Here is a 52,683-nt window from a genome sequence, read left to right as displayed (position 1 = left end):
TCGTCCTCGGCGCCGGCCTCGGCATGGTCATGCAGAACCTGACTCTCATCGTGCAGAACGACACGGCTCCGCAGCAGCTGGGCGCGGCATCGTCGAACGTCAACTTCTTCCGCACGATCGCCGGCACCATCGGCGTGACCGTCATGGGATCGCTGCTGTCGACGAGCGTGGCCGACTTCATGAAGGACGGCCTGAAGGGCTTCGTCCCGACCACGCCCGACGAGATCAGTGCCCTGGAGCGCCTGGGCTCCGGAGACGTGCCGAAGGTGGGCGAGCTGCCCGACACGATCCGCACGATCGTCGAGAGCGCCTACGGGCACGGCATCGCGGACGCGTTCATCCTCGCCATCCCGCTGGCCGTGATCGCGATCATCGCGATCGCGTTCATCAAGAACAAGCCGCTGTCCACCAAGAACGCCGCGGAGCAGCTGCGCGAGCAGGCCGAGGAGTCCGTCATCGAGGTCTCCGAGGCCGAGGTCGGCGCCAACCTCTCGACGGGGACGATCCGCACCGGGCAGGCCGGACCGGCGACCACCACCGGGTCGGTGAGCGTGCTCGAGCGCGACGATCGGAAGCAGGAGCGCTGACATGATCGCGTCCGAGGCGGTCGGCACCCCCGACGTCGACACCGCCCTCAGCGACCTCCAGGCGCATCTCAACCTCATCTTCGCGCGGACCCGGTCGCTGTGGAAGGAATCGGCGTCCCGGGTCCACCCGGAGCTGCAGGTGGCGGGGTACAAGCTGCTCACGTTCATCGACCGGGCGGGCTCGGCCAGCGCGCACGAGCTCGCCGAGCGGTTCGAGATGGACAAGTCCGTCGTCAGTCGCCAGGTGCGGATGCTGGAGGACCTGGGTCTGATCGCCTCCGTGCCGGACGAGCGCGACGGCCGGCTCCGGGTGCTCACCGCGACGCCCGCCGCGTGCACCGCTCTCACCGAGGTCCGGCGAGAGTACGGCACCCGGCTCCGCGCCGTGATCGACGAGCTCACGCCCGCCGAGATCGACGCCGCGTCCAAGGTGTTCCGGCTCCTCGCCGAGGTCTGAGCGAAGCCCCGCGACCGCCTGCGGTCGCGGGGCTTCGCCGTACACTGGCGATATGAGCGCCTCGTCCGACGATCCTGCCGACGACGCTCTCCTCGACGATCTCGACCAGGCGGTCGCCCGCGTCGAGCATGAGCTCGGCCGTCTGTTCGCCCGCATCCGCGTCGGGTGGCGCGAGGCTGCCGCCACCGTGCATCCGGACCTCCAGCCGCTCGGGTACCAGGTCCTGACCTCGATCCTCGCCGGACGGGCGACCTCGGCGGGAGCCCTCATCGAGCGCCTGCAGACGGACAAGTCCGCCGTGAGCCGGCAGGTGCGCCAGCTCGAGCAGCTCGGGCTCGTCGAGAGCATCCCGGATCCGGAAGACCGCCGCGCCCGAGTCCTGGTGGCGACCCCGCTGGCCGAGGAGCGCGTCGCTCTCGCCCGCTCCCGGTACGAGGGGCGCATCGGCGAGCGCCTGCGCGGCTGGACGGCCGCCGACCTCGACCACTTCGCGAACCTCGTCGCCGATCTGGGCGGTTGATACACCGGAACACCTGGTCGATTCACGGGAATACAGCGGCCGGCCGCGTCCTTGGTCCCTCTGTGACTCTCTACGACTCCGCCGACTTCGGCTCGCTGCACCTGTCCAACCGCGTCGTCATGGCGCCGCTCACCCGCACGCGTGCGGACGCCGACGGCGTGCCGACCGCGATCATCGAGGAGTACTACCGTCAGCGCGCGGGACAGGGGCTCATCATCTCCGAGGGCGTCTGGCCCGTCCTCGAGGGCAAGTCGTACCCCGGGCAGCCGGGAATCGTGACCCCCGCGCAGATCGACGGATGGCGTCGTGTGGCCGACGCCGTGCACGCCGAGGGCGGCACCATCGTCATGCAGCTCATGCACGGCGGTCGTGTCGGGCACCCGGACATCTCGGGCGAGCCCCGCGTCGTCGCGCCGAGCGCCCTGGCGGCACCAGGGCAGACGCGCACCCTCAAGGGCAAGGCCGACCTGCCCGTCGCGCACGCCCTCACCCTCGACGAGATCCCGGTGGTCGTCGAGCAGTTCGTCCAGGCTGCGCGCAACGCGATCGCGGCCGGCTTCGACGGCGTCGAGGTGCACGGCGCCAACGGTTACCTCGTCCACGAGTTCCTGTCTCCCGTGTCCAACGTCCGCGACGACCAGTACGGCGGCTCGCCGGAGAACCGTGCGCGCTTCGCGGTCGAGGTGACCGCGGCGGTCGCGGCAGCCGTGGGTGCCGACCGCACCGGGATCCGCCTCTCGCCGGCCCACGGCATCCAGGGTGTCATCGAGGACGATGCGGCCGACGTCCTCGCGACCTACACCGCGCTCGCCGAAGGGCTCGCGCCTCTGGGGCTGGCCTTCGTCGATGTGCTGCACCCCGAGCCCGCCGGAGAGCTCGTCCAGGCCATCCGCCGGGCGGCGGGCGCTCCGCTCATCGTCAACACCGGCTTCGGCGTCGAGACCACCCGTGCGACGGCCGAGGAGCTGGTGGCCGAGGACTGGGCGGACGCGGTCGCGGCCGGGCGTCCCGTCATCGCCAACCCCGACCTCGTGGAGCGCTGGCGGACCGGGGCCGAGCTGAACGAACCGCGCCCGGAGCTGTTCTACGGTTCGACCGCCGAGGGCTACATCGACTACCCCTCGCTGGAGGTCGCGCGCGCCGGCGAGTGATGCGGAGCGCCCGCTGTCACACGACGATGTCGTCGGCCGTGTGCAGCGGGCGCCATCCGGTCTCGCGGATCCCGCGTCGGGGGAGGACGTCGGCGTCGGGCAGCGGGCCGAGGTCGACTCCGGTGAGGGCGGTGATCTCGGAGACCGGCACCTGGAACGTGCGGAAGGCTCCGAGCGACGCGACGGCGAGGGCACCCTCCCGGGTGTCGACGAGTTCGGTCTGATCGAGGAGGAACGCGGCGGCGGCGAGTCGGCCCTCGGCATTCCAGGCCGCGATCTTCCAGTACCGGAGGGGGACGCGGATGCCGCGGTACGGGGGGTCGGTGTCGTCGAGCACGGGGGCGGTGAACACCGTGAGGCGCTGCGCGGTGGTCTCCGCATACGCGAGCACGTGATCCTCCAGTCCGAGCCAGAGGTCTTTCGACTGGTTGAACACGGCGGCCTGCGGGGCGGCGTTGGGGTACGTGAAGGTCGCCTCCATGGCCGCGCGGGCGTCGGCGAGCTCGCCCCAGCCCGGATCGCGGCGGCGCACGAGATGCCCGCGGTCGAGGTCGTTCCGGCCGTACACGGCGGGCCCCGCCTGCTCCTCCGCCGGTATCCGGTGATCGAGGCGCCACTCACCTGTCCGGGGGAGGTCCCGCAGGCGGGCGCCGTCGATGGTGACGGCCGTCACCGCGGCGAGCCGCCGCTCCGGGTCCAGCAGCACCGTGAACCGCGGAGCCGGCAGGGTGCGCACCGCCATCGGAGGCACGGGGAGCGGGAGCGGGATGCCGAGGAAACCGGGGTCGTAGCCGTCCGTCATGCCTCCATCGTGCCCCGGCCCGCCGACATCAGGTGGCCGTATCTCAGGCGGACCCGTTGTCCTCGGCGCGCCGTGCCGCGGCCTCCCGCACGCGGCGGCGGATGCGCAGCGCAATGAACACCAGGAGCAGCAGGATGAGCAGGCCGACGACCACGTCGGAGATCACACCGCTCCACTGCTCGAGGATCGGCCGGATGGCGGGGCCGAAGGCGAAGCCGAGGCCGATCCAGATGCCGTTCCAGACCGCCGAGCCGACCAGGGTGTACATCGTGAACTTCCACAGGGCCATGCGCTCGATCCCTGCCGGGATCGAGATGAAGGAGCGCACGAGGGGCACGCAGCGGCCGAACAGCACCGCGCCGCCGCCCCAGCGCGCGAAGAACGCCTCCGCCTTGTCGAAGTCGTCGTGGTCGAGGAGGGGGATGCGTCCGACGATGCGTCGGGTGCGGTCCCGGCCGACCGCGGCGCCGAGCGCGTACCAGAGCCACGCACCGACGAGCCCGCCGATGGTGGCTGCGGCCCAGGCGCCCCAGGCGTTCATCCGGCCGTCGTAGGCGAGGAAGCCCGCCGCGGGCAGGATCGCCTCGGACGGGATCGGGGGGACGAACGTCTCGATGAGCACCGCGAGACCGACACCGACCTCGCCGAGGGTCTCGATGAGGCTGAGCACCCAGCCGATGAAGCCGTCGTAACCGGGGGCGGAAGCGGCGAGGGGCAGGGTGCCGGGGGTCATCGTGTCCTCTGTCGGGGGATCGCGGTGATCGTGCGGAGAGCGGGTCCATCGGAGCGGACGTCGCCTCTGCACGGTATCGCCCTTCCCTGGACTCCGCCTGCGTGCGCAGGGAGCGGGAGGAGCCGGCATTGTCAAGGTTCTCGCCGCCGCGGGACGGTGCGGAGATCATGGAACCCCATCGACCGAGGAGGCAGCATGACCGATCCGCGACAGGACGAGACGACCGGATTCCACGGGGAGCCCCCGACCGCGAACAACGGCGACGGCGACGCGCCGGAGGTCGACGTGACCGATCTGGAGCCGGAGGAGATCGAGGACGGCGTGGAGGTCGACGACCGTCCCTGAGCGGTAGGGGAGATTTTGACATAGGTCAAAATCTCCCCTACCGTCGAGTCATGGGCACGGCGGAGAGCAGAGACGGCGAGACCGATGCGATCAGCGGAGTCACCGCCGCCGAGATCTCCGAGAGCGTGCGCGACCTCGTCGAGCGGGGGACGCTCGTCGCGGGGGACCGTCTGCCGCCGGTCCGCACTCTCGCCGAGCGGCTGGGCGTGAATCGCAACACCGTGCTCGCCGCCTATCGCTCCCTCGTGACGGCGCGCATCGCCACCACCGGCGGGCGCACCGGCACGACCGTGCTCGGCCCTGCAGCCACGCCGGATGAGGGCTTCACGCCCGGAACGGCACTCCGCGACATCGCCAACGGCAACCCGCAGGCCGCCTTGCTCCCCGACCTCGTCGCGGCTCTCGCGACCGTGCGTCCCCATCCCGTCCTCTACGGCGAATCCGTCATCGATGCCGAGCTCGCCGAGTGGGCGACACGATGGATCGCGGAGGATCAGCCTCGTCCCTTCCGGCTCTCGGTCACCGCGGGCGCGGTCGACGCGGTGGAGCGCCTGCTCGCCCAGACGCTCGTGCACGGCGACCGGGTGGGCCTGGAGGATCCGTGCTTCCTGTCCAGCATCCAGACCGCGCGGTTGGCCGGCTACGCCCCGGTCGCGATACCGGTCGACGAGGAGGGGATGACGGTGGAGGGCGTCCGTGAGGCCCTGGAGAGCGGCGTGCGCGCGATCGTCTGCACGCCTCGCGCCCACAACCCCACCGGGGCCAGCATCACTCCCTCCCGCGCCGAGGAGCTCCGCGAGGTGCTCGCTCCGCACCCCCACGTGCTGGTGATCGAGGACGACCACTTCTCGCTGCTCTCCCCGACCCCGTACGCCACCATCATCGGGCCGGCCCAGGAACGCTGGGCGCTGGTGCGGTCGGTCTCCAAGTTCCTCGGCCCTGACATGCGGTTGGCCCTCACGGCGTCCGATCCGGTCACCGCTGAGCGCCTTGCCCTCAGGCTCAGTCCCGGCACCATGTGGGTGAGCCATGTCATGCAGCAGCTCGCGGCGACGATGCTGCGCGACGAGGGAGTGCACCGGCTGGTCGCGGAGGCAGGCGCCCGGTACGCCGCGCGCAACAGGTCCTTCGCCGCGCTCGCGTCCGCTCGAGGGCTGGACGTCGCTGCGGAGAGCGGGTTGAACGTGTGGGTCGACGTCCGCGAGGATGCGGGGGTCGTCGCCGCGCGGCTCGCGCACCGCGGATGGCTCGTGCGACCAGGGTCGGAGTTCGCGCTGGAGGACGAATCCGCCAGTGGACACCATCTGCGGCTGACCGTGCACGACCTCGATGACGCCGACCTGCGACGCCTGGCCGACGACGTGGCCGCCGCCTCCGGCCCGGCACCGGCCGAGGGGGACGGATGACGACCGGAGATGCCGGGACCGCGTTCCGGGTCGGGCGATCCTCGCGTCTCGACGGCGTGCTCTACGACCTGCGGGGCCCGGTCGCCGCGCGTGCCGCCGAGCTGGAGTCCCGCGGAGAACGGATCCTGCGCCTGAACATCGGCAACCCGGCGCCGTTCGGGTTCGAGGCGCCGCCGGTGATCGTGGAAGCTCTCCGCGAGGCGCTCCCGCATGCCCACGGATACTCGGAATCCCCGGGGCTGCCGGAGACGAGGGAGGCGATCCGCGCGCACTACGCGCGGCGGGCAGGGTTCCCGTCCCTCGGAATCGAGGCGGTGACCGTCGGCAACGGCGTGTCCGAGCTGGTGGGCCTCACGCTGCAGGCACTGCTGGAGCCGGGCGACGAAGTCCTGATCCCGAGTCCCGACTATCCGCTGTGGACCGCATCGACCGTCCTCGCCGGGGGTGAGCCCGTGCATTACCCCTGTGTGGAGGAGGCAGGGTGGCTTCCGGACCTCGACGCCATGGCGGCTGCGATCGGCCCCCGGACCGTCGCTGTCGTCGTCATCAATCCGAACAACCCGACCGGCGCCGTGTACCCCAGGGAGACGCTGGAGGGCATCGCGGAGCTGGCCCGTCGCCACGGTCTGCTGCTGCTCTCGGACGAGATCTACGACCGGGTCGTGTACCCCGGATTCACGCACGTCTCCACTGCCCAGGTCGCCCCCGATGTGCCCTGCGTCACCTTCGCCGGACTGTCCAAGACCCATCGCGTCGCCGGGTACCGGGCCGCCTGGGCGCTGACGACCGGGTTCGCTGCGGACGATCCGTTCCTCTCCGGTCTGCGGCTGCTCGCGTCGATGCGGATGTGCGCGTCCGTGCCCGCGCAGCATGCGATCACGGCGGCTCTGGAGCACGACACGTCGCTCGATGCGCTCGTCTCGGCGGACGGGCGGCTGACGGCGCAACGCGACGCCGCCACGGCGGCGCTCCGCGCGATCCCCGGCGTCGACGTTCACGAGGCGGGCGGGGGGCTCTACCTCTTCCCCCGCCTCGACCCTGAGGTGTACGGCATCCGTGACGACGAGCGCCTGGTCCTCGACTTCCTCGATGCGGAACGCATCCTCCTCGTGCACGGTCGCGCCTTCAACGGCGCCGACACCGACCACGTGCGCATCGCCTTCCTGCCCGAGACGGAGACCCTGGTCGATGCGGTGCAGCGCTTCGGCCGCTTCCTGCAGGGGTACTCGCCGCCCGGCGCGTGAGGACACCTGACCCGGTGGAGTGACCGAGTGGCCAGGTCGCGGTCCGCAAGACCGTGTACGCAGGTTCGATTCCTGCCTCCACCTCCGATCCGGCTCTCGACGAGCCGTTCCCGACGAAGGGCATCTCCATGCAGAAGGACTTCATCCCGGCCGCCGCGCCGCTCATCGGCGACGACGAGGTGGCAGCCGTCGAACGGGTGCTCCGCAGCGGGATGCTCGCGCAGGGCCCCGAGGTGGCGGCGTTCGAGCGCGAGTTCGCGACCCGGTTCGTGGAGGGTCGCACCACCGTCGCGGTCAACTCCGGGACGAGCGGGCAGCTCCTGGGGCTGCTCGCCGCCGGTGTGGGGCCGGGCGACGAGGTGATCGTGCCGTCCTTCACCTTCGCGGCGGTCGCGAACTCCGTGGTGCTGGCCGGAGCGACGCCGGTGTTCGTCGACATCGAACCGACGCACTTCACGCTGGATCCGACCCGGGTCCGTGCCGCGGTCACCGCCCGCACGAAGGGCGTCATGCCCGTGCATCTGTACGGGCACCCGTTCCTCGTGGACGGTATCGAGGAGGTCGCCAACGACCACGGTCTCGCCATCTACGAAGATGCTGCGCAGGCCCACGGCGCTGCGTGGCGAGGGAGGCCGGCGGGGACCATCGGCACGTTCGGCATGTTCAGCCTCTATCCGACGAAGAACATGACGGCGATCGAGGGCGGCATGGTGTCCTGTGCGGACGAGCAGGTGGCGCGCCGTATCCGTCTGCTCCGCAACCAGGGCATGGAGACGCAGTACGCGAACGAGGTCGTCGGCTACAACAACCGGATGAGCGAGGTGCATGCCGCGGTCGGTCGGGTGCAGCTCGGGCGGGTCGCCGCCTGGACCCGGCGGCGACAGGGGAACGCCGCGTTCCTCGACGCCGCGCTCGCCGGCATCGACGGGCTCACGGTGCCCGCGGTCGCGGAGGGCGCCGAGCACGTCTACCACCAGTACACGGTGCGGATCGCCGCGGGGGAGCGCGACCGGGTACGCGACGCTCTCCGCGATGAGCACGGGGTGGGTTCCGGCGTCTACTACCCGATCCCGAACCATCGGCTGCCCTCGCTGGCGCGCTTCGCTCCGACCGATGAGCTGCCGGAGACGGAACGCGCGGCGCAGGAGGTGCTCTCCCTCCCCGTGCACCCTTCGCTCACGGCCGGCGATCTCGACCGGATCGTGACGGGGGTCGCGGCGGTGATGTCGGCCGGCGGCTGACTTCAGGCGGCGAGGCCGAGCCAGGCGCGCGGCGAGCGGCCGAGACGCTGGGTGAACGCCCGGGAGAAGGCAGAGGCGCTCGCATAGCCGAGGTCGGCGGCGACAGCGCTCACCGACATCCCCGCGCGGAGCTGCTCCTGAGCGATCGTGAGGCGCCACTCGGTGAGGTAGTCCCCTGGGGCGCGGCCCACGACGTCCTTGAAGCGCGCCGCGAAGGCGCTGCGCGACATCGTTGCGGTCCGCGCGAGGGAGTCGAGCGTCCACGGTTCGCCGGGCGCCTCGTGCATCGCCACGAGGGCCGGGGCGAGGCGCTCGTCGGCCAGGCCGGGCAGCAGCCCCGGCGGCAGGGCCAGATCACCGGAGTGATCGAGCATCCAGCGCAGAAGCTGGATGAGGACGACCTCGAACATGCGGTCGGCCAGGAGGGGGCGCCCGCAGCGCACGTTGTCGACCTCGGCGAACAGGAGGTCGAGTGCTGGGCCGAGGGTGGACACCTCGTCGAGCGGAAGGACGATCACGGACGGGAGGGTGCGGACGAGCGGATGCGTCGCTCCGCCGTCGAAGTCGATCGTCGCGCAGGCGAAGTCGGACTCCTCGGTCGGGGCGTTGAGGAAGGTGTGATCGATGGGGCGGGGGAAGAACAGCAGGCTGGGGCGGGTGATCGTCTCGCGCTCGATGCCGCCGCCCGGGCGCTGGTGCGTCACCTCCATCTCGCCGCGACGCAGCACGTGAAGGAAACCGTGGCCCGCACTCGCGGCGAAGACCGTGGTCCCGCACAGGGGTCCGGTGTGGAACAGGCGGCTGCGCACCCGGAAGCGGTCGAGCAGCGGGGTGAGGCGGTCAAGCGGCGGCATGCTTCCATTCTTCTGGACGATATGTCATGAACGCAAGATCAAATGATGCGTATCGTACTGACTCCCGAGGAAGACTGAAGGGGAAGCCGAATCCGGCCCGTCCCGAAACACAAAGGAGCAACCCATGCCCAACGTCCCTCTCGTCGACCGTGAGACCGCCACCGGCCCCGTCAAGGAGCAGCTGGAGCAGATCGGCTCCGCCTTCGGCGCCGTCCCCGCCATGTTCCGCGCGGTCGCGAACTCGCCCGCCGCGCTCACCAGCATGTGGAGCGCTTTCGGCGCTTACGGTGGGGGCACGCTCGGTGCGGCCCTGGGCGAGCAGATCGCCGTCGCCGTCGCGAACCGCAACTCGTGCGGCTACTGCCTGGCCGCGCACACGGCGCTCGGCAAGAAGGCCGGCCTCACGACCGAGGTGCTCGCCGCCGCCCAGGACGGCGCCTCCGACGACCCCCGCACGGCGGCACTGCTGGCCTTCGCGCTCAAGCTCGTCGAGGAGCGGGGTCAGGTGACCTCGGCCGACGTCGACGCCCTCCGCGCGCACGGCTGGAACGACGAGCAGATCGTCGAGACCATCGGCCAGGTCGCGCTGAACCTCTTCACGAACTACGTGAACATCGCGCTCGACGTGCCGATCGACTTCCCGACGGTGCCACTGCGTCGCGCCGCCTGAGGTCGAGGGGAGCAGAGGCCGGATTCGCTGGGGGTCCGGCCTCTTCCGCTGCCCGGGCGTTCGCGCTAGACCTCGACCGCATCCAGCCAGTCGGTGAGGACGCGGGTGGCGAGAGTCTCGAGCCGCGGGCCGAGCGTGCGTGCCTGTTCGCGGATCGATCGCGGGTCGATGCCGTGGTGATGCAGTTCGTGGGCGTGGCCGATGAGCCAGCGCTCGATGGCGCGGTGGTCGGCTTCCAGGTGGAACTGGAGGCCGAGAGTGCGGCCCACCGCGAAGGCCTGATGCGGGAAGCCGGGCGTGTGCGCCAGGGACTGCGCGCCGGCAGGGATCGTGAACTCGTCCCCATGCCAGTGGAGCACGGGCTCACCGTCGAGAGGGGCCAGGACGGACTCCCGGCCCTCGGGGGTCAATGCGAGCGGGCCGAAGCCGATCTCGACCGCCCCGGTCGGCCGGACCTCTGCGCCCAGGGACTCGGCCAGGAGCTGCGCGCCGAGGCAGACACCGAGCGTGGCGCCGCCGCTGTCGAGTCGCGCCGCGACGGCGGTCTTCGAGGAGCGCAGGAACGGGTAGCGATCGTCGTCGTACACCCCGATCGGTCCGCCGAGGACGATGAGCAGGTCGGCCCCGTCGACGGCGTCCGCGTCGAGCTCGTCGATGCCGGCATCGAGAAGGGTGGTCTCGTAGCCGCGCTCCGTCAGCAGGGGAGCGAGGATGCCGAGGTCTTCGAAGGGGACGTGGCGGACGGCGAGGGCCGTTCGGGGGGTGCGGGACGCGGACATGCACTCTCCTCGGTTAGATTTGACCTATGCCAAAAATAGCACACGAGGTTCAGAGTGCCGAGGTGGTCGTGCGCGCGGCTGGGATCCTGTTCGACTGCGACGGCGTGCTGGTGGATTCCGTCCCCTCGGCGGCGATCGCGTGGGGCGCCTGGGCCCGTCGGTATGCCCCGGGATTCGACTTCCTCCGAGACGCCCCGCACGGCAGGCGACCGAGTGAGGTGGTCGCGACGCTCGTCGAGCCGGAGCGGGCGGACGAGGCGACGGCCGACCTCCTCGCGCGTGAGCTCGCCGTCGCGTCGGCGACGGCGGGGATCCCCGGGGCGGCCGCTCTGCTCGTCGCGCTGCCGGGTGACCTGTGGGCGGTCGCGACGAGCAGCAACAGGGCCGTCGCGACCGCGCGGATGCGCGGAGCGGGCATCCCGGCGCCCGCCCTTCTCGTCGCCGCCGAAGACGTGGACCGCGGCAAACCCGCGCCCGACCCCTACCTCCGCGCCGCGCTCCTGCTCGGGCGGGACCCGGGGGACTGTGTGGTCTTCGAGGACTCGGCGCCGGGGATCCATGCGGCGAGGGCAGCCGGAGCAGGGCTCGTGGTCGGGGTGGGCGCAGCCTCTGCGTCGGCGCACCCCGACCTGATCGTGCGCGACCTCTCCCGGGTGCGTTGGAGCGGCGGAGCGCTGCGTCTCCCGGTGCTCAACGGAGCGCGCTGAGGGCCTCGTCGATCACGTCCACCGCGACGTCGAGCTGCTCGTCCGTCGTCGTGAGGGTCGGCAGGAAGCGGATCACGTTGCCGTCGCTGCCGGCTGTGAGCAGCAGGATCCCGCGCTGGGCGGCGAACTCCGCGACCATGGACGCGGCCCCGGCCAGCGGTCGTGTCGTGCCAGGGGTGCTCAGCTCGAAGGCCTGCATGGCGCCGATCCCGCGGACGTCGCCGATCACAGCGTGGCGGGCGCGCAGCCCCTCGAGTCGCGCGGACAGGTGGGCGCCGATCCGACGGGCGTCCGCGAAGAAGGTCCCGTGCTCGAGCTCGTCGAACACCGCGAGGGCGGCGGCGATCGAGACCGGGTTCCGCCGAACGTGCCGCCGAGGCCGCCCGGGTCGGGCGCGTCCATGATCTCGGCGCGGCCGGTCACTCCCGCCAGGGGCAGCCCGCCGGCGATGCCTTTCGCCGTGAGCACGAGGTCCGGAACGAGGCCGAAGTGCGTGCTCGCGAACCACGTCCCGGTGCGCCCGAGGCCCGTCTGGATCTCGTCGGCGATGAACACGACCCCGTTGCGGGTGCACCACTCCTGCAGGGTTGACAGGTAACCCGCGGCAGGGACGACGAAGCCGCCCTCGCCCTGGATGGGCTCGGCGATGACGGCGGCGAGGTCGTGGACGCCGATGCGCTGTTCGAGATGGGCGATCGTGCGCGCCGCGGCCTCGGTACCGTCGAGTCCGTCCCGGTAGGGGTAGGAGTTGGGGACGCGATGGATGTCGGGGGCGAACGGACCGAACCCGGTCCCGTACGGCGCCGCCTTGTGGTTCATCGCGAGCGCGAGGTTGGTGCGCCCGTGGAACGCGTGGTCCAGGGCAGCGACGACGCGACGCCCGGTGTGCCGTCGGGCGATCTTCACCGCGTTCTCGACGGCTTCCGCGCCGGAGTTCGCGAAGGCCGTGCGGGTCTCGTGGGTGCCGGGGACCTTCTCCGCGAGCAGCTCGGCGAGGCGCACGTACCCCTCGTAGGGGGTGACGGTGAAGAGCGTGTGCGTGACCCGGTCGAGCTGCTCCGCCGCGGCGGTGACGGCGGCGAGGTTGGTGTGGCCGATCGTCGTCACGCCGATGCCGCTGCCGAGGTCGAGGAAGCGGTTGCCGTCGACATCGGTGACCCAGGGTCCGTCGGCGTGCTCGATGTAGACGGGGAGCACGCTGCCGACCCCGCGGGGGACAACGCGTTGCCGGCGCTCGTGCAGCGCGCGACTCCGCGGCCCTGGCACCTCGGTGCGCAGGCGCGGAGTCGACAGCGAGGTGTCGGAGAACAGGCCGGGTGCGGACATGGGCGGCTCCTTCGTGAGGGGGCGTCGGCGGGCGCGAGACGTGGTCCCGAAGCTATGTTAGATTTTGACCTATGTCAAAGTTCGAACCCGCGGAGGACGGTGCTGACCGCTACCCGACGGCGTTCACCGTCGCCGACTTCCAGGCCAACGTCGCGGCGGTACGTGCGCGCATCGACGCCGCCGCCGAGCGGGCGGGACGCGACCCCGGTGCGGTGCATCTGCTCCCGGTGAGCAAGACCGTCCCGACCGATCGCGTGCGGGTGGCGACCGGCGCCGGCCTGCGTCGGCTCGGCGAGAACAAGGTGCAGGAGGCGGTGCGCAAGAATCGGGAGACGGCTGACCTGGACGTCGACTGGGTGGTCATCGGCCACCTGCAGACGAACAAGGCGAGAGACGTCGTCTCCTTCGCCGCCGAGTTCCAGGCGCTCGACCGGCTCCGGGTCGCGGAGGCCCTCGACCGGCGTCTGCAGGCCGCGGGGCGCAGTCTCGACGTGTACGTGCAGGTGAACACCTCGGCGGAGGACTCGAAGTTCGGGATGCCGCCCGAGGAGCTCCCGGGCTTCCTGAAGGCCCTGCCGACGTACGGCGCCCTTCGCGTCCGCGGTCTGATGACCCTGGCGCTGCTCACACCGGACGACGCCCGGGTGCGCGAGTGCTTCGCGCTGCTGCGCACCCTCCGCGACAGGGCCCGCGAAGAGACTCCCGAACTCATCGGCGACGGCGCGCTGTCGATGGGAATGTCCGGCGACTACGAGATCGCCGTCGAGGAGGGGGCGACGTGCGTGCGGGTCGGGCAGGCGATCTTCGGCGCGCGATCCGTCCCCGACAGCCACTACTGGCCGGAGGGCTGACCGCCGCTCAGTCCTCGGTGCGGAACCCTGCCGCCTTGTGCGTGCCGTCGCAGAACGGCTTGAGCGCGGAGAGACCGCAGCGACAAAGGGCCACCGTGCGTCGGCGCGGGTCGATCACCGTGCCGTCGCTCGCGTGCAACTCGATCTCGCCCCGCACGAGCAGGGGGCCGTCCGGGTACGCCGTGACGGTCACCGGCTCCTCGCGACCGCTCATGCCGTCGTCCTCTCCCGCAGTGCCGAGCGGCCCTCGGTCCAGGCGTCCAGGGTGTGGGCTCCGGCCCAGCCGTCGACCGTGAGGCACGCGGCCGCGCCGAACAGGATGTCCGCCAGCAGTTCCGGACGGTCCTCGGCGAGGCTGCCCGCGAGGTCACGGGCGGCGATCTGCTCGTGCACCGCGTCGGCCTCCACATGCTCCTCGAAGTACGCGGCGACCTCGTCGGCGAACCCCAGCCGGTGCAGGCCGTCGGCGTAGAACCGGCAGGGGATCGACGAGGTCATCTCGTACGCGGCGAGGTGGCCGACGATCGCGCCGACGAGCCGGCGGTTGAGCCCGAACAGGCTCATCATGTTGTGCGAGGCGAGCGTGATCGCCGGGGCGTCGTCGACATAGGCGCCGTACGTGTCGTCGAGTCCCGCGGCGCGCAGGGCCCGCGCATAGAGCTCTGCATGCACCCGCTGGGGGCGCCCACCGCCGTACTCGTCGGACTGGATCTCCACGAGCGCGGCCTTGGGACGGCCGGTCAGCCGCGGAATCGCCCAGGAGTGCGGATCGGCCTCCCGCAGGGTGTACACGGATCGCAGGATCAGCGACTCCTCCGCCTGCTCGCGGGTGGCCTTCCTCGCGATGTGCCGCGACAGGCTGGGGCCGGTGTCCGCGGCAGCGAGGGCGAACAGGGCACGACCCACGGCGTCGACCGTGGGTTCGGGAAGCTCGGGCACCGGCACGGTGTCACGCAGTGCGGCCTCGAAGGCGTCCTCGAGGACGCGGCGCGCCGTGACCACCCCGGCATCCCACTCGAGACTCGCATCGAGCTGCGGAAGCGAGCCGTAGGAGGACGCGTAGAGGACGAACAGGGCGAGCTGGATGTCGTCGTCCCGGACCACATCGCTGCTCTCAGCGACGGCTGTGGTGGCGAGGTCGGGCAGGGCGGCGGCGTCCTCGCCGCGACCGGTGAGGACGTCGAGGACGGCGCCCGACAGGGGGCCGCGCGGCGAGAAGGCGACGGCGGTGTCGGCGTCGAGAGTGGAAACGGTCATGAGGAGGGGCTCCCATCGGATCGATCACCCGCATCCTCACCCGCGCGAGCGGCGACCGCCAGGGACTTGACGCCGAGGCGCTCGCCAGGCAAGCGCCTCCGTCGTCAGGGGCACCCGGCGAACACGTACCCTTCATCGTCCGGAGTGACGAGGTCGCGATCGCGGAGCACTGTCGACGCCGGGGTGTCCGGGTCGGCGCACAGCTCCGCGAACGGCCGCGGGAGCTGATCCGTGTACTCGATGTCGATCACGTGAGGCCCGTAGACCCCGGTGTACGTGCCGCACTCCGCGTACGCGGCGCATTCCTCCGTCACGGCGAAGTCGAAGCCCGCGCGCTCTTTCAGGGCGTCCGCATGCTCGGCCGCGTTCTTCTGCCCCGCAGCGAGCCCGACGCGGTGCGCCGCGTCGACGAGCAGGTCCGCGAGCGCGAGGTTGTCGTCCAGGCGCAGAGCGCCGCCCGAGCGCGAGAACGAATCGAGGTTGTCGAACTCGACCGCCTGGAAGTCGGCATCCGCACAGCCCTCGATCCACGGGACCACGATCTCGGCGATGCGGGACCGCTGCTCCGCGCTGCCGGTGTCCAGGAGGGCTTCGTCGGGCCAGTCGGGGTCGAAGACCACCTCGTCGCCGTCGTGCAGGAGCAGGTCGTCGGGCCAGGTGTCCAGCTCGCCCGGCTGCGTCTGGAAGCCGTTGACATAGCAGACGGAGTAGAGGCCGGCGGCGGGCTCCGCGCTGCGGTCGCGGCCGACGATGCCCACACCCTCGGGCGGATCGTAGGCTCCGCCGAGCTGGTAGTCCGGAAGGGCGCCGGCCGGGGGAAGCGCGACAGTGGCCGACGACCCGGTTCCCTCAGCGGGGAGAGCGGGTGGCGCGCTGCAGGCGGAGAGGGCGAGGACCCCGACGGCGATGAGGGCCGCCGGCGCCGGGGAGTGGCGTGTCGTCCTTCGACCGCGCTGGGGACGAGGGACGCTCATCGCGGCTGAGGCGTCGGCTGCGCGGGGGCGTCGACGGGCGGGGCCGCCGCCTCCGAGGGGTTCCGGCGGATCCCGATCCACGACACGACGCCGCCGAGCACGAGGAGCGCCGCCGTGACCCAGGCCGCGTTGTGGAACCCGTCGAGGTCGAGCGTGCCCCCGACGATGGTCGACAGCATCGCGACCACGAGCAGACCCGCGACGCGGGAGACGGCGTTGTTCACGGCGGAGGCGATGCCGGAGTGGTTCTCGTCGATGGCCCCGAGGATCGCGGCCGTCAGCGGGGCGACGGTGAGCGACAGGCCGAGGCCCATCACGATCATGGCCGGGAGCACCTGCGCCCAGTAGTCGAAGGTGGCGTTCACGGTCAGCAGCATCAGCGCTCCGACGGCCATGATCAGCGGTCCGATCGTCATGAAGATGCGCGGGCCCCAGCGCCCTGCCCACCCGCCGGCACGCGAGCTCAGCAGGATCATCAGGATCGTCATCGGCAGGCTCGCGAGCCCGGCCGCCGTCGCGCTCAGTCCCGCCCCCTGCTGCAGGTAGACGCCGACGACGAAGCCGTTGAGGGAGAGCGCGGCGTACACGAAGAGCGTGGCGAGGTTGCCCCACCCGAAGTCGCGCACCCGGAACAGCCACAGCGGCATGAGCGGCGTGGCCGAGCGGCCCTGGCGCCACAGGAAGACGGCGAAGAGTGCGGCCCCGGCCACGGCGGGGATCCAGATCGCGGGGGAGGCCCACCCGAGGTTCGGCTGCTCGATGAGGGCGAAGACGACGGCGCCCAGTCCCAGCGCGCACAGTGCACCGCTCCACCAGTCCACGCGGACGCCCCTCGGGTGCTCCGGCAGATGCAGGCGGGCGAGCAGCACCAGCGTCACTCCGATGGGGAGGACGTTGATGAGGAACACGAAGCGCCAGGACAGGAAGTCGACGAAGAGCCCGCCGAGCAGGGGGCCGACCAGTTGAGCCGCCGTGGTGAAGGCCGTCCAGACGCCGATGGCCCGCGCCTGCAGGTCGCCGCGCATGGTCGCGGTGATGAGCGCGAGGGAGCTCGGGACGAGCAGGGCCCCGGCCGCCCCCTGCGCCCCGCGAGCCACGATGAGCATGAGCGGGTCGATCGCGGCGGCGACCGCGACGGACGCGATGCCGAAGGCGATGAGGCCGATCCGCATCACCAGCACCCGTCCGTAGGCGTCGGACAGGGAGCCGGCGAGCAGGATCAGCGCGCTGAGGGTGATGAGGTAGGCGTCGACGACCCACTGCTGCGTGGTGATCCCGCCGCCCAGCTCTTCACTGATGGCGGGAAGGGCGACGTTCACCACTGTTCCGTCGAGGAACGTGACGAACGAGGCCAGCACGGCGATCGCGATGACGAGCCGCTGGAGCGGGGCGAAGGATGACACAGGCCGACCCTACTCCGGGCGACGGACGCGAGGGCCCGTCAGGCGGCCGGTGTTCCGGTACCTTCCTGCAGGAGCCGTCGGAGCCCGGGGAGGCCGTCCCGTGCGTGCGCCGCACGCTGTCGCGCCGCACCGGTCCCGTCGGCCCGCAGCCGGTCGAGGCCCGCCCGCACCGCGTCCGCATCGCCGAGGTCGTCCAGCACCGGCCCGATGTCGTCGACCAGGTGCTCCGCCACGGTCCAGGCCGGGCAGACCTCTCCGGTGAGCGGATCCACGATGCGGGCCGTCATCCCGGCTCTCGACGCCATCCAGATCGACGCGTCGATCGTCTCCGTCTCGTCGGCGACGATCCGCTGCCCGGACGCCAGGGCGATCCCGCGGGTCAGCAGCGCGGAGAGGACGGCGTCCTCCGCGGTGAGCTGCGTGTCCGCGACGCGCGCCTCGACCGTCGGGTAGCGCTCGGAGAGACGCACCGCCCAGGAGAGGGATGTCGCCTCGCCGATGGTCCCGAGGGCCAGGAGCTGGTCCACGCGCGCCCGGTAGTCGTCGACGTCGGCGAACCGGGGCGGACACCACGACGAGGGGAGCCGGCGGATGAGCATGCTCCGCCAGCTCGCGAATCCCGTGTCGAGACCGTTGCCGAACGGGCTGTTCGTGCTGAGGGCGAGCAGCAGCGGCAGCCAGGCGCGGAGACGGTTCAGGGCGCGGACCCGCTCCTCCTCGTCCGGCACCTCGACGTGCACGTGCAGACCGTTCACCTCGTGCTCGCGGGTGAGGTGCGCCAGCCGCCGGGCGACGTCGTCGTAGTGCGCCGACGGCGAGAGACGCGGCGAGCGGAGAGTGGTGAACGGCGAGCCGGTCGGTGCCGCGATCGCGCGCCGGGCGCGTGCCTGCGTGCCGATGGCCGTGCGCAACGCCGACAGCTGCTGGACGGCCTCGGCGCCGGTCCGCACCGGATCGGTGAGGGCCTCGACCTGCGAGGCCAGGTACTCGGTGGTCACGCGCCCGGCGGTGACGTCATCGCCGATGCGCTCCAGGATGTCACCGCTGAGTGCGACGGGGACGAGCGAATCCTCATCGAGCAGAAGGAACTCCTCCTCGATCCCGAAGCGCGTCATCCGGGTCAGTGGTTTCGCAGTTCGGAGATGAGCTCGGCCTTGCGCTTGCCGCTGTAGCCGGTGAGGCCCAGCTCCTTGGCGCGCTTCCGCAGCTCGGGAACGGTCCAGTCCTCGTAGTCCCCGTGCTTCCCGCCGCGGCGGCCGACGGAGCTGCGGCCGTCTCGTGCGGCAGCGTTCGAGATGCGGGCGGCCTTCTCCTTCGAAGCGCCGTCGTCGCGCAGCTCTTCGTACAGTTCCGGATCCTTCAGGGAGTTGTTGCGTCGTCCTGGCATTGCTCTGCTCCTTCGCGCATCGGGAGGGTCGAAGTCAACCCCCTCCAGAGAGGGTGTGGTTCGGGTCTAGCGTGGGGTCACCGCAGTCGGGCGCCCGCGCCCCCAGAGAAGGGAAAGACCGATGAACATCCTCCTGATCATCGTCATCGTCATCGCCGTGATCCTCGCGATCACCGGAGGACTGGTGCAGTCGCTCCAGTTCCTGCTGTGGGTCGGTCTGGTGCTCCTGGCCATCGCCGTGATCGCCTGGCTGATCCGAGCGATCACCGGCAGCCGCAAGGTCTGACCCGAGTGCGGAGGGGGAGGCTCGCCATCGGCGAGCCTCCCCCTCTTCATGGGTTCAGCGGGTGGGGGATCAGCGGTTGAACGCGTCCTTGACGCTGTCGCCGGCCTTGCCCGCGGCGTCCTTCACGTTCTCGCCGGCCTGCTTCGCGTCGGCCTTCACCTGATCCGCCTGGCCTTCGGCCTCGAGCTTCTCGTTGTCGGTGAGCTTGCCGAAGCCTTCCTTGACCTTGCCACCCAGCTTCTCAGCGGAATTCTTCATGTCATCTGCGCCACTCATAAGAGGCTCCTCTCCTGGACGGATCGATTGCTCTTCGAGCGTCGCACCGCCGTCGCGGTCCGTCCACGGGATTGACATTCACCGACGGGCGTGTCAGCGTTCCGCCCCCATCGACTCCCGCCCGCACAGGGGTTAGCCTGGCGCCAGGCGGGTGTCCTGCCCGTCGTCCTGGACGAAGGGAGCGGTGTGCGATGGACGCGATGATGATGGGTGCCATGTCCAAGAACATGGAGTCGACGCCGGACATGGCGATGATGGACATGTCGGTGCTCCAGGCCTGTATGGACGCGTGTGCCGCCTGCGAGCAGGCCTGCACGGTGTGCGCGACCCAGGAGATGGACTGCGCCCCCGCGTGCATGAACTGCGCGGACATGTGCCACACGATGATGCGATCGATGCTCCGCATGCAGGGGATGACCCCGGCCACGATGATGGCGATGCTGGACGCGTGCATCGCGATGTGCCAGATGTGCATGGACGAGTGCATGCAGCACGCCGATCACAGTGACGTCTGCCGCCTGTGCGCACAGGCGTGCCAGGCCTGCATGAACGCGTGCATGGCGGTCCGCGACATGATGATGGCGAGCGCCTGACCCGGAGGGATCAGGCCCTCGTCACACGACGGCGACGTTGAAGCGGGTGCGCCCGACGGCGAGGACGGCGTAGTCGAGGTGGAGGGCGACCGGGCTGCCGATGGCGGCCTCCAGTGCGGCGCCGGAGCCGTTCCACAGCGTGTGCGTGGTGCCGTCGAGCGTGCGGACGGCGAGGTCTCCGGCGACCGGATCCGCCGCGGTCACGAACGCGTCCGCCCATCGCGCCGGGGTCGCCGCGGCGAGGCGCTCCTGGATCAGGTGCAGGGCGTGGCCGGGGGCCGAGGAGGAGCAGCGGCCGCCGTTCCGGCACATGCACGTCGCACGCTCACGCACCTCGAGGGGCGGACGGCGGTGCAGCGGCGTGGACACGGGGACTCCTTCGGATCGGTGTCCGGCCAGAGTACGTCGATGAGGTCGGGATCCCGCGGCCCTCCCGACACGCGACGAAACAAACGGGTGTAGGCTCGCCGGGTGCTGTCGTCGATGAGCGCCCTCGGGGCGCGGAGCGGAGCTGCAGGCGCGTTCAGCGCCGCAGGCAGAGGCTGAGGACCGGCCGGAGGCGGAACCCCGTCCCCGGCGCTGCGTCGTACCCCGGCATCGTCCGGGTGATCCTCCGATCCGTCTCGCCGACCCGGCGATCACACCGAAAGCTCTTCTCTCATGCGTCCCATCGACGAGCGCGCCCTGCGGGCCTCCTTCTGCAACGCCTCCCGCAAGGAGGTCTCCGACATCACCCTGCCGCCCGACTTCGCCGAGACCGACTTCGAAAGGCTCGACTACCTCGGGTGGATCGACCCGAAGCTGCCCCGGCGCGCCTATGTCGTCGTGTGGATCGACGACGAGCCCGTGGGCGTCGTGCTGCAGCGCGCCGAGCAGCGCGTGCTCGCCCGTGCGCAGTGCTCGTGGTGCGAGGACGTGACGCTCCGCAACGACGTGCAGCTCTACGTGGCCCGCCGTGCCGGAGCCGCCGGTCGCAAGGGCGACACGGTCGGCGTGCTCGCGTGCGCGGAGTTCGGCTGCAACGCGGCGGTGCGCAAGCTCCCGCCGCTGGCCTATCCGGGGTACGACCGCGAGCTCGCCCGCGAGATGCGGATCCTGCGGCTGCAGGAGCACGTGACCGGATTCGTGCGCGAGGTCGCCCGGACCGACTAGGCCGTCACGGCTCGCACGTGAGCCAGGGCGGGTGCCTCCCACGCCGCCGACAGCCGGGCGAACGCCTCGAAGCTGCGTCCGCCCGGCCAGTCGGCCGGCAGCATCGCCGGGGGCAGCCCCGGATCGGTGTAGGGCAGCACCCGCCACCGGTCGATGAGGTGCACGTAGGCCGGGAAGGGCTCCTCGGGCAGGGCCGTGAGCGAGGCCTGGAAGGCTTCGTGCTCGCCGCGCAGCGCGTCGAGGTCCCACCACGTGGCGGCGGCCTCGGCCAGCGTGCCGGCCGGGGCGGGGGCCGACGCGTCGAACAGCGTCGCCCAGCGGCGGGCACCGAGTTCGTCGAGGATCTGCTCCGCCTCCGCCCTGAGGTGCCCGGGACAGATCCACAGGGCGGGGGAGACGACGCCGGCGCCGATCCAGTGCAGTCGGCGGCGCAGTTGATGGCGCACGCTGCGCGCGCTCTCCGGGATCGAGAACGACACCAGGCACCACGGATCGTCGTCGGCCATCTCCTGCATCCGGAAGATCCGGCGGTCGCCGCGCTCCAGCATCGGCACGGCCGCCGGGCTCAGCCGGTAGCCGACGGCGTCGCGGCGCTCCGGCAGGAGCAGGCCCTTCTGCTTGAGACGGGCGATGCCCGTCCGGGCGGGAGCGGCGGGGATGCCGAGGTCGGCGGCCAGCGCCACGAGGTCGGCGGCCGAGATCCAGCCTCCGAGTGGGCGCAGATACAGGCCGATCAGGGTGCGCAGGAGCGAGGCGGTGCTGCCGGGGCGGGCGTCGATGTCATCGAGCACGACCGGCGCCGCGGGGTCAGGAGACACCGGACTCCAACGCATCCCTGACCGCGAGCACCCCGGCGACGGTCTCGGCGTGCGAGGTGCTCAGCGGCGACAGCCCGAGCCGGATCCCGTCCGGGAAGCGGAAGTCGGGGATGACGCCGTCGGCCCAGAGCCTCCGGGTGACCTCCCGGAAGTCGGGGTGGCCGATCGTGATGTGTCCGCCGCGTCGCGCCGGGTCGCGAGGGCTCAGCAGGCGCACGTCCAGGGGCGCGAGCAGCTCGTCGTACGCTCGGACCGCGAGCGCGGTGAGCGACTCCGACTTCGCGCGCACGCCGTCGATGCCCGACTGCTCGATGAGGTCGATCATGCCCTGCATCGCGAGCATCGAGGTCACCGGCGGCGTGCCGCTGAGGAGCTGACGGATGCCGTCGGCGGGGACGTACTCCGGGCCCATGGCGAAGATGTCGGCCGCGCTCCACCACCCCTGGATCGGCTGCCGCAGCAGGCCCTGCAGGTCGTGGCGGAGGTAGGCGAAGGCGGGCGATCCCGGGCCGCCGTTGAGGTACTTGTAGGTGCAGCCGACGGCCATGTCGACGCCCCAGTCGTCGAGCTGCATCGGCACGACGCCCGCCGAGTGGCAGAGGTCCCACATCATCAGGGCCCCGGCCTCGTGCACGACGGCGGTGATGCCGGGCATGTCGGCGAGGGCGCCGGAGCGGTAGTCGACGTGGCTGAGCGAGACGAGCGCCGTCCGCTCGGAGACCACGGCCGCGACGTCGTCGATCGTGACGCCGTGTACCGGATCGGGCGTGATCCAGCGCAGCGTGGCCCCCATCTCCGCCGCCACGCCCTCGGCGAGGAACCGGTCGGTGGGGAAGTTGCCCTCCTCGATCACGAGCTCCGTCCGCCCCGCGGGTCCCTGAGTCGCGCCCGTGGGTCCCTGAGTCGCGCCCCTGGGTCCCTGAGTCGCGCCCCTGGGTCCCTGAGCCGCGCCCCTGGGTCCCTGAGCCTGTCGAAGGGCCCCCCGCATGAGCTTGTACAGCAGGACGCTCGTGGAGTCCGACACGACCGTCTGCCCCGCGCCCGCACCGAGGGCGACGGCGCCGATGCGGTCTCCGAGCTCCATCGGCAGGGCCATCCACTGCTCGTCCCAGGAGCGGATGAGGCGGGTGCCCCAATCCTCGCGCACGAACGCGGCGAGCTTCTCCGGCACGTCGCGCAGCGGCCGCCCGAGCGAGTTGCCGTCGAGGTAGGCGGTGACGCCCGGGGCCTCGACGAACGCGTCGAGATGCGCGGCGAGCGGGTCGGCGGCGTCCAGGGCGCGGGCGGCGTCGAGGAGGGCGGTGTCGGCGGAGCGGTCGGTCATGTCACACCTTAAGGTCGGCGGGGGTGAGGGGGCGGGCGGCCAGGGGATCGGCGGATCCCGGTGGCAGCAGGAGGAGGAGAGAGCGGGGATCGAGCGGGTCGACGGGCGCGAGGGCGCGGAGGAGGGCGTCGTCGTCGAGCCCGGCGGTGCGGAGGGCGGCGACCTCGGCGGGGTTCAGGTCGACGGGGGTCGGGCCGTTGCCCATATCGGTGCCGTAGCGGACGGTGCCGCCGGCGGCATGGAAGCGGGCGACGTTGTCGATCGCGATGGCCCTCGTGGCGGGGTCGTGGATGGCGAGGGTGCTGATCCAGGACACCCGGACGGCCTGGTCCGCGATCTCGTCGTCATCCAGACGCTCGGTGAACGGGGCGTGCGCGAGCTGCGTCGCTCCGAGGCGGACGACGCGCTGCGCTTCGCCGGTGCCCTCCGCATGGGCGACGACGGGGAGGCCGTGCGCCACGGCGAGCTCGACGATCGCGCGGAAGAGGGCGTCGGAGAAGGTCGGGCCGGCGGTGCTGTTGCTCGCGACCTTGATGCCGGAGACACCGGCCGCCACCAGCTCCTCGATCACGGTCGCGGCCGCCGTCGAGTCGGCGATCTCCCGGACGGAACCTGTCGGCGCCCACGCGCGGTCCGAGGGGTAACCGCCGGGGGGAGTGAGGAACGCGCCGGCGAAGTCGACGGTTCGCAACTCAGGAGAATCCGGCCCAGCCGCACCCGGAACCGCCTCGGAAGCGCCTCCGCCGATCGAAACTCCTGAGTTGTGAACGGCGATCCGCGCCACCGTAGACGGATCGCCGCCGAGGTCGACCACTCGTCCGAGGCGCGATGAGGCCAGGAGCGTGTGGTCGACGAGCTGCAGGTGCACGTGGTGGTCCGTGAAGCCCCCGACGATGCGGCCGGAGAGGACCGGGCCCCCCGGCGCGGATGTCTCCTCACGAAGCCGGGGGAGCCCGTCCTCGCCGAGTTCGACGACGCCGTCCCGCCAGCGCTCGCCGTCGAAGAACGTCGCCGTGAGCATCAGGAACCGATCTCGGTGCGGACGGTGTAGAGCTCGGGGAAGAAGGTCAGGTCGAGGGCGCGCTGCAGGAAGCCGACGCCGCTCGATCCACCGGTGCCGACCTTCATCCCGATGGTCCGGGACACGGTCTTGAGGTGACGGAAGCGCCAGAACTGGAAGTTGTCCTCGAGGTCGACGAGGTCCTCGCAGGCCTCGTAGAGATCCCAGTGGGTGCGCGGGTCCTGGTAGATCGCACGGATGGCAGGCACGAGGGCCGGGGTCTCGCGGTACGGTTCGCGCACGTCCCGGTCGAGGATCTCGCGGGGGATCGGGAGGCCGCGGCGAGAGGCGTAGCGGAGGAACTCGTCGTACAGCGTGGGCTTCTCCCACTCGGCCGTGAGGAGCGCGAGGTTCGCCGGGTGGTCGCGGAAGACGCTCAGCATCTTCTCGTTCTTGTTGCCCAGCGCGAACTCGACGGCCCGGTACTGCACCGACTGGAAGCCGGACGAGTTGCCGAGGGCGCCGCGGAACTGGGCGTACTCCGTCGGGGTCAGCGTCGCCAGGACCGACCACTGCTGCGTCATCACATCCTGGATGCGCTTGACCCTGGCGATGCGCTTGAGGGCGTCGCGCAGGTCGTCGGCTGCGAGCAGCTCCCGCGCCGAGCTGAGCTCATGCAGCAGCTGCTTCAGCCAGAGTTCCGTCGTCTGGTGCTGGATGATGAACAGCATCTCGTCGTGATGCTGCGGGTCGCTCACCGGATGCTGTGCCGTGAGGAGCTGGTCGAGCGCGAGGTACGAGCCGTAGGTCATGCGGCCGGAGAGGTCGGTGACGATGCCGGACTCGAGTGCGCGTTCGTTCTCGGTGTGCATCCCGTGAACATATCACTTCCGTGCCGGTCGTCACAGACATGTTATGTCCGGGCCGGAGCGCCGGGCTCGGACGAAAGGGGCCGGTTCAGCGAGTGTGTGCGTCGAGGAAGGCGATGGTGTCCGCGAGCGCCTTCCGGGCCTCGGGGAGATCGAGGTGGAACTGGTACTCGTGCGGGAGCTCCGGCTCGTGCGGCGCGGGCCAGAACACCGGAGTGACCTCGACGCCGAGTTCCTGCAGCCGCTTCGCCATCGGGATCGACTGGAGCCAGGTGAGCCCGTCGCCGTTGCCGCCGGAGATGTACGTCGCGGGGAAGTCGGCCGTGACCCAGTCGACGGTCGACATCGTGGCACCCGTCGAGTCCTCCGCCCAGGTCTTCGTGCCGGCGTAGGCCCACATCGCCGATTTGAAGCCCCACCCCGGGACCCCGTCGAGCTCGGCCAGCGCGGCGAGGTCGTAGACGCCGCAGTTCAGCACGGTCGCGACGAGCTGGTCGGCGCGGAGCGACGGGCGGATGCCGAGGATCTCGGCGTAGTCCGGATTCGTGATGAGCGTCGCCATCTGGCTGGCGAGCTGCGCCCCGGCGGAGTCTCCTGCCAGCACGATGCGTCGCGGATCGACGCCCAGCTCCGCCGCGTGCGCGTCGATGTAGGCGAGGGCCTCGTCGAGCTGGTGGACGGCGAGCGGGTACACGCCCTCGGGTCCGCGGGTGTAGTTCACGCCGATGGTCGTGTATCCCTCCGCGGCGAGGATGCGGAGGTACGGATCGACGTCCTCCTTCGAGCCCGAGATCCAGGCGCCTCCGTGGATCCACACCACGGTCGGCAGTGCGCCGTCGGCGGAGGCCGGGCGGAAGACGTCCATCGTCGTGTCCGTTCCGGCATCTCCGTAGGCGATGTCCTTCCGTTCGTCGAGCGCGGCGTCAGGGACGTGCTTCGTCATCTCCGCCGCGGTCTCGTCACCGCCCTTCGTGAACACGGAGCGGATGATCATCGCGGACGGCCATGGGGTGAGCGTGCCGACGATCGCGACGACGGCGGCGACCGCGGCGAGGGTGCCCACGGCGATCTTCGTGCGACGCCAGGCCTCCGGGCGGTCTTCGCGGCCACGGTTGCGGCGGTGCTGCGGGAGTCTTCCACGGCCTCAGTGTGGCAGCATCCGCCGTCGCGGACCGGGAATGACGGGCGTCCTCACCCGGCGAGGCTCGCGAGGAGACGCCGGAGGCCGTACTCGAAGGCGCGGTCGACGTCACCGCCGAGTCGGAACGCCCCGGACAGCTCCATCTGCAGGAACCCGGTGGCCCAGGCGGTGAAGAGACGCGCGGCGTCGAGAGCGTCCGCCTCGCCCACCGCGGTGGCGCAGGCGCGGATGACGGGGGCGGCGGAGCGTTCCAGCGCCTCGTGCGGGACCGCGGCGTTGAACATGAGGCGGAAGCCCTCCGGGTACGCGTGAGCGAAGGTGCGATAGGTCCGGGCGAGGGTGGAGAGGTCGTCGCCGGCCGCCTCGAGCTCGGTCGCGAGGGCATCGACGGATGCCATGGCGACCGCGACTCGCAAGGCCTCCCGATCGCGCACGCGCTTGTAGAGGGAGGGGGCGCGCACGCCCACGCGCTCCGCGACCGCCTGCATCGTGAGTCCCGCAGGGCCGTCGACCTCGATGATCTCCTGGCCGGCCGCGACGATGGCATCGATCGACGTGCGTTCGGGAGTAGGCATGGATCCTCCTCGATGGCTATTGACAGTAGCCATGATAGCTACGTAACGTAGCCATCGCAATCGTCCGAGAGGATCATCATGAAGCTCGCCCCCCACCTCCACCGCCTCGGCAACGACATCGTCGCCTCGTACCTCATCGACCTGCCCGAGGGCATCACCCTCGTCGACGCCGGGTTGCCCGGGCACTGGCATGACCTTCAGCGGGAGCTCGCCGTGATCGGCCGCCCGCTGTCCGACATCCGCGGACTCGTGCTGACTCACGGCGACAGCGACCACATCGGATTCGCGGAACGACTGCGTCGCGAGTCCGGTGTTCCGGTGTTCATCCACGGCGCCGATGCCCACCGCGTGCGTACCGGGGAGAAGCCGAAGACCCCGATGGGCCCTGCCCGGCTCGGTCCGATGCTCGGCTTCCTCGCCTACGGCCTCCGCAAGAGTGCGCTCCGCACACGCCACGTCGCCGAGGTGTCCGAGGTAGCGGACGGTGACGTGCTCGACCTCCCAGGGGCCCCGGTCGTCGTGGGTCTTCCGGGGCACTCGCCGGGGAGCATCGCGGTGCACGTCCCGGCGGTCGGCGCGGTGTTCGTCGGCGACGCCCTGACCACGCGGCATGTGCTCACGGGGGAGGAGGGCGCGCAACCCGCCCCGTTCACCGACGAGCCCACGGAAGCCCTGGCCTCGCTCGACCGCCTCGCGGCGCTCGACGCCGAGTGGGTCCTTCCCGGCCATGGTGCTCCGTGGCGCGGAACTCCCGCCGACATCGCCGCCGCGGTCCGCGCGCACGCCTGACGCTCGCCCCTGTCGGGTCCAGTAACGCTCCTCGCCGCGTATGCCGAGGTGCACTTTCCGTCCCGCCCGAACGCCACAGCACGGTGCCGGATCGATAACGCACCCCAGTCGCGCGGTAGAGGTGCGTTTCGCGTCCCGCGACGGGGACTCCGTGCGGGATCGAAACCGTGCCCGGCGGACCCTCGCGAGGGGCGGAATGCGTCCCGCTGGGAGGGCCTGCCGGCGTGCGGGATCGAAAACGGGCGGGAGACGGCGTGCGGAGGTGCGATTTCCGTCCCGCACGGGCGCGGGCGCGGGCGCGGGGCGGGGGGAGGGGTCAGGGGGAGAGGAGGGTGGCGGTGTCGGTCACGGTGATCTGCGGGGGATACAGGGACATGACCTGCACGGCGGCGGCGTGGTTCTCGGCCGTGGAGCCGGCGCAGGCATCCGCCACGAGCGTCACGCGTGCCCCGGCGTCCGCGGCGGCGAGCGCGGTGGACACGACGCAGCAGTCGGTCGACACCCCTGCGAGCACGATCCGACCACCGTGCCCCACGATCGCCTCCAGTTCCTGGCCCCACTTGCCGAACGTCGGGAGGTCCACGGTGGGATGAGGAGACAGGCCTTCCGCCTCGGGGACGAGCGCGTACAACGGGTCGTCGGCGGGGCGGTCGGCGAACGGCCACGCGGCGAAGTACTCGCCCCAGGAGGTCGAGCGGTCAGCCGTCGGCAGCCACCGGGTCACGAGCACGCGCTCGCCGAAGGCCTCCGCGAGGCGCCGGATGTTCGTCATCGCGGCGGCGAAGAACGGCGAGCCCCAGGCGGAGTCGGGGGACGCGAAGATCACCTGCGGATCGACCACCACGAGCCAGCTCTCGTCCGCGGAGCCTGCCGCCCCCTCGGCCCCTGAGCCTGCCGCCTCCTGGGTCCCTGAGCCTGCCGCCTCCTGGGTCCCTGAGCCTGTCGAACGGCTCACGACTCCTGCCGCCGGATCTTCCCCGCCCGGGCGAACCAGGTCACGAGGAACGACAGCACCAGCGCCACGAACACCCCGAGGTTCGCATACGCCCAGTCCCCGTCCGTCCCGCCGACGAGGAACAGGAGGTATCCCTGCCAGTTGTTCCACGGCGCGGCGTCCGCGAAGCCGTTGAGCACGAGGCCCCAGCCGATCACACTCGCGACGACCATGGTGCCGATCGATGTCCAGTCCCAGGCGCCGTAGCGTCCGCGGCTGTCGAAGAGGGCCTCGTCGTCATAGTCCTTCCGGCGACGCAGGATGTCGGCGATGAGGATGCCGGCCCAGGAGGCCAGCGGTACGCCGAGGGTGATGAGGAAGCTCTGGAACGGGCCGAGGAAGTCGGTCGCGAAGAACACCACGAAGATGGTGCCCGCCGTGAGGATCGCGCCGTCGATCGCCGCCGCCGACGGCCGCGGGATGCGGATGCCGAGGCTGAGCAGCGTCAGGCCGGAGGAGTAGATGCCGAGCACCGCGCCGGAGACGAGCGCGAGCACGGCCGTGAACAGGAACGGCACGAGGACCCACACCGGCAGGATGCTCGCGAGCGCGCCGATCGGGTCCGCGGCGATCGCGTCCATGAGCTCGGCGTCCGATCCCGCGAGGAGCAGACCGAAGACGACGAGGATGACCGGTGCCACCGAGCCGCCGATCGTGTTCCAGGCGACGATCGCCCCGTCGGACGCGGTGCGCTTCTGGTAGCGCGACCAGTCCGCGGCGATGTTGATCCAGCCCAGCCCGAAACCGGTCATCACCATGACGAGCGCGCCGACGACCTGGCCGATGCCGCCGTCAGGCCGGGCCAGCACCGCAGCGAGGTCGATGGTCGGCGCGGCGAGGACGATGTAGACGATCGTCACGACACCCGTGATCCAGGTCAGCACCGACTGGAGCCGCATGATCGTGTGGTAGCCGAGCACCGAGGCGGCGACGATGAGTGCCGCGACGATCACGGTCGCGAGGATCTTCAGCCAGAGGCTATCCCCGTCGCCGCCGAGCTGCGTGATGACCGTCGCCGTCGCCAGTACCGCCATGATCGCGAGGAAGGTCTCCCAGCCGATCGACGTGAGCCAGGACACGATCCCTGGCACCTTCTGCCCCTGGACGCCGAACGCGGCCCGGGAGAGCACCATCGTCGGCGCCGACCCCCGCTTGCCCGCGATCGCGATGAGGCCGCACAGCAGGAACGACACGACGATGCCGACGACCGAGACCAGGGTCGCCTGCCAGAAGGAGATGCCGAAGCCGAGCACGAACGAGCCGTAGGACATCCCGAACACCGAGACGTTCGCCGCGAACCACGGCCAGAACAGGTCGCGGGGCTGGGCGGTCCGCTCGGACTCGGGGATGATCTCGATGCCTGCACGCTCGATGAGAGCCGGCCTGATGTCGGTCATCCTCACATCCTGGCACTCCGGGGGCGCACTCCGCGCGGCCCGATTCAGCCGGCGAAGAAGGCCCCGGCCACGCGCGTCAGGTCGTGCAGGTCCGAGACCCCGGCGAGCTCACGGGCGGAGTGCATCGAGAGGATCGGAATGCCCACGTCGACCGTGCGGATGCCGAGCCGGGTCGCGGTGATCGGGCCGATCGTCGACCCGCACGGCACGCTGTTGTTCGAGACGAACTCCTGCGTCACTACCTCGGCCCGATCGCACCAGTTCCGCCAGGACGCGGCGCCGACCGCATCGGTCGCGTAGCGCTGGTTGGCGTTGAGCTTGAGGATGGGTCCGGAGCCGAGCACGGGCTGCACGACGGGGTCATGCCGGCCGATGTAGTTCGGGTGTACGGAGTGCCCCACGTCGCTGGACAGGCACCACGACGACGCGTACGCCTGGCGGCGGGCGGAGCCGTCGGCGCCGAGCCCCGCGTAGAGCCGCTCCAGCACGTCCTCGAGGAAGGGGCCTGCGGCGCCGGAGCGCGACTCGGAACCGAGCTCTTCGTGGTCGAACGCGGCGAGGATCGCGACGGGCGCGCCCGCGGCGGGTTCGTGTGCCGCAAGGGCCACGACGCCCGCGTGCACCGAGGCGAGGTCGTCGAGCCGGCCGGAGGCGAAGAACGCGTCGTCCTTGCCGAACACGGCGCCCCGTGCGGCGTCGGCGACGACGACGTCGTAGCCGCGGATCTCCGCGACGGCCACTCCGGCGGAAGCGGCGAGCTCGCCCAGCACATCGGCCTCGGTCGGATCCCCCAGACCCCACACCGGCTGCGTCTCGGTCTGCTTGTCGAGCGCGAGGCCGTTGTTGACGCCGCGATCGAGGTGGATGGCGAGCTGGGGGAGGCGCAGCAGCGGGCCGGTGTCGGCGAGGACGACCCGGCCGTCGGCGAGGGCGAGCCGGCCGGCGAGGCGCAGCTCCCGGTCGAGCCAGGAGTTCAGCAGCGGACCGCCGTACACCTCGACGGCGGCCTGCAGCCAGCCGCGGGCTCCGGTGGTCGGCTGCGGCTTGAGCTTGAAGCCGGGGGAGTCGGTGTGCGCCCCGAACACGTGCACGGGCGTCGTGGCGGTCGCATCCTCGGGCACCACCCATGCGATCGTCGCGCCGTCGCGGACCACGAGGTACCGGCCTCCGGGCTGCGCGGGCCAGGCGTCCTCCTCCTGCAGCCGCGTGAAGCCGGCCTCCTCCAGGCGGCGGGCCGTCTCGGCGGCTGCGTGGTAGCTCGACGGGGAAGCGGCGACGAAGTCGGCGAGGTCCTCGGCGTGGGCGAGGGCGTCCGGGGTGACGGGCATGGCATGACCTTCCTGCGCGGGGTGTGCTTCGAGCGTAGTCGCGCCCGGTCACCGCACCCTTCCCGGTCGGGGATAGGGTGGTGGCGATAGCGCCTAGGGTTCCGGGGTCTGCACCCGTCTGGTCCGAGCGGCGCCACGGTCCTCCTCCGCAGGAGGGCCGTCATCTGACAGGACAAAAGCCCGGAGGACCCGATTCGTCGCGCCCGCGGCGGAGGGAAGGGTCTGCCGTGTCCGCTGTCGCTCTCGTCCTCGTCCTCGCCGCTGCGATCGCCCACGCGTCGTGGAACGTCATCGCGCACGGCATCAGCCGCGCCGGCTCGCCGTTCCTGTGGTGGGGTGCGGTCGCCAGCACCGCCGTCTGGATCGGCGCCGTGCCGTTCACGGGCGGACTCGGTGCGGCCGACCTCGGCTCGTTCGCGCTCGGGGTCTCCGTCTCCGCGGTCCTGCACGTCGCCTACATGGCCGTGCTGCAGCGCGGCTACCGGGAGGGCAGCCTGTCGACCGTCTACGCGACGGCGCGGGGCACCGGGCCGTTCCTCTCCGTGATCGTCGCCGTGCTCCTGCTCGGCGAACGCCCCTCGGCCCTGGCGCTCATCGGCGTCGCGGCGGTGATCGTCGGCGTGGTGGCGATCGGGTTCGTCGACCGCCGTCCGGCGGGGAGCGGGCGCCGCGTCGACCCCGGGCTGTTGTTCGGGGCCCTCACCGGCGTGGCGATCGCGGTCTACACGATCTGGGACGCCCACGCGGTGCGGGAGTGGGAGTTGTCACCGGTGGCGTTCATGGTGGGGACGACGCTGCTGCAGGTGCCGTTCTACTCCGTGGCGGTGCGCGGACGATGGGGTGCGGTCCTGGCGCTGGGGCGCACGCAATGGCGCCGCATCCTGGCCTTCGGCATCCTGTCGCCGCTGTCCTACATCCTCGTGCTGACCGCCATCCAGATCGCTCCGGTGGCGCTCGTGGCGCCGCTCCGCGAGGTCAGCGTCGTGCTCGTGAGCCTGTTCGGTGCCTTCGTCCTGCGGGAGTCCCGGCCGGGATGGCGGATCGGCGCCTCGCTGGTCGTCCTCGTCGGGATCGTGCTGCTCGCGCTCTGAGTCCCCGGCTCAGCGGAAGGTGACGAGTCCGGCGTGGGCGGCCGTGACGAGGATCTGCACGCGGTCGCGCAGGTGCCACTTCGACATCATGCGACCGAGGTGGGCCTTCACGGTCCCCTCCGAGACGATGAGCGCCTTGGCGATCTCGGCATTGGACATGCCCTTCGCGAGGCACTGCAGCACCTCCTCCTCGCGCTCGGTGAGCGGTTCGAGGGTCTCCGCGGCCGCGGTGGGGGTGGAGTCGCGCACGTGGCGGATAAGCATCGACGCGATGCGGGGCGACAGCGAGCTCGCTCCCGCGAACACCTCGCGCACACCCGTGACGATCTCCTCCGCACTGGAGTCCTTAAGCAGGTAGCCGGAGGCGCCGGCGCTCAGCATGGGCAGCACGGTGTCGCTGCCATCGAGCGTGGTCACGGCGAGGATGCGCACGTCGGGCCACCGCTCGGCGATCGCCGCGGTCGCCTCGATGCCGTTCATCTCCGGCATCTGGACGTCCATCATCACGACGTCCGGCTTCTCGCGCTCGACCGTCGTGAGGGCCTCCCGGCCGTCCTCTGCCTGCGCCACGACCGTGATCTCGGGCGCGCGCGACACGAAGTGCGACAGCGCGGAGCGGACCAGAGGATCGTCATCGACGATCACGACGCGGATTTCCTGCATGGAGGAAGCCTAACGGCGTGAAGCGGGCGCTCTGAGGATGTAGACCTTTGGCTATCGAGGTCTGGACGAAGGCCAGATGTGCGCTCCGCGCGCCGCCGAGAAGATGAATACAGACATCGACAAACGGCACTAGGACGGAGGTGAATGTAATGACTTTCTGGCAGCAGGTTAGCAAGTTCTTTGGTCTCGTCCGCTAGAGTACCTGGCGAATAGGAGATAGTGAACCATGGCCTTCGACCATTCGATTCGCGGTTCTGCGGATTCGCTCCGACTGGTTCGAGGCGAGAAGCTGAGCGCCGTCGAGCGCATCGTTGTTCTGGTGATCGTCTCCATCACCATCGTTGTGGACCTCATCGGCGTCATCACCGTCCCCGGTGCCAACCCGGCAGTCGTGGTGGTGAGCGTCTCGTCCACAGCTGTGTTCGCCCTCTATCTCTGGAATCCCCTCCTTGCGACATGCGCCCTCGGCGTGGTGTTCGCGACATCCTTTCTCGTAGGCAGCGAGTACCAGGTCTTGACGGCCGCCGCAGTCGCGGCAGGTCTCGTCATGAGGCTCGGATGGACCTCGCTGATCCTCTCCTACGCCGGCGCATTTCTCGTCGCAGCAGCTCTCGTCGCCATCGGTGACGCGGACGCAGGCGTGAATGTCGCCATCTATCTCGTCTTCGCCGCGGTGGCGGGCGCCGTAGGGTTCGCCCTCAGACTGGCGTTCGCCCGCGGCAGCAGACTCGAGCGTCAGCTGGAGGCTGCGGCTGAGCAGGAACGGGAAGCCGTTCTCGCCGAGCGACGATGGATCGCCGGCGAGCTGCACGACAGCATCGCGCACCACCTCACGGTGGTCTCGCTGCACGTGCAGATGCTCGAAGACCCCGACACCAGCGATGGCTCCCGGGAGGCGATCCGTGTCGCCGCCCGCAAAGCCATGACCGACCTCCGTTTCGTGATCGACCTCGCCGACGACGGCCCCCGTGCAGCGGGCATGCCGACGGGCGACCTCGTCGCCGCGGTCGAGGAGGCGCAGGCCGAGTTCGAAGCGGCAGGGCACGAGGTCGTCCTCGACGGAAACCCCGGCGACGAACGGATCCCTCGTGCCGTCGAGATCGTGCTCGCGCGCATCGTGCGCGAGTCGGCCACGAATGTTCTGAAGTACGCAGGCCCCGGCACCGTCGAGATCCGTCTCGCCGTTGACGACGACAAAGCCCATCTGTCGCTGCGCAGCCCGCTGCCCACGACGCCGCGTCGTGAGCTCTCCTCCAGCCGGACCGGGCTCGGGCGCATGGCCGAACGCGTGATGGGTGCCAGCGGCGAGTTCAGCGCCGGTGAAGTGGACGGGCACTGGCTCGTGTCCGCCGTGTTGCCGGTGGTGTGAGCCCCGCGTATCCTGAGATGAAGCCCATGATTCCGGCCCCGAGGTCGTAGACGAAAGTCTACGAGTGTCTCGACATTCGGCACTTCAGCGGCCTCGCGGCGCCGACATATCCTGAAGGCTCCCCAGATAAAGCGTCCCCAGCGCTGCGATCGCGGGCGCGATCTTTCTGGCTTCTTAGACTCCCGCGCCCGCGGTCGCGAATCTGTCTCCGGGCCTCAGCCGCCCACCGCTCTCATGAAGTGCCCGTCCGCCGATATCCCGGACGCCGCCACCGTGAAGCGCACCACCTCGCTGAGGTAGCGGTCCTCCGACGCCTCGAAGATGCGCCCCTCCGCGTCCCTGGACGTCCGGGTCAACCGCAGGATGGGCGTCCCGCGGGGCACGCGCAGGAGCGCCGAGTCCTGATCGTCGGCGGCCACGGCATCGATCACGTGCTGCAGGGTGACGATCGGATGCCCGACCGATGCGAGGTGCTCGGTGATCGAGACCGCGTCGAGGTCGACGTCGAACAGCCGACGGCCGACGTCCTCCGTGTAGGCCAGTCGCTCCAGCATGGTCGGCCGTCCGTCCAGCAGCCGCAGTCGTACCACGCTCACGATCGTGTCGTCGGGTCCGACGCCCAGTGCCGGGCCGAGATCGCCCGCGCGTCGCAGACTCAGCTCCTGCGTCTGCGCGCCCGGCGTGACGCCGAGATCCCGCGCCCAGCGGGTGAACGGGACCGAGACGTCGACCGCCTGATTCGCCTTGCGCGCCACCACGCGGGCGGGGCGCCCCCGGCCGGTCTCGATCAGCCCCTCGGCGCGGAGCGCCGCCAGGGCGTTGCGGATCGGACCTCGCGACGTGTGCCACCGCTCCGCGAGCTCCGCCTCCGTGGGGACATCGTCCCCGGGCCGGAGCGTGCCGTCGACGATCCGCGCGCGGAGGTCGTCGGCGATCTGGGTGTACACAGGTTCGGCCACATAGGTACATTACTTCGTCTGTCGTGTCCGGGCCTGTGTGTTGTGGGGCCGTTCATCCAGGACAATCGCGGGTGAACGCCGCCTGAACTCTTCCGAGATAGGTATACATGTCGGCCCGACGGCTGGGAGAGTCGTCCCTGGATCACTCCTCCCACCCTGAAAGGTCCTCATGAAGCTCCGCGCTCTCCCCGCCCTCGCCGGCGCTGCGATCCTCGCGTTCGGCCTCGCCGCCTGCTCCGGATCGGCCGATGCCACCGACGCCCCCGGCGACGCACAGTCCGCCGGCGGTTTCGCCGTCGACGAGAACACCCTCGTCTTCGGCGTCGTCCCCGACTCGGTGGACACCGAGACGAACTACCAGCCGCTCATGGACTACATCGCCGAGGTCAGCGGCAAGACCGTCGAATACCACGAGTCCACCGACTACGCGGCGCTCATCGAGGCCGCCGTCGCCGGCAAGGTCGACGTCGCCTCGTTCTCGGGGTTCACCTACGTCACCGCGACCAACAACGGCGCGAAGCTCACCCCGATCTCGTCCATCGTCACCGAGGAGGGCCAGGAGCCCGGCTACTACTCGCAGGCGATCGTCCCGGCGGACAGCGACATCTCCAGCCTCGAGGACTTCGCGGGCAAGAAGGTCTGCTTCGTGGACCCCTCGTCCACCTCCGGCTACCTCTTCCCGTCGTACAACCTCATCGAGGCGGGCGTGGACCCGAAGACCGACATCACCCCCGTGTTCGCGGGCAAGCACGATGTCAGCGTGCAGAAGGTCGGCGAGGGCGTCGAGTGCGAGGCCGGCTTCGCCGAGGACTCCGAGGTCGAGAAGTCCGACAAGGTGAAGGTCATCGCCGAGACGATGGTCCCGGGCGCTCCGCTCGTCTACTCCTCGTCCCTGCCGGACGACGTGGCGAAGCAGCTCGTCGACGCCCTCGGCGAGGTCACCATCGACGACATCATCGCGGCGGGCATCGACAGTGCGGACTCGGACGCGTTCCGCAGCGTGTTCTACGCCACCAAGCCGGTGGACGACGCCTACTACGACCTCATCCGCGACATCTGCGCCGAGACCGAAGCCGAGCAGTGCCAGGGCTGACGCCCCGCGCCTGACGACAGGAGAAGCCATGACCGCGGCATCCGACACCCTCATCCGCCTCGCCGGCGTCACGAAGACCTTCGGCAGCACCACCGCCCTCAAGGACGTCACGCTCGAGGTGGCGCGGGGAGAGATCGTCGTGCTGCTCGGGCTCTCCGGCTCCGGCAAGTCCACGCTGCTGCGGCATCTCGACGGCCTGGAGCTGCCCAGCTCCGGGTCCGTCGAGGTGCTCGGCGCGTCCGTGCCCGCGATGAAGGGCCGGGCGCTGCGACAGCTTCGCAGCAGCGTGGGCTTCATCTTCCAGCAGTTCGAGCTCGTGCCTTCGCTGACCGTCCTGGAGAACGTGCTGACCGGGTCGCTCTCCCGGATGCGCGGCCCGCGGCTCGGGCTGTGGAGCTACCCCCGCGCCGCCAAGCTGACCGCCCTCGAGCACCTCGACCGCGTCGGCCTCCTCGACCGTGCCTACCAGCGCAGTGACACGCTGTCCGGCGGGCAGCAGCAGCGGGTGGCCATCGCCAGGGCGCTCATGCAGAAGCCGGCGATCCTCCTGGCCGACGAGCCCGTCGCCTCTCTCGACCCGGAGTCGAGCGAGCAGGTGATGGCCCTCGTCCGCGAGATCGCCGCCGACGAAGGCCTCACCGTCGTGTGCAGCCTGCACCAGGTCGACCTCGCGATCAGCTGGGCCGACCGGATCGTCGGGCTCCGGCACGGCGAAGTCGTCCTGGACACCCCGACGGCCGGACTCACCAAGGCCGAGGTGATGGAGATCTACGGCCGCGTCGCGACGACCACGGCCGAGATGCGCGCCGTGCAGGTGGAACTCGTCGACGCCGTGACCACGGTGGCGGCGTCATGACAGCGGTGGGGACCTCGACACGGGGCGCTTCGACGGGCTCAGCGCCCCAGGGTGCTTCGACAGGCTCAGCGACCCAGGGACGGGCAAGCGTCGCGGAGCGGGCGCCGAAGCGGCCGCTCTCGGCCGAGCGCATCGCTGCCGGCCTCACGCTCGTCGTCCTCGTCGTGCTCGGCATCCTGGCGGTGCGCGACGTGGGTATCTCGATCCCCGCGATGGTGCAGAGCTGGGGCAACGCCGAGAACTTCCTCGCCAGGGTCGGCGGACTCTCCTTCCCCGCGCCGGCCGACCTCGCCTGGCTCATCGCCCTGACCGTCGGCCTCGTGCTCGTCGGCACGCTGTTGGCGGCCGTGCTCTCCGTGCCCATCGCCTATCTCGCCGCCGCCAACACCACGCCGGGCGCAGGCTGGCGCGCGGCCGCCCGATTCCTCGGCGTCCTCACCCGCGCGCTGCCGGACGTCGTGCTGGCCATGGCGTTCGTGCTCATGTTCTCGCTCGGCACGCTGCCCGGCATCCTCGCGATCGGCATCCACTCGATCGGCATGATCTCCAAGATGTTCGCGGACGCCATCGAGCAGATCGACGAAGGGCCCCGTCTCGCGATCCGTGCCGCCGGTGGCTCGAAGCTCCAGGAGTTCACCGCCGGCATCCTCCCGCAGGTGCTGCCGAGCTGGGTGGCGACCGTGCTGCACCGCAACGACATCAACCTGCGCGGGAGCGTCGTACTCGGCTACGTGGGCGTCGCCGGCCTCGGGCTCGAGATGTCGTACGCGTTCAAGGCGCTGAACTACGGCAAGGGTCTCGGGATCGCGCTCGTCATCTTCGTGCTCTGCATCGTGATGGAGATCGTCTCGAGCACCGTGCGCGGTGCGATGCTCGGCGAGCAGAAGCACACGCGGTCGTGGATGGACCGGATCGTGCACCCGCGCCTGCGTCGGCGGTCGCACGCGCCCGCCGAGGGCCGCCCGGCGTGGGCGGTGAGCCCGGAGGCCGCGGTGCGTCGTCCGTGGACCGCGCAGCGCATGCGCCACACCGCGGCGGGGATCGTCACGATCCTCGTCGTGGTCGGCAGCGTCGTCGTGAGCCAGATCACCTGGTCGGACCTCTTCACCTTCTGGGCGAAGCTGCCCGACGTCGCCGCCCGGTTCTGGCCGCCGTCGTTCGGCAGCTACGACACGGTCGCGATGCTGGAGGCCATGCGGGAGACCGTCGCCATCGCACTCGCCGCCACCGTCCTCACCCTCCTGCCCTCGCTGCTGCTCGGCTCGTTCGCCGCGCGCAACGTCGCTCCGCACGCGGCAGGGCGCGGCACCGCCCGTCTGCTGCTCGTCGGCATCCGCGGCATCCCCGAGCTGATCCTCGCCATCGTCCTCGTCGTCATCACGGGTCTCGGCGCGCAGGCCGGTGTCATCGCGCTCGCGATCGGCGGGATCGGACTGCTCGGCAAGCTCATCGCCGACTCCTTCGAGGAGGTCGACCGCGGGCCCGAGCGCGCGCTGAGGGCGGTGGGCGCCACACGGATGCAGACGTACACGTCGGCCACGCTGACCCAGGGCACCCGAGCGCTCATCGGGCACAGCTTCTACATGCTCGACACCAACATCCGCGCGGCCACGATCCTCGGCATCGTCGGCGGCGGCGGTGTCGGCTACTACCTGCTGAACGCCAGCCAGGGTTCGCGCTACGAGACCGTGACCGCGATCGTCCTGATGATCCTCGTGACCGTGCTCGCCGTCGAGGGTCTCGCGATGTGGATGAGGAAGGTGTTCCGATGACCGGGGCGAAGCAGAATCCGGACGTCGTCGTGGTGGGGTCCGGCATCGTCGGCCTCGGCGCCGCCTTCGCCGCCGTGCGCCGCGGGCTCCGGGTCGTCGTCGTCGAGCGCGGCGCCGCCCCGACCGGCGCCACGATCCGCAACTTCGGCCACCTCTGCATCGGCGCGCAGGGCGGAGAGGCGCAGCGGTACGCGGATGCGTCCCGTGAACTCTGGCTGCAGCTCGCCAGGGACGCGGGGTTCTGGCTCCGCGAGTCGGGCACGCTCGTGGCCGCCCGCCACGAGGACGAGCTCGCCGTGCTCTCCGCGGCGGCACAGGACGGGGGCATCCGGATGCTGGAGGCTGACGAGCTCCTGCGTCGTGCCCCGCTGCGCCGCGACGGGCTCGTCGGCGGTGCCCTCATCGAGGCCGACCTGCAGACGAACCCGCGCACCGCGGCGACCACGATCGTGCGCTACCTGACCGCACGGCGCGTCGAGTTCCGCTTCCGCACCGCGGTCACGGCCCTCGGCGCCGGCCGGGTGGAGACCACGCGCGGGGCGATCGACACCGGGGCGGTGGTCGTAGCCGTCAACCACGACATCGACCAGCTCCTGCCCGAGGTCGCGGAGCGTCACGGGGTGGTGCGCTGTGCGCTGGACATGATGCGGGCGGCCGTCTCCTTCCCTCGTCCGCTGACCGCGCCCCTGCTGACCGGCTGGTCCCTCATCCGATACGGGAGGTTCGCCGAAGGGCCAGAGGCCCGGGTCCTCCGTGAGCGCCTGCATGCCGAGCGCCCCGATCTCGCGGCCCTCGATCTCAATCAGATGTACACGCAGCTGCCCGACGGCACGCTCATCCTCGGCGACTCGCACGTCACCGATGCCGCCCCCTCTCCGTTCCAGCCGGAGGCCGCCTTCACCGCGTTCCTGAGCGAGGCCGAGGCCCTGTTCGAGGGGGCGGCGCCGCGGGTGATCGAGCGGTGGCAGGGCGTGTACGCGAAAGCCCCCGGCGAGTTCCTCGTCGACCGCGGAGACGACGGCGCCCTCGTGCTCGCTGCGACCACCGGCATCGGCATGACCTGCGGCCTCGGGTTCGCCGACCTCAACCTCACCGCCGCCCTCGGCGGCACCCCTGCTCTGGAAGGAACACCATGACCACTCCGATCGAACTCGTCGTCCTCGACATGGCCGGCACCACCGTCGTGGACGACGGCGTGGTGGAGCAGGCGTTCCAGCGCGCCGCCGAGCGCACCGGCGTCGCCGCGCGGCTGCCCTGGGAGGATGCCCTCGAGCACGTCAGGGAGACGATGGGGCAGTCCAAGTTCGACGTCTTCCTCCATCTCGCGGGCGGCGATGCGAGCGCGGCGCGGCAGGCCACCGCGGCGTTCGAGACCGCGTACGCCGAGATCGTCGCCGAGGACGGCGTCGCGGAGATCCCCGGAGCGGCGGACGCGATCCAGGGGTTGAAGGACGCGGGGCTCACCGTCGTCCTCACCACCGGGTTCGCTCCGGTCACGCGACAGGCGCTCATCGATGGCCTCGGATGGGGAGGACTCGTGGACCTCGCCCTGTCTCCGGTCGATGCCGGCCGCGGACGCCCCGCGCCCGATCTCGTCCTCACCGCCCTTCTGCGCACGGGAGCGTCCGCGGTGCAGGCGGTGGCCGTCGCCGGCGACACCGTGAGCGACGTCGAGTCCGGCCGTCGTGCGGGGGCCGGCTTCGTCGCGGGGGTCCTCACCGGGGCGCACGATCGCGCGGCGCTGAGCGGAGCGGGGGCTGACGCCGTGCTGTCCGACGTCACGGCGCTGCGAGCAGCGCTGGCGCAGCGCGAGCTCCTTCCTGCCGTCGCCTCCGTCTGAGGTTCGAACCATGGGAACGGTGCTGATCCGCCCACCCGGTCACCGGAGGGACGTCGCGCTGCGCCCCGCTGCCACCGCGATGGTCTGGATCGGCGAAGGCCACCCGCACGAGACCATCGCCGTCCCCGGGGTCGCGCTCGGTGACCGGGACGTGCTCGTCGCCGTGGAGATGTCGACGATCTGCGGATCGGACGTGCACACCGTGCAGGGGCGCCGGTCCGCGCCCGCGCCTCTCGTCCTCGGGCATGAGAGCGTCGGTCGGGTCATCGCGCTGGGCGACGACGGTGCGACGGCGGTGGACGGCACCCCGCTGCGCATCGGCGACCGCGTGGTGTGGTCGGTCACGGTGTCGTGCGGCACCTGCGACCGCTGTCGGCGGGGCCTCACGCAGAAGTGCCGGGATCTCGGCAAGTACGGCCACGACCGCGTCGGCGCCCACGGCGACCTGACCGGGGCGTTCGCCAGTCACGTGCAGCTGCGGGCAGGTACCGCGATCGTGCGCGTGCCGGAGGCGCTGCCGGCCGCGGTGCTGGCTCCCGCAGGCTGTGCGACGGCGACCGCATGGGCCGCCGTGGCGAGGGCCGCCCGCGACATCGATCTGGACGGCGCCGCGGTGCGCATCCACGGCGCGGGATTGGTGGGGATCAGCGCCGCGGCGATCGCGGCCGAGCACGGCGCCGTCGTCGAGGTCCGGGACCCGGACGACGACCGCCGAGCCGTCGCCTCCCGTTTCGGAGCCACCGCGCTCGACCGTGACCCGGACGTGGTCATCGAGGCATCCGGGCATGCGGTGGGGGAGGCCCTCGCCGGCGTCGCCGTCGGCGGCACGGTCGTCCTCGTCGGGAGCGTGTTCCCGGCGGCGCCCGTCCCGCTGGACGCGGAGGATCTCGTCCGCCGGCTGGTCACGGTGACCGGCGTCCACAACTACGGCGCCGACGACCTCGCGGCAGCGGTGTCGTTCCTCGCGGGTCGCGGGCGCGCGTATCCGTTCGCCGAGGCCGTAGGCGCCGTGCGACCGCTGCTCGACATCGACGCCGCTCTCACGGAGGCTGCGGCGCCGGGAGCCCCGCTGCGGGTGGGGCTGGTGCCAGGCCGCTGAGGCCTCAGTCGGAACCGGTGCGCCGTGGCCCTGCGGGGTGCAGCCCCTCGGCGTGGAAGGCGAGCAGTCGCACCGCGGCGTCGACGCTCGCCGCCAGGATCTCGTCCGGGTCACCGGTCAGGGCCAGCCTCCGGTGCCCGGCGTCGTCGGCGGTCGCCCAGCCGAGGTAGACCGTGCCCGCGGGATGACCGCCCTCCGGACCGGGCCCGCCCACGCCGGTCGTCGAGACGCAGATGTCGGCGTCGAAGAGCTCCCGTGCGCCCCGGGCGAGCTGCTCCGCGCAGGCTGCGGAGGTCGGGTCGGTGCCCGGGGTGAGCCCCAGCACCCTCTCCTTGACCTCCGTGAAGTACGCGACGATGCCGCCGGCGAACCAGCCCGAAGCGCCCTCGCCGGCACCGATCGTGTTCGCGAGGCGTCCGGAGGTGAGCGACTCCGCCACGCTCACGCGCAGACCTCGACTGCGGGCGAGCTCGCCCAGGTGTTCGAGGTCAGGGGTCTCGTTCGGTGCGGTCATCGGGGCGCTCCTCTCGTCGGTTCCCCTACGCTACGGACCCCGCGGCGCCCTGTCGCAGGGGATTGACAACGGCGTCCGCGTCAAGCCCCTGGAGGGCCGTCCTCCTTGGCGCCATCGTCGAGGCGAGTCACACCGACGAAGGAGGCGGCCATGACGGAGGATGCGCGGGACACCGCGGGAATGCGGGCGGTCTTCTGGATCTGGGCGGGGATCATCGGCGTCGGTCTCGCCGTGATGATCGGCCTGCCGCTGGGAGGGCGATGACGATGGGCTCGCGCATCAAGGACCACGCCCTCAGCCTCTTCTTCCTCGCCCTCTTCGTGCTGGCTCTGGCAGGCCAGGCCGTCGCCGGCTACCTCCGCAACAACGACGAGCTCCTCGATCATGGGCAGCCGACGATCGGCTTCGGAGACTTCCTCTGGTCGTCCGACTTCGCGGTCGACGTCGCCGAGAACTGGCAGTCGGAGTTCCTGCAGTTCTTCCTCTTCATCGCCGCGACGATCTGGTTCGTGCAGAAGGGCTCGCCGGAGTCGAAGAAGCCCGGCGACGAGGGACCGGGCAGCGACGCGGATCAGCTCGTCGGCGCGCACGCCCGCCCGGACTCTCCGCGATGGGCCCGGGCGGGCGGGTGGCGATCGGCGGTGTTCGGCAACTCGCTGCTGCTCGTGATGGGGGCGGTGTTCGTGCTGTCCTGGCTCGCGCAGTCGCTCGCCGGGACAGTGGTGATGAACGAGGAGAACGCGATGCATGGCCTCGCCGCGATCACCTGGGGCGACTACGTCACCAGCTCGGACTTCTGGGACCGCACGTTGCAGAACTGGCAGTCCGAGTTCCTCGCGGTGGGGACGATGGTCGCGTTCGCGATCTACCTCCGTCAGCGAGGGTCAGCGGAGTCGAAGCCCGTCGGCACCCCGCACCATCAGTCGGCCTTGGAATCCGACTGAGACCGCTCGTCGTTGACGTCGGCCTGCGACAGCCGCTCGTCGTCGGCGTCGTAGCCCGCACGCGCCTCCTGCAGCGGCTGGTCGGAGTACTCGCCGCCCTGGCGTCCGCCGAAGGGACGGCCGTGGTCGGCGAACTCGTCGCGGGCGAAGACCAGCTCCCACGGGCCCACCGTGAAGCGCGATCCGGTGCGCAGCGTCTCGGTGCGCTCGCCGGGGTGGGTCGCGTCGGCGTCGGGGTTGGAGTTCATCTCGCCGTCGGCGTGCAGGGTCACGACGTACTCGTCGCGGTCGTCATGCACGACCGTCGCGTGCACCGGCTCGGTGTCGGCGAGGCGCAGCTCGTTCCCGGCGGCCGATCCGATGCGGACCTCCTCCATGTCGAGCGCGAACTCGGTGCGCTCGTCGTCGCGCCGTACGCGCAGTCGCGGGTTGCCCGCGCCGCGCTCGGCGTGGGTGGTGCCGGGCGTGTAGCCCTCCTCGGGACGGTCGTCGATGTGGCGGTCAGTCATGGCGGTGCCCTCCTCGGGTGTCGATGATTCGAGGCTAATCGTCGCGCGGATCGCGCGCAGGGCCTTGACTTCCACGCGCGCATCGCCCTCCGAGGCTGATTTGCCGTGCGCCCCGTCCGAGGGCTTACCCTCTACCCATAGGCCGATCCCGGCAGTGTCCGCCGGGCTGAGGACCACCCGACCGAGGAGCATCACCCGATGGGCAAGTTCATCTACGAAGGCAGCGTGAAGACCGAGATCGAGGATCGGGCGCTCACGCACCTGCAGCTCGTCATCACGGCCAAGCTGCGTCGCGGCGAGCCGTTCCCGTTCAGCTGGCGCGAGGACGCCAGCGTCGGCGGTGGCCGGACCACCGTCTGGATCCAGCCGGGCAGCTCGCTCGTCTTCAAGTACTTCGGCAGCCGCCAGCCCGCCGTCAACCGGGCGTGGGTCGAAGCGCTCGCCTTCACCGCGAACTCCCCGAGCGGGCTCTACCTCGTCCCCGAGCCCGCAGAGGGTGCCGAGCCCCCGCACGGCGAGGTCCCCTCCGCCGGCTGACACCCGCTTTCGCGGAGACCGCCCCGGGCTGTCAACCCCCTGCCGTCCGCCCTCCGAAGCCGCGAGGCTCGATCACGACCCGATCGACAGCCCCATGACAGGAGGAGCGGATATGACCGACACCACCCGCGACGGCGGCCTCACCGACCCCCGACACGCCCACCACGAGGACGGATTCCCGGCGCAGAGCCAGGACCAGCCGGGCCTGACCGAGAAGACGACCCCGGAGCCGGACCACGGCGAGCAGTCCTACGTCGGCCACGGCCGGCTCGAGGGACGGCGCGCTCTCATCACCGGCGGTGATTCCGGCATCGGACGGGCGGTCGCGATCGCCTTCGCCCGCGAGGGTGCCGACGTGGCCATCGTGCACATGCCCGAGGAGCAGGCGGACGCGGAGGAGACGCTCGCGCTCGTCCGCGAAGCCGGTCGCACCGGCGTCAGCATCCCGGGCGACGTCCGCGAAGAGGCCTTCGCGACCGACGCCGTGCACCGTGCGCGTCGCGAGCTCGGCGGCCTCGACGTGCTCGTGCTCAACGCGGCCTATCAGCACGACATCGAAGGCTTCGAGAACCTCGATACCGAGAAGATGCGCCGCGTGTTCGACACGAACCTCGCCGGCCTCGTCTTCTCGGCCCGGGCTGCGTTCCCCGACCTCGAGCCGGGATCCAGCATCATCGTGACCTCGTCGGTGCAATCGGCGCAGCCGTCGCCGGGACTCATCGACTACGCCATGACGAAGGCGGCCCAGGTCGCGTTCGTCAAGGCGCTCGCGGAGGAGGCCGGTCCGCGCGGCGTGCGCGTCAACGCCGTCGCGCCGGGGCCGATCTGGACGCCGCTGATCCCCGCGACCGGATGGGGGCCGGAGCGCCTGGAGACGTTCGGTCAGGACACCCCGCTCGGACGCGCGGGGCAGCCCGCAGAACTCGCCGGTGCGTACGTGTACCTCGCCTCGGCGGAGTCGTCGTACGTATCCGGCGCGGTGCTCGCGGTGACGGGTGGCAAGCCGCTCTGATCCGCGCGAGGACGGCGCAGGCGGCGGGGAGGCAGGGCCCCGCCGCCTAAGCTTGTCTGGTGCAGAGACCCGCGGCATCCGGACCCCTCGTGGGCGTCGCGCTCGTCATCGGATCCTGCCTCTCGCTGCCGTTCGGCGCCGCCGTGGCCGCACAGCTCTTCCCCGTCCTCGGGCCGTGGGGCGTGACGTCGCTCCGCGTCGCGATCGCCGCGCTGCTGCTGGTCGTCATCGTGCGCCCCCGGCCCCGCGCCTGGACCCGGTCGCAGTGGCTCGCCGCCGTGCTGTTCGGGGTGTCGCTGGCCGCGATGAACGGGTTCTTCTATGCGGCCATCGACCGCATCCCCCTGGGGCCGGCCGTGGCCATCGAGTTCCTCGGGCCGCTCGTGCTCGCCGCCGTGCTGACCCGTCGTCTCGCCGACGCGGTCTGGGTGGGCGTGGCCCTGCTGGGCATGGCGCTGCTCGGGGTCGACGGCCTCGTCGGCGCCGAACCCCTCGATCCGCTCGGCGTGGTCTTCATCCTCGTCGCGGCCGGATTCTGGGTCATGTACATCCGGATGAGCGCGCGCGTCGGCGCCCTCATCCCCGGCAGCAGCGGGCTCGCGATGGGGCTCGTCGTCGCGGCCGTGCTCCTCATCCCCGTGGGCGTGCCGGCGGCGGCGACGGTGGCGCTGGACCCGCAGCTCCTCCTCCTCGCGGCGGTCACCGCGGTGCTGTCGTCGGTCATCCCGTACAGCTTCGAGCTCGCGGCGCTCCGCCGGCTCCCGCAGAGGGTGTTCGGCGTGCTGCTGAGCCTGGAGCCCGCGTTCGCGACCCTCGCCGGGTGGCTCATCCTCGGACAGGACGCCACGCCGCTGCGGCTGCTCGCGGTGGCGCTCGTGATCGCCGCGAGCGTGGGGACGACGCTGGGCGTGCGCCGCGACCGGAGGGGCGACGGCCCCGCGGGACCGTTCACCGCGCCGATCCCGCTTCCCGACTGACATCCCCTCCGATCGGGCGGCTCTCACGCCCGGACGGCCACCGGCTCCGGCAGCGGGTAACGGCGGCGCAGGATCACCCGCTGCACGAGGGTCCACACCACCGTGACCGTGAGGTACAGCGCGGCGGCCAGGGGCACGAAGGCCGCGAAGGCCGCGGTGAGGTAGTGCAGCGCCGACATAATCCGGAGCACGCCGGGGGAGCTGAGCGGAGAGTCGTCGCCCTCGACGGGGGCCGGTCGGAACACCCGCCGGGTGACATCGGCGACGGCGATCATCACGGCCAGCAGCACGCCGAAGACCGCGAACGTCGCCGGGGTCGCGGTGCCGCCGAACAGCGCCGACACCAGGCTCGTGCCGAGCGGGGCGCCGAAGAGGTCGTGGGTGAGCAGCTCGTTCGGGTGTCCGGCGATCTCCGGTCGCAGGAACAGCGTGTAGAGCAGGCCAACGACCGGTGCCTGCGCCAGCACGGGCAGCATCCCGGCGAAGGGCGAGGTGTTCTCGGCGCGGTAGAGCGCCATCATCTCCTGCTGCAGGCGCTCCGGGTTCTTCCGGTGGCGCTGCTGCAGCGCGCGCAGCTTCGGGGCGAGGCGGGCCCTGGTCTGCTCGGCTCGAGCCTGGGAGATGCCGACGGGGATGAGGAGGGCGCGCACGAGGAGGGTCACGAGGACCACGGCGAGGGCGGCGGCGGAGGGTCCGGCGAGGGGTTCGAGAAGGGTGGAGAGGCCGTTCAGGGCACCGTAGGCGGCGTCCAGGAGCGCGGCGAGGGGAGGGAAGGCGAAGATGTCCACGGGAAGGTCCGTTCGATGAGGTCGGGAGGGGTCGGCGAAGGCCGCGCGGTCCCGGTCGGACGGGCTACGCGGCGGTCGCGACTCCCGGCGCTCGCGGACGAGGGTGTCCCGCGGCATCCGGATCGCTCTGCGGGAGGAGCGTTCCGACATCGATCGCCCGCAGCGGGTGCGGGGCATCGGCGGAGGTCTGGTGGCGCACGCTCAGCGCGAGCGCGAGCGCGAGGACCGTGACGGCGAGCAGCGCGATCGCGAGGCCGAGCGCGGCGGCATCCGGCATCGTCACGAGGCCGATCGCGGCCGCGACGAAGCCGAGCATCTGCCCGAACCACTCGCTCATCCCGCGAGCTTACCCCGTTCGAGTCGCCCGAATTGCTGTATCCGGGCCGCCGATGGAGCCATTCAGGCGATTCGAAGGGCGTAGCGTCGGGGTATGGCGACAGAACTTCTGGGAGTCGAGCATCCGATCGTGCTGGGACCGTTCGGGGGGAGCTCGTCGGTGGAGCTGACGGCGGCGGTCAGTGCCGCCGGTGGGCTGGGATCGTACGGGCTGTACGGGTACGACGGCGACCGGATCCGCGCCGTCGGAGCCGAGCTGCACCACGCCACGGACCGGCCCTTCGCCCTGAACATCTGGCTGCCGCTGGGGGACGAGGTCGCGCCGAACCCGCAGCACGCGGTCTTCGCACAGGCGCTGGAGCCGTTCTACGAGGCCGTCGGGGTTCCGGTGCCGGCCCGCCCCGAGCGCTACACCCCCGACCTCGACGAGCAGCTCGACGCGGTGTGGGACGTCGCTCCGGCCGTGCTGAGCGTGGTGTTCGGGGTGCCGTCCGCCGCTCTCGTCGCCGAGGCCCGCGACCGCGGCATCCGCATCGTCGGCACCGCCACCACCGTCGCGGAAGCCGTCGCGCTCGCCGAGGCCGGAGTCGATGCGGTCGTCGCCTCGGGAGCCGAGGCGGCCGGGCACCGCGTGTCCTTCCTCCGACCCGCTGCCGAGTCGCTCGTGGGCACCGTCGCGCTCGTGCCGCAGATTGTGGACGCGGTCGACGTGCCCGTCATCGCCGCGGGCGGGATCGCGGACCGCCGCGGGGTCGCTGCGGCCTTCGCCCTCGGTGCCTCCGGCGTGCAGGTGGGGACGGCGTTCCTCGCGACCGCCGAGTCCGCCGCGACGGCAGCGCACCGCGACGCCATCCGGACCACCGCCGCCGACCAGACCGTGCTGACCAGGGCGATGAGCGGACGCCTCGCCCGCGGAGCCCGCAACCGCGCGGTGCGGGCGATCGAGGCCAGCGGCACGATCGCCCCGTTCCCGATGCAGAACTGGCTCACCGGGCGCTTCCGCGCGGCGGCAGGGGAGCAGAACCTGGGCGAGCTGCAGTCGCTGTGGATGGGGCAGGCCGCCCCGCTCGCGCGCGGGACCACCGCTGCCGAGGTCTTCGCGGAGCTCGCCGCCGGAGTCCCCGGCCGGTGAGGAACGCCAGGTTCCTGGCTAGAATGGCGTCATGTCCACGCAGAACGTCTTGGAAGCGCGAAACAACCTCTCGCGCCTGATCGCCGAGTCTCAGGCGGGTGAGGACGTGGTCATCACGAAGCGGGGCACTCCGGTCGCCCGTCTGGTCCCCATCGGTCCGGTCGACGTGGTGCGGAGCGGCCGCCTCCTCGTCGAGTGGATCGAACAGCATCCGCTTCCGCCCCGGCTCGCTCGGACCGCGGAGGAGCTGGACGCACAGGTCGCCGAGAACCGGGACGCCTGGGAATGATCTATCTCGACTCGTGCATCCTCATCTACGCCATCGAGGACCGCGGTCCGAGGGGCGATGCCGTGCGTCGGGCACTCCGCGACGTCGATGACGAGGTGGCGTCGAGTCCGCTGGCGCTCCACGAATGCCTCGTGCTCCCCGCCCGCGAGCGCAATCCGGAGCTCCGTGACCGGTACCTGGCTCTCTTCGAGCGGATGGAGATCGTGGCGCTCGATACGGCCGCGTTCGTCCGGTCGGCCGAGCTCCGGGCCGACTTCGGCCTGAAGACCCCGGACGCGCTGCACCTCGCGGCCGCCCAGCTGTCGGGGTGCACGGAGCTGTGGACGAACGACAAGCGCCTCGCCGCCGCGTCGCATGGGCTCGCCGTGGACATCCTCGACCGCTGAGCGGCCGGGCGCTAGAGGATGACGGTCGAGCGGCCGTGCACGATCACGCGGTCCTCGGCATGCCACTGCACGGCCCGGGCCAGCACCAGACGCTCGACGTCGGCGCCCCGGCTCTGCAGCTCTGCCGCGGACTCGGAGTGCGTGACCCGCGTGACGTCCTGCTCGATGATCGGCCCCTCGTCGAGGTCGGCCGTGGCGTAGTGCGCCGTGGCCCCGATCAGCTTCACGCCGCGCTCCTTCGCCCTGGCGTAGGGATTCGCGCCGATGAACGCGGGCAGGAACGAGTGGTGGATGTTGATGACGGGGACTTCGAGGCGCGTGATGAAGTCGTCGCTGAGGATCTGCATGTACCGGGCGAGCACGACGAGATCGACGTTGCCGCGGAGGAGGTCGAGCTGACGCTCCTCCATCGCCTGCTTGTCCGTCGAGGGGATGTGCACGAAAGGCACTCCGAAGGAGCGGACGGCCTCGGCGAGGTCCGGGTGGTTCGAGACGACCATGGTGATGTCGATGTCGAGCTGACCCCGCTGCGTGCGCCACAGCAGCTCCATCAGGCAGTGGTCGTACTTCGAGACGAAGATCGCCACGCGCTTGCGGCGGGCGACGTCGTGCAGCGACCACTCCATGCCGAAGCGCTCGGCGACCGTCGCGATGTCGGCCTCCAGGGCGGGGCGCGCGGCGGCGAGCCCGTCGAGGTGGATGACGGTCCGCTGGAAGAACCGGCCACCCTCGGAGTCGGTCGAGTGCTGGTCGAGCGAGATGATGTTCGCGCCGTGCTGGGCGAGCACGCCGGCGACCGCGGCGACGATGCCGGGCTGGTCGTCGCAGGCGATCAGCAGGCGGGCGGTATCGGGCTGGGTCATGGCTGCTCCTCGGGGTGTGCATCGATTCTGCCGTGCTGCGCGGGTGGGGAGCGAATCGCCCGCGGCGTCGCTACCCTGAGACCGTGGATGCGAGCGACATCGGACTGGTGCTGATCCCCCTGCTGGCGGTGGCCGCACCGCTTCTCGCGCGCGGGGTGCGTCCGCTCGTCCGGGTGCCGATCGTGGTGTTCGAGCTCGTCCTCGGCATCCTCGTCGGACCGGCTGTGCTCGGCTGGGTCGAGCCCGGTCCGCTGCTGGAGAAGCTCAGCGACTTCGGGCTCGCTGTGCTGTTCTTCGTCGCCGGCTCCGAGATCGACTTCCGCCAGGTGGCCGGCAAGCCCCTCGCCCGGGCATCGCTGGGCTGGCTGCTCAGCGTCGTGCTCGGCATCGGGCTCGGGTTCTTCTTCGCCCCTGGCGAGGGCATGGTCGTCATCGGGATCGCGCTGAGCTCGACCGCCCTCGGCACGCTGATGCCGATCCTGCGCGACGCGAAGGAGCTGGACACCCCGTTCGGCCGCGCCATCAGCACCATCGGCGCCGTGGGGGAGTTCCTGCCGCTGATCGCGATCTCGATCTTCCTCAGCACTCGGACGACGCCCCTGGCCACCGCGGTGCTGCTGACCTTCGTCGTGCTGGCGGGACTCGCCGTCCTCGTCGCGCACCGGGTGCCGCACGGGCGCCTGCACGGCATCGTGCGCGCGACCCTCCACACCTCCGACCAGTTCGGGGTGCGCTTCGTGATCCTCCTCATCGCGGCCCTCGTCGGCCTCAGCGTCATGCTCGACCTCGACATGCTCCTGGGAGCGTTCGTCGCCGGTGCGATCTGGCGCATCATCATGGCCAGGGCCCCGGAGAAGGATGCCGAAGAGGTCGAGAGCAAGATCGAGGGCCTGGCTTTCGGCTTCCTCGTGCCGGTGTTCTTCCTCTACACGGGGGTGACCTTCGACCTGCAGGCGCTGCTGACGTCTCCTTCGGCGATGTCCATGGTGCCGGTGTTCCTGCTGGCGCTCCTGGTGATCCGCGGGTCGGCCGCCCAGCTCTCCGCCCCGGCGGGTGCGAGCGGACGTGACCGCGCCGCGCTCGGCCTGCTCGCGGCCACCGGGCTGCCGATCATCGTCGCGGTCACCGCGATCGGCGTGGACCAGGACATGCTCGACTCCGGGACCGCGGCCGCGCTCGTCGGGGCGGGCATGCTGTCGGTGCTCCTGTACCCGCTGATCGGGATGACGCTACGTGGCGATCGCGCTCAGGTCGCCGGCCCGCGCCTCGCCGACCAGACGACGCTGGGGGAGCTGTGACCACCGCCTCCGCCCTGCTGACCCAGGCCGTGCAGGAGCTCGCCGGTGCACCCCGCGAGGGGCTCGGAGAGGAGAAGGACTCGCGCTGGCGCGGGCGGCGGATCGTCCGTGTCGGCGAGGCCTGGCACCTCGGCGTCATCCTGCTCACCGACACGCATACCTTGGCGACGGCGGAGGTGCTCCGCGCGGCGGACCCGGGGCGTCGGGGATACACCGCCGAGTCGGCACGCGCACGGGCCGAGCGCCGGGCCCTCGCCCTCCGCGGCGGCTTCCGCGAAGGGGATGTCGTGCACGTCGGCTGGAGCGTGATCGACGTCGATGCGGTCGACGCCGGAGGCTCCTCCGGTCCGCTCACGCTCCTCGACGGCGTGCCGTCGGTGCGCTGGAGTCAGGCGGGCGGTTTCATGCCGCTGGATGCCTACCTGCGCGAGCGCATCCCGCTGCTCCGCGGCGACGCGCCGTCCTGATCTCAGCCGAACAGCTCGGCGAAGCGGCGGAGCAGGGCGGCGCCCTCGGTGACCGAGGCCGAGAGGACCTCCTGCTGCACCGCGTCGAACTGCGCCGGATCGAAGTACCCCGTCGTGCGATAGAACGTCATCCGATCGGCGAAGTCGCGCGGCGTCGGCTCGGGATGGAACTGCGCGGCGTACAGGTGGGTGCCCACCCGGTAGGCCTGCACAGGGCAGGTCGGGTTGGTGGCGAGCAGGACGGCCCCGGGCGGAGTCGTCGCGGCGCTCTCCTTGTGCGCGGTGAAGACGGTGAGTGCCGGACCGGACGGGCCGAACACGGGATCGACGGCGCCCTCCGGTGTCGTCTCGATGACCGTCGCGCTCGCCGCCTCCGGCATGGTCGTCACGACCTCGCCGCCGAGGAGGCGGGTGAGCACGCCGATGCTGAAGCAGGTGAAGAAGGCGGCGATCCGCTGCTCCCGCGCCGCGCGGGCGAGCGTCTCCAGGTCGGCCTCCACGCGTCGCTGCACCGCAGTCTTCTCGGCGTCGGTGACATTGAACGGCGAACCGCCGATGACGACGCCGCGGTAGCGGTCGAGGTGGGCTTCGGTCAGCGGCTCGTGCAGCAGATCGAGACGATCGACCACGTCGACTCCGAGTGCCCGCCGGAA

Annotated in this window: 61 protein-coding genes, 1 tRNA gene and 1 pseudogene (2 of these 63 only partly in view); 33 read left to right on the top strand and 30 right to left on the bottom strand. The window is 71.2% G+C overall.

Annotated features, from left to right (window positions below; genetic code table 11):
- The 4 genes from BLU02_RS07330 to BLU02_RS07315 form a co-directional block, all read left to right on the top strand.
- Window positions 1-587, top strand: the 3' portion of a protein-coding gene (locus BLU02_RS07330; protein ID WP_060922712.1) for an MDR family MFS transporter. Its footprint begins 1,141 nt before the window's first position; only the last 587 of its 1,728 coding nucleotides appear in the window; the start codon falls outside the window, past its left edge; it ends in the stop codon at window positions 585-587.
- Window position 588: 1 nt separating this feature from the next.
- Window positions 589-1,044: a MarR family winged helix-turn-helix transcriptional regulator gene (locus BLU02_RS07325; protein ID WP_025102534.1), complete on the top strand. Its 456-nt coding sequence runs from the start codon at window positions 589-591 to the stop codon at window positions 1,042-1,044.
- Window positions 1,045-1,096: 52 nt separating this feature from the next.
- Window positions 1,097-1,564 (top strand): MarR family winged helix-turn-helix transcriptional regulator, encoded by a 468-nt coding sequence (locus BLU02_RS07320; RefSeq protein WP_060922713.1) that lies wholly within the window; start codon window positions 1,097-1,099, stop codon window positions 1,562-1,564.
- A 62-nt stretch (window positions 1,565-1,626) separates the two neighbouring features.
- Window positions 1,627-2,715, top strand: coding sequence for an alkene reductase (locus tag BLU02_RS07315; protein WP_060922714.1), 1,089 nt, complete (start codon window positions 1,627-1,629; stop codon window positions 2,713-2,715).
- Between the two features lie 16 nt (window positions 2,716-2,731).
- Here BLU02_RS07315 and BLU02_RS07310 read toward each other — a convergent pair whose 3' ends face one another.
- Window positions 2,732-3,517 carry a DNA/RNA non-specific endonuclease gene (locus BLU02_RS07310; protein ID WP_083370918.1) on the bottom strand — a complete coding sequence of 262 codons (786 nt, stop codon included), beginning with the start codon at window positions 3,515-3,517 and terminating at the stop codon, window positions 2,732-2,734.
- 43 nt (window positions 3,518-3,560) lie between these two features.
- The gene (locus BLU02_RS07305; RefSeq protein ID WP_060922976.1) at window positions 3,561-4,250 is read right to left on the bottom strand and encodes a DedA family protein; all 690 of its coding nucleotides are present in this window, start codon (window positions 4,248-4,250) and stop codon (window positions 3,561-3,563) included.
- 195 nt (window positions 4,251-4,445) lie between these two features.
- Here BLU02_RS07305 and BLU02_RS17420 point away from each other — a divergent pair, with 195 nt between their 5' ends.
- The 5 genes from BLU02_RS17420 (at window position 4,446) to BLU02_RS07285 (ending at window position 8,486) form a co-directional block, all read left to right on the top strand.
- Complete coding sequence (locus BLU02_RS17420) at window positions 4,446-4,595, top strand: hypothetical protein (protein WP_157547026.1); 150 nt, start codon at window positions 4,446-4,448, stop codon at window positions 4,593-4,595.
- A 50-nt stretch (window positions 4,596-4,645) separates the two neighbouring features.
- On the top strand, window positions 4,646-6,001 hold the full coding sequence (locus BLU02_RS07300) for an aminotransferase class I/II-fold pyridoxal phosphate-dependent enzyme (protein WP_060922975.1): 1,356 nt from the start codon (window positions 4,646-4,648) through the stop codon (window positions 5,999-6,001).
- A complete protein-coding gene (locus BLU02_RS07295) occupies window positions 5,998-7,245 on the top strand; it encodes an aminotransferase class I/II-fold pyridoxal phosphate-dependent enzyme (RefSeq protein ID WP_060922974.1) in 1,248 nt (415 codons plus the stop codon). Before BLU02_RS07300 ends, BLU02_RS07295 begins: the two co-directional genes overlap by 4 nt.
- A 13-nt stretch (window positions 7,246-7,258) precedes the next feature.
- Window positions 7,259-7,329 (top strand) — tRNA-Cys (locus tag BLU02_RS07290).
- Window positions 7,330-7,373: 44 nt separating this feature from the next.
- Entirely contained in the window at window positions 7,374-8,486 is a 1,113-nt protein-coding gene (locus BLU02_RS07285) for a DegT/DnrJ/EryC1/StrS family aminotransferase (RefSeq protein WP_060922973.1), read from the top strand.
- A 2-nt stretch (window positions 8,487-8,488) separates the two neighbouring features.
- Here BLU02_RS07285 and BLU02_RS07280 read toward each other — a convergent pair whose 3' ends face one another.
- On the bottom strand, window positions 8,489-9,340 hold the full coding sequence (locus BLU02_RS07280) for an AraC family transcriptional regulator (protein ID WP_060922972.1): 852 nt from the start codon (window positions 9,338-9,340) through the stop codon (window positions 8,489-8,491).
- 124 nt (window positions 9,341-9,464) lie between these two features.
- On the opposite strand from BLU02_RS07280, the gene BLU02_RS07275 reads away from it, so the two are divergent.
- Window positions 9,465-10,010 carry a carboxymuconolactone decarboxylase family protein gene (locus tag BLU02_RS07275; RefSeq protein ID WP_060922971.1) on the top strand — a complete coding sequence of 182 codons (546 nt, stop codon included), beginning with the start codon at window positions 9,465-9,467 and terminating at the stop codon, window positions 10,008-10,010.
- 65 nt (window positions 10,011-10,075) lie between these two features.
- On the opposite strand, the gene BLU02_RS07270 is transcribed toward BLU02_RS07275, so the two are convergent.
- Complete coding sequence (locus tag BLU02_RS07270) at window positions 10,076-10,789, bottom strand: glutamine amidotransferase (RefSeq protein WP_060922970.1); 714 nt, start codon at window positions 10,787-10,789, stop codon at window positions 10,076-10,078.
- 26 nt (window positions 10,790-10,815) lie between these two features.
- Between BLU02_RS07270 and BLU02_RS07265 the strand changes: the two genes are divergently transcribed.
- Window positions 10,816-11,496: an HAD-IA family hydrolase gene (locus tag BLU02_RS07265; RefSeq protein ID WP_060922969.1), complete on the top strand. Its 681-nt coding sequence runs from the start codon at window positions 10,816-10,818 to the stop codon at window positions 11,494-11,496.
- On the opposite strand, the pseudogene BLU02_RS07260 reads toward BLU02_RS07265, so the two are convergent.
- A pseudogene (locus BLU02_RS07260) lies at window positions 11,480-12,822 on the bottom strand (aminotransferase class III-fold pyridoxal phosphate-dependent enzyme). The gene BLU02_RS07265 and the pseudogene BLU02_RS07260 overlap by 17 nt on opposite strands.
- 71 nt (window positions 12,823-12,893) lie before the next feature.
- On the opposite strand from BLU02_RS07260, the gene BLU02_RS07255 reads away from it, so the two are divergent.
- Window positions 12,894-13,673 (top strand): YggS family pyridoxal phosphate-dependent enzyme, encoded by a 780-nt coding sequence (locus tag BLU02_RS07255; protein WP_060922968.1) that lies wholly within the window; start codon window positions 12,894-12,896, stop codon window positions 13,671-13,673.
- Window positions 13,674-13,680: 7 nt separating this feature from the next.
- Here BLU02_RS07255 and BLU02_RS07250 read toward each other — a convergent pair whose 3' ends face one another.
- The 6 genes from BLU02_RS07250 to BLU02_RS07225 all read right to left on the bottom strand — a co-directional run bounded on the left by BLU02_RS07250 (window position 13,681) and on the right by BLU02_RS07225 (window position 18,694).
- On the bottom strand, window positions 13,681-13,887 hold the full coding sequence (locus BLU02_RS07250) for a CDGSH iron-sulfur domain-containing protein (RefSeq protein WP_060922967.1): 207 nt from the start codon (window positions 13,885-13,887) through the stop codon (window positions 13,681-13,683).
- Window positions 13,884-14,930 (bottom strand): iron-containing redox enzyme family protein, encoded by a 1,047-nt coding sequence (locus tag BLU02_RS07245; RefSeq protein ID WP_157547025.1) that lies wholly within the window; start codon window positions 14,928-14,930, stop codon window positions 13,884-13,886. The genes BLU02_RS07250 and BLU02_RS07245 overlap by 4 nt, the downstream gene beginning before the upstream one ends.
- Before the next feature lie 104 nt (window positions 14,931-15,034).
- On the bottom strand, window positions 15,035-15,904 hold the full coding sequence (locus tag BLU02_RS07240; RefSeq protein WP_060922966.1) for an endo alpha-1,4 polygalactosaminidase: 870 nt from the start codon (window positions 15,902-15,904) through the stop codon (window positions 15,035-15,037).
- Window positions 15,901-17,307, bottom strand: a complete 1,407-nt coding sequence (locus BLU02_RS07235) for an MFS transporter (protein ID WP_060922965.1) — start codon at window positions 17,305-17,307, stop codon at window positions 15,901-15,903. The genes BLU02_RS07240 and BLU02_RS07235 overlap by 4 nt, the downstream gene beginning before the upstream one ends.
- A gap of 38 nt (window positions 17,308-17,345) precedes the next feature.
- Window positions 17,346-18,422: a carboxylate-amine ligase gene (locus BLU02_RS07230; protein ID WP_083370917.1), complete on the bottom strand. Its 1,077-nt coding sequence runs from the start codon at window positions 18,420-18,422 to the stop codon at window positions 17,346-17,348.
- Window positions 18,423-18,427: 5 nt separating this feature from the next.
- On the bottom strand, window positions 18,428-18,694 hold the full coding sequence (locus BLU02_RS07225) for a DUF7218 family protein (RefSeq protein WP_025102516.1): 267 nt from the start codon (window positions 18,692-18,694) through the stop codon (window positions 18,428-18,430).
- A gap of 121 nt (window positions 18,695-18,815) precedes the next feature.
- Between BLU02_RS07225 and BLU02_RS17565 the strand changes: the two genes are divergently transcribed.
- Window positions 18,816-18,980, top strand: a complete 165-nt coding sequence (locus BLU02_RS17565) for a hypothetical protein (protein ID WP_164498167.1) — start codon at window positions 18,816-18,818, stop codon at window positions 18,978-18,980.
- A gap of 69 nt (window positions 18,981-19,049) precedes the next feature.
- Here the strand turns inward: BLU02_RS17565 and BLU02_RS07220 are convergent, their stop codons facing one another.
- A complete protein-coding gene (locus BLU02_RS07220) occupies window positions 19,050-19,238 on the bottom strand; it encodes a CsbD family protein (RefSeq protein WP_370670658.1) in 189 nt (62 codons plus the stop codon).
- 209 nt (window positions 19,239-19,447) lie between these two features.
- On the opposite strand from BLU02_RS07220, the gene BLU02_RS07215 reads away from it, so the two are divergent.
- The gene (locus BLU02_RS07215) at window positions 19,448-19,849 is read left to right on the top strand and encodes a four-helix bundle copper-binding protein (RefSeq protein ID WP_060922430.1); all 402 of its coding nucleotides are present in this window, start codon (window positions 19,448-19,450) and stop codon (window positions 19,847-19,849) included.
- A 21-nt stretch (window positions 19,850-19,870) separates the two neighbouring features.
- On the opposite strand, the gene BLU02_RS07210 is transcribed toward BLU02_RS07215, so the two are convergent.
- Window positions 19,871-20,218, bottom strand: a complete 348-nt coding sequence (locus BLU02_RS07210) for a hypothetical protein (protein ID WP_060922429.1) — start codon at window positions 20,216-20,218, stop codon at window positions 19,871-19,873.
- A gap of 291 nt (window positions 20,219-20,509) precedes the next feature.
- Here BLU02_RS07210 and BLU02_RS07205 point away from each other — a divergent pair, with 291 nt between their 5' ends.
- Window positions 20,510-21,001 carry an FBP domain-containing protein gene (locus BLU02_RS07205; RefSeq protein WP_060922428.1) on the top strand — a complete coding sequence of 164 codons (492 nt, stop codon included), beginning with the start codon at window positions 20,510-20,512 and terminating at the stop codon, window positions 20,999-21,001.
- Here the strand turns inward: BLU02_RS07205 and BLU02_RS07200 are convergent.
- From BLU02_RS07200 to BLU02_RS07175, 6 genes are all read right to left on the bottom strand, one after another.
- On the bottom strand, window positions 20,998-21,819 hold the full coding sequence (locus tag BLU02_RS07200) for a PaaX family transcriptional regulator (protein ID WP_082750071.1): 822 nt from the start codon (window positions 21,817-21,819) through the stop codon (window positions 20,998-21,000). The two genes, BLU02_RS07205 and BLU02_RS07200, sit on opposite strands and share 4 nt — an antisense overlap.
- Window positions 21,809-23,143 (bottom strand): kynureninase, encoded by a 1,335-nt coding sequence (locus BLU02_RS07195; protein ID WP_060922426.1) that lies wholly within the window; start codon window positions 23,141-23,143, stop codon window positions 21,809-21,811. The genes BLU02_RS07200 and BLU02_RS07195 overlap by 11 nt, the downstream gene beginning before the upstream one ends.
- 1 nt (window position 23,144) lies before the next feature.
- Window positions 23,145-24,164, bottom strand: coding sequence for an amidohydrolase family protein (locus tag BLU02_RS07190; protein ID WP_060922425.1), 1,020 nt, complete (start codon window positions 24,162-24,164; stop codon window positions 23,145-23,147).
- Complete coding sequence (locus BLU02_RS07185) at window positions 24,164-25,015, bottom strand: tryptophan 2,3-dioxygenase (RefSeq protein ID WP_060922424.1); 852 nt, start codon at window positions 25,013-25,015, stop codon at window positions 24,164-24,166. Before BLU02_RS07185 ends, BLU02_RS07190 begins: the two co-directional genes overlap by 1 nt.
- Before the next feature lie 85 nt (window positions 25,016-25,100).
- Window positions 25,101-26,075 (bottom strand): alpha/beta hydrolase, encoded by a 975-nt coding sequence (locus BLU02_RS07180; RefSeq protein ID WP_231919656.1) that lies wholly within the window; start codon window positions 26,073-26,075, stop codon window positions 25,101-25,103.
- Between the two features lie 128 nt (window positions 26,076-26,203).
- The gene (locus tag BLU02_RS07175; RefSeq protein WP_060922422.1) at window positions 26,204-26,728 is read right to left on the bottom strand and encodes a TetR/AcrR family transcriptional regulator; all 525 of its coding nucleotides are present in this window, start codon (window positions 26,726-26,728) and stop codon (window positions 26,204-26,206) included.
- 78 nt (window positions 26,729-26,806) lie between these two features.
- On the opposite strand from BLU02_RS07175, the gene BLU02_RS07170 reads away from it, so the two are divergent.
- Entirely contained in the window at window positions 26,807-27,517 is a 711-nt protein-coding gene (locus BLU02_RS07170) for an MBL fold metallo-hydrolase (RefSeq protein WP_060922421.1), read from the top strand.
- Window positions 27,518-27,833: 316 nt separating this feature from the next.
- Here the strand turns inward: BLU02_RS07170 and BLU02_RS07165 are convergent, their stop codons facing one another.
- The 3 genes from BLU02_RS07165 to BLU02_RS07155 all read right to left on the bottom strand — a co-directional run bounded on the left by BLU02_RS07165 (window position 27,834) and on the right by BLU02_RS07155 (window position 31,236).
- Complete coding sequence (locus BLU02_RS07165) at window positions 27,834-28,361, bottom strand: cysteine hydrolase family protein (RefSeq protein WP_060922420.1); 528 nt, start codon at window positions 28,359-28,361, stop codon at window positions 27,834-27,836.
- Window positions 28,362-28,468: 107 nt separating this feature from the next.
- Window positions 28,469-29,908 (bottom strand): purine-cytosine permease family protein, encoded by a 1,440-nt coding sequence (locus BLU02_RS07160; RefSeq protein ID WP_060922419.1) that lies wholly within the window; start codon window positions 29,906-29,908, stop codon window positions 28,469-28,471.
- A gap of 44 nt (window positions 29,909-29,952) precedes the next feature.
- Window positions 29,953-31,236, bottom strand: a complete 1,284-nt coding sequence (locus tag BLU02_RS07155; RefSeq protein WP_060922418.1) for a M18 family aminopeptidase — start codon at window positions 31,234-31,236, stop codon at window positions 29,953-29,955.
- A gap of 227 nt (window positions 31,237-31,463) precedes the next feature.
- On the opposite strand from BLU02_RS07155, the gene BLU02_RS07150 reads away from it, so the two are divergent.
- Window positions 31,464-32,327, top strand: coding sequence for an EamA family transporter (locus BLU02_RS07150; RefSeq protein ID WP_060922417.1), 864 nt, complete (start codon window positions 31,464-31,466; stop codon window positions 32,325-32,327).
- A gap of 9 nt (window positions 32,328-32,336) precedes the next feature.
- Here the strand turns inward: BLU02_RS07150 and BLU02_RS07145 are convergent, their stop codons facing one another.
- Window positions 32,337-32,990 carry a response regulator gene (locus tag BLU02_RS07145; RefSeq protein WP_029989098.1) on the bottom strand — a complete coding sequence of 218 codons (654 nt, stop codon included), beginning with the start codon at window positions 32,988-32,990 and terminating at the stop codon, window positions 32,337-32,339.
- Between the two features lie 226 nt (window positions 32,991-33,216).
- Here BLU02_RS07145 and BLU02_RS07140 point away from each other — a divergent pair, with 226 nt between their 5' ends.
- Window positions 33,217-34,359, top strand: a complete 1,143-nt coding sequence (locus BLU02_RS07140) for a sensor histidine kinase (RefSeq protein WP_025102499.1) — start codon at window positions 33,217-33,219, stop codon at window positions 34,357-34,359.
- Window positions 34,360-34,574: 215 nt separating this feature from the next.
- Here the strand turns inward: BLU02_RS07140 and BLU02_RS07135 are convergent, their stop codons facing one another.
- Entirely contained in the window at window positions 34,575-35,318 is a 744-nt protein-coding gene (locus BLU02_RS07135; RefSeq protein WP_231919655.1) for a GntR family transcriptional regulator, read from the bottom strand.
- 169 nt (window positions 35,319-35,487) lie between these two features.
- On the opposite strand from BLU02_RS07135, the gene phnD reads away from it, so the two are divergent.
- From phnD to BLU02_RS07105, 6 genes are read left to right on the top strand one after another with little or no spacing between them, the layout of a single operon-like run.
- Window positions 35,488-36,411, top strand: a complete 924-nt coding sequence (gene phnD, locus BLU02_RS07130; RefSeq protein WP_060922415.1) for a phosphate/phosphite/phosphonate ABC transporter substrate-binding protein — start codon at window positions 35,488-35,490, stop codon at window positions 36,409-36,411.
- A 28-nt stretch (window positions 36,412-36,439) separates the two neighbouring features.
- Window positions 36,440-37,267: a phosphonate ABC transporter ATP-binding protein gene (gene phnC, locus BLU02_RS07125; RefSeq protein ID WP_060922414.1), complete on the top strand. Its 828-nt coding sequence runs from the start codon at window positions 36,440-36,442 to the stop codon at window positions 37,265-37,267.
- Entirely contained in the window at window positions 37,264-39,039 is a 1,776-nt protein-coding gene (gene phnE, locus BLU02_RS07120; RefSeq protein WP_083370916.1) for a phosphonate ABC transporter, permease protein PhnE, read from the top strand. Before phnC ends, phnE begins: the two co-directional genes overlap by 4 nt.
- Entirely contained in the window at window positions 39,036-40,175 is a 1,140-nt protein-coding gene (locus BLU02_RS07115) for a TIGR03364 family FAD-dependent oxidoreductase (RefSeq protein WP_060922817.1), read from the top strand. Before phnE ends, BLU02_RS07115 begins: the two co-directional genes overlap by 4 nt.
- On the top strand, window positions 40,172-40,879 hold the full coding sequence (locus BLU02_RS07110) for an HAD family hydrolase (RefSeq protein ID WP_060922818.1): 708 nt from the start codon (window positions 40,172-40,174) through the stop codon (window positions 40,877-40,879). The genes BLU02_RS07115 and BLU02_RS07110 overlap by 4 nt, the downstream gene beginning before the upstream one ends.
- 10 nt (window positions 40,880-40,889) lie before the next feature.
- The gene (locus BLU02_RS07105; RefSeq protein WP_060922819.1) at window positions 40,890-41,978 is read left to right on the top strand and encodes an alcohol dehydrogenase catalytic domain-containing protein; all 1,089 of its coding nucleotides are present in this window, start codon (window positions 40,890-40,892) and stop codon (window positions 41,976-41,978) included.
- Window positions 41,979-41,982: 4 nt separating this feature from the next.
- On the opposite strand, the gene BLU02_RS07100 is transcribed toward BLU02_RS07105, so the two are convergent.
- Window positions 41,983-42,492 (bottom strand): CinA family protein, encoded by a 510-nt coding sequence (locus BLU02_RS07100; RefSeq protein WP_025102491.1) that lies wholly within the window; start codon window positions 42,490-42,492, stop codon window positions 41,983-41,985.
- A 266-nt stretch (window positions 42,493-42,758) separates the two neighbouring features.
- Here BLU02_RS07100 and BLU02_RS07095 point away from each other — a divergent pair, with 266 nt between their 5' ends.
- Window positions 42,759-43,436, top strand: coding sequence for a DUF6766 family protein (locus BLU02_RS07095; RefSeq protein WP_025102490.1), 678 nt, complete (start codon window positions 42,759-42,761; stop codon window positions 43,434-43,436).
- On the opposite strand, the gene BLU02_RS07090 is transcribed toward BLU02_RS07095, so the two are convergent.
- Window positions 43,412-43,945, bottom strand: coding sequence for an FHA domain-containing protein (locus BLU02_RS07090; RefSeq protein WP_025102489.1), 534 nt, complete (start codon window positions 43,943-43,945; stop codon window positions 43,412-43,414). The genes BLU02_RS07095 and BLU02_RS07090 overlap by 25 nt on opposite strands.
- A gap of 198 nt (window positions 43,946-44,143) precedes the next feature.
- Between BLU02_RS07090 and BLU02_RS07085 the strand changes: the two genes are divergently transcribed.
- The 3 genes from BLU02_RS07085 (at window position 44,144) to BLU02_RS07075 (ending at window position 46,471) form a co-directional block, all read left to right on the top strand.
- A complete protein-coding gene (locus BLU02_RS07085) occupies window positions 44,144-44,482 on the top strand; it encodes a DUF7882 family protein (RefSeq protein WP_025102488.1) in 339 nt (112 codons plus the stop codon).
- Window positions 44,483-44,594: 112 nt separating this feature from the next.
- Complete coding sequence (locus BLU02_RS07080; RefSeq protein WP_060922820.1) at window positions 44,595-45,494, top strand: SDR family oxidoreductase; 900 nt, start codon at window positions 44,595-44,597, stop codon at window positions 45,492-45,494.
- Window positions 45,495-45,553: 59 nt separating this feature from the next.
- Window positions 45,554-46,471, top strand: a complete 918-nt coding sequence (locus BLU02_RS07075) for an EamA family transporter (protein WP_060922821.1) — start codon at window positions 45,554-45,556, stop codon at window positions 46,469-46,471.
- 23 nt (window positions 46,472-46,494) lie between these two features.
- Here BLU02_RS07075 and BLU02_RS07070 read toward each other — a convergent pair whose 3' ends face one another.
- Together BLU02_RS07070 and BLU02_RS07065 are read right to left on the bottom strand one after the other, a co-directional pair.
- The gene (locus BLU02_RS07070; protein WP_060922822.1) at window positions 46,495-47,259 is read right to left on the bottom strand and encodes a YidC/Oxa1 family membrane protein insertase; all 765 of its coding nucleotides are present in this window, start codon (window positions 47,257-47,259) and stop codon (window positions 46,495-46,497) included.
- Between the two features lie 64 nt (window positions 47,260-47,323).
- Complete coding sequence (locus BLU02_RS07065) at window positions 47,324-47,596, bottom strand: DUF6412 domain-containing protein (RefSeq protein WP_060922823.1); 273 nt, start codon at window positions 47,594-47,596, stop codon at window positions 47,324-47,326.
- Window positions 47,597-47,689: 93 nt separating this feature from the next.
- On the opposite strand from BLU02_RS07065, the gene BLU02_RS07060 reads away from it, so the two are divergent.
- Genes BLU02_RS07060 through BLU02_RS07050 form a run of 3 tightly spaced genes read left to right on the top strand, consistent with a single transcriptional unit; the run spans window position 47,690 to window position 49,402 of the window.
- Window positions 47,690-48,727 (top strand): NAD(P)H-dependent flavin oxidoreductase, encoded by a 1,038-nt coding sequence (locus tag BLU02_RS07060; RefSeq protein WP_060922824.1) that lies wholly within the window; start codon window positions 47,690-47,692, stop codon window positions 48,725-48,727.
- A 31-nt stretch (window positions 48,728-48,758) separates the two neighbouring features.
- Window positions 48,759-49,016 (top strand): type II toxin-antitoxin system Phd/YefM family antitoxin, encoded by a 258-nt coding sequence (locus BLU02_RS07055; RefSeq protein ID WP_025102482.1) that lies wholly within the window; start codon window positions 48,759-48,761, stop codon window positions 49,014-49,016.
- The gene (locus BLU02_RS07050) at window positions 49,013-49,402 is read left to right on the top strand and encodes a type II toxin-antitoxin system VapC family toxin (RefSeq protein ID WP_025102481.1); all 390 of its coding nucleotides are present in this window, start codon (window positions 49,013-49,015) and stop codon (window positions 49,400-49,402) included. Before BLU02_RS07055 ends, BLU02_RS07050 begins: the two co-directional genes overlap by 4 nt.
- Before the next feature lie 11 nt (window positions 49,403-49,413).
- Here BLU02_RS07050 and purU read toward each other — a convergent pair whose 3' ends face one another.
- Complete coding sequence (purU, locus tag BLU02_RS07045) at window positions 49,414-50,265, bottom strand: formyltetrahydrofolate deformylase (protein WP_025102480.1); 852 nt, start codon at window positions 50,263-50,265, stop codon at window positions 49,414-49,416.
- An 83-nt stretch (window positions 50,266-50,348) separates the two neighbouring features.
- Here purU and BLU02_RS07040 point away from each other — a divergent pair, with 83 nt between their 5' ends.
- Together BLU02_RS07040 and BLU02_RS07035 are read left to right on the top strand one after the other, a co-directional pair.
- A complete protein-coding gene (locus BLU02_RS07040) occupies window positions 50,349-51,563 on the top strand; it encodes a cation:proton antiporter (protein ID WP_060922825.1) in 1,215 nt (404 codons plus the stop codon).
- On the top strand, window positions 51,560-52,030 hold the full coding sequence (locus tag BLU02_RS07035; RefSeq protein ID WP_025102478.1) for a hypothetical protein: 471 nt from the start codon (window positions 51,560-51,562) through the stop codon (window positions 52,028-52,030). The genes BLU02_RS07040 and BLU02_RS07035 overlap by 4 nt, the downstream gene beginning before the upstream one ends.
- Window positions 52,031-52,032: 2 nt before the next feature.
- Here the strand turns inward: BLU02_RS07035 and BLU02_RS07030 are convergent, their stop codons facing one another.
- On the bottom strand, window positions 52,033-52,683 hold the 3' portion of the coding sequence (locus BLU02_RS07030) for a glutamine amidotransferase-related protein (protein WP_060922826.1). 66 nt of this gene lie beyond the right edge of the window; the window shows 651 of its 717 coding nt (coding positions 67-717); the start codon falls outside the window, past its right edge; the stop codon is at window positions 52,033-52,035.

The sequence above is a fragment of the Microbacterium paraoxydans genome (assembly GCF_900105335.1).
Classification (GTDB): domain Bacteria; phylum Actinomycetota; class Actinomycetes; order Actinomycetales; family Microbacteriaceae; genus Microbacterium; species Microbacterium paraoxydans.
The sequence above is the reverse complement of the archived record's forward strand: the minus strand, read 5'-3'. Positions and strand labels throughout refer to the sequence as shown.

Excerpts from the sequence above, each read along its gene's own strand:
- BLU02_RS07325 (WP_025102534.1), top strand. The coding sequence starts at position 589 with ATGATCGCGTCCGAGGCGGTCGGCACCCCCGACGTCGACACCGCCCTC.
- BLU02_RS07320 (WP_060922713.1), top strand. The coding sequence starts at position 1,097 with ATGAGCGCCTCGTCCGACGATCCTGCCGACGACGCTCTCCTCGACGAT.
- BLU02_RS07310 (WP_083370918.1), bottom strand. The coding sequence starts at position 3,517 with ATGACGGACGGCTACGACCCCGGTTTCCTCGGCATCCCGCTCCCGCTC.
- BLU02_RS07305 (WP_060922976.1), bottom strand. The coding sequence starts at position 4,250 with ATGACCCCCGGCACCCTGCCCCTCGCCGCTTCCGCCCCCGGTTACGAC.
- BLU02_RS17420 (WP_157547026.1), top strand. The coding sequence starts at position 4,446 with ATGACCGATCCGCGACAGGACGAGACGACCGGATTCCACGGGGAGCCC.
- BLU02_RS07300 (WP_060922975.1), top strand. The coding sequence starts at position 4,646 with ATGGGCACGGCGGAGAGCAGAGACGGCGAGACCGATGCGATCAGCGGA.
- BLU02_RS07295 (WP_060922974.1), top strand. The coding sequence starts at position 5,998 with ATGACGACCGGAGATGCCGGGACCGCGTTCCGGGTCGGGCGATCCTCG.
- BLU02_RS07285 (WP_060922973.1), top strand. The coding sequence starts at position 7,374 with ATGCAGAAGGACTTCATCCCGGCCGCCGCGCCGCTCATCGGCGACGAC.
- BLU02_RS07280 (WP_060922972.1), bottom strand. The coding sequence starts at position 9,340 with ATGCCGCCGCTTGACCGCCTCACCCCGCTGCTCGACCGCTTCCGGGTG.
- BLU02_RS07275 (WP_060922971.1), top strand. The coding sequence starts at position 9,465 with ATGCCCAACGTCCCTCTCGTCGACCGTGAGACCGCCACCGGCCCCGTC.
- BLU02_RS07270 (WP_060922970.1), bottom strand. The coding sequence starts at position 10,789 with ATGTCCGCGTCCCGCACCCCCCGAACGGCCCTCGCCGTCCGCCACGTC.
- BLU02_RS07265 (WP_060922969.1), top strand. The coding sequence starts at position 10,816 with ATGCCAAAAATAGCACACGAGGTTCAGAGTGCCGAGGTGGTCGTGCGC.
- BLU02_RS07255 (WP_060922968.1), top strand. The coding sequence starts at position 12,894 with ATGTCAAAGTTCGAACCCGCGGAGGACGGTGCTGACCGCTACCCGACG.
- BLU02_RS07250 (WP_060922967.1), bottom strand. The coding sequence starts at position 13,887 with ATGAGCGGTCGCGAGGAGCCGGTGACCGTCACGGCGTACCCGGACGGC.
- BLU02_RS07245 (WP_157547025.1), bottom strand. The coding sequence starts at position 14,930 with ATGACCGTTTCCACTCTCGACGCCGACACCGCCGTCGCCTTCTCGCCG.
- BLU02_RS07240 (WP_060922966.1), bottom strand. The coding sequence starts at position 15,904 with ATGAGCGTCCCTCGTCCCCAGCGCGGTCGAAGGACGACACGCCACTCC.
- BLU02_RS07230 (WP_083370917.1), bottom strand. The coding sequence starts at position 18,422 with ATGACGCGCTTCGGGATCGAGGAGGAGTTCCTTCTGCTCGATGAGGAT.
- BLU02_RS07225 (WP_025102516.1), bottom strand. The coding sequence starts at position 18,694 with ATGCCAGGACGACGCAACAACTCCCTGAAGGATCCGGAACTGTACGAA.
- BLU02_RS17565 (WP_164498167.1), top strand. The coding sequence starts at position 18,816 with ATGAACATCCTCCTGATCATCGTCATCGTCATCGCCGTGATCCTCGCG.
- BLU02_RS07220 (WP_370670658.1), bottom strand. The coding sequence starts at position 19,238 with ATGAAGAATTCCGCTGAGAAGCTGGGTGGCAAGGTCAAGGAAGGCTTC.
- BLU02_RS07215 (WP_060922430.1), top strand. The coding sequence starts at position 19,448 with ATGGACGCGATGATGATGGGTGCCATGTCCAAGAACATGGAGTCGACG.
- BLU02_RS07205 (WP_060922428.1), top strand. The coding sequence starts at position 20,510 with ATGCGTCCCATCGACGAGCGCGCCCTGCGGGCCTCCTTCTGCAACGCC.
- BLU02_RS07195 (WP_060922426.1), bottom strand. The coding sequence starts at position 23,143 with ATGACCGACCGCTCCGCCGACACCGCCCTCCTCGACGCCGCCCGCGCC.
- BLU02_RS07190 (WP_060922425.1), bottom strand. The coding sequence starts at position 24,164 with ATGCTCACGGCGACGTTCTTCGACGGCGAGCGCTGGCGGGACGGCGTC.
- BLU02_RS07185 (WP_060922424.1), bottom strand. The coding sequence starts at position 25,015 with ATGCACACCGAGAACGAACGCGCACTCGAGTCCGGCATCGTCACCGAC.
- BLU02_RS07175 (WP_060922422.1), bottom strand. The coding sequence starts at position 26,728 with ATGCCTACTCCCGAACGCACGTCGATCGATGCCATCGTCGCGGCCGGC.
- BLU02_RS07170 (WP_060922421.1), top strand. The coding sequence starts at position 26,807 with ATGAAGCTCGCCCCCCACCTCCACCGCCTCGGCAACGACATCGTCGCC.
- BLU02_RS07160 (WP_060922419.1), bottom strand. The coding sequence starts at position 29,908 with ATGACCGACATCAGGCCGGCTCTCATCGAGCGTGCAGGCATCGAGATC.
- BLU02_RS07155 (WP_060922418.1), bottom strand. The coding sequence starts at position 31,236 with ATGCCCGTCACCCCGGACGCCCTCGCCCACGCCGAGGACCTCGCCGAC.
- BLU02_RS07145 (WP_029989098.1), bottom strand. The coding sequence starts at position 32,990 with ATGCAGGAAATCCGCGTCGTGATCGTCGATGACGATCCTCTGGTCCGC.
- BLU02_RS07140 (WP_025102499.1), top strand. The coding sequence starts at position 33,217 with ATGGCCTTCGACCATTCGATTCGCGGTTCTGCGGATTCGCTCCGACTG.
- phnD (WP_060922415.1), top strand. The coding sequence starts at position 35,488 with ATGAAGCTCCGCGCTCTCCCCGCCCTCGCCGGCGCTGCGATCCTCGCG.
- phnC (WP_060922414.1), top strand. The coding sequence starts at position 36,440 with ATGACCGCGGCATCCGACACCCTCATCCGCCTCGCCGGCGTCACGAAG.
- phnE (WP_083370916.1), top strand. The coding sequence starts at position 37,264 with ATGACAGCGGTGGGGACCTCGACACGGGGCGCTTCGACGGGCTCAGCG.
- BLU02_RS07115 (WP_060922817.1), top strand. The coding sequence starts at position 39,036 with ATGACCGGGGCGAAGCAGAATCCGGACGTCGTCGTGGTGGGGTCCGGC.
- BLU02_RS07110 (WP_060922818.1), top strand. The coding sequence starts at position 40,172 with ATGACCACTCCGATCGAACTCGTCGTCCTCGACATGGCCGGCACCACC.
- BLU02_RS07105 (WP_060922819.1), top strand. The coding sequence starts at position 40,890 with ATGGGAACGGTGCTGATCCGCCCACCCGGTCACCGGAGGGACGTCGCG.
- BLU02_RS07100 (WP_025102491.1), bottom strand. The coding sequence starts at position 42,492 with ATGACCGCACCGAACGAGACCCCTGACCTCGAACACCTGGGCGAGCTC.
- BLU02_RS07095 (WP_025102490.1), top strand. The coding sequence starts at position 42,759 with ATGGGCTCGCGCATCAAGGACCACGCCCTCAGCCTCTTCTTCCTCGCC.
- BLU02_RS07090 (WP_025102489.1), bottom strand. The coding sequence starts at position 43,945 with ATGACTGACCGCCACATCGACGACCGTCCCGAGGAGGGCTACACGCCC.
- BLU02_RS07085 (WP_025102488.1), top strand. The coding sequence starts at position 44,144 with ATGGGCAAGTTCATCTACGAAGGCAGCGTGAAGACCGAGATCGAGGAT.
- BLU02_RS07080 (WP_060922820.1), top strand. The coding sequence starts at position 44,595 with ATGACCGACACCACCCGCGACGGCGGCCTCACCGACCCCCGACACGCC.
- BLU02_RS07065 (WP_060922823.1), bottom strand. The coding sequence starts at position 47,596 with ATGAGCGAGTGGTTCGGGCAGATGCTCGGCTTCGTCGCGGCCGCGATC.
- BLU02_RS07060 (WP_060922824.1), top strand. The coding sequence starts at position 47,690 with ATGGCGACAGAACTTCTGGGAGTCGAGCATCCGATCGTGCTGGGACCG.
- BLU02_RS07055 (WP_025102482.1), top strand. The coding sequence starts at position 48,759 with ATGTCCACGCAGAACGTCTTGGAAGCGCGAAACAACCTCTCGCGCCTG.
- BLU02_RS07050 (WP_025102481.1), top strand. The coding sequence starts at position 49,013 with ATGATCTATCTCGACTCGTGCATCCTCATCTACGCCATCGAGGACCGC.
- purU (WP_025102480.1), bottom strand. The coding sequence starts at position 50,265 with ATGACCCAGCCCGATACCGCCCGCCTGCTGATCGCCTGCGACGACCAG.